The 55,921-nt window shown below is 60.6% G+C and carries 63 protein-coding genes (2 of these 63 only partly in view); 30 read left to right on the top strand and 33 right to left on the bottom strand.

All coding sequences use genetic code 11. From position 1 onward, the window contains the following. The 3 genes from AC1DNW_RS22835 to AC1DNW_RS22825 all read right to left on the bottom strand — a co-directional run. Positions 1-608, bottom strand: partial view of a ThuA domain-containing protein gene (locus tag AC1DNW_RS22835; protein WP_477854451.1) — the 5' portion only. The gene continues 178 nt to the left of window position 1, outside the view; 608 of the gene's 786 nt are visible here — the first part of the coding sequence; it begins with the start codon at positions 606-608; the stop codon falls past the left edge of the window. Positions 609-791: 183 nt separating this feature from the next. Next, entirely contained in the window at positions 792-1,133 is a 342-nt protein-coding gene (locus AC1DNW_RS22830; protein ID WP_113311308.1) for an SMR family transporter, read from the bottom strand. A 19-nt stretch (positions 1,134-1,152) separates the two neighbouring features. Then, complete coding sequence (locus tag AC1DNW_RS22825) at positions 1,153-1,716, bottom strand: TetR/AcrR family transcriptional regulator (protein ID WP_113299718.1); 564 nt, start codon at positions 1,714-1,716, stop codon at positions 1,153-1,155. 247 nt (positions 1,717-1,963) lie between these two features. Here AC1DNW_RS22825 and AC1DNW_RS22820 point away from each other — a divergent pair, with 247 nt between their 5' ends. Together AC1DNW_RS22820 and AC1DNW_RS22815 are read left to right on the top strand one after the other, a co-directional pair. Next, a complete protein-coding gene (locus tag AC1DNW_RS22820; protein ID WP_113311307.1) occupies positions 1,964-2,359 on the top strand; it encodes a group II truncated hemoglobin in 396 nt (131 codons plus the stop codon). After that, positions 2,356-2,727 (top strand): DUF423 domain-containing protein, encoded by a 372-nt coding sequence (locus tag AC1DNW_RS22815; RefSeq protein ID WP_113299720.1) that lies wholly within the window; start codon positions 2,356-2,358, stop codon positions 2,725-2,727. Before AC1DNW_RS22820 ends, AC1DNW_RS22815 begins: the two co-directional genes overlap by 4 nt. Before the next feature lie 235 nt (positions 2,728-2,962). Here the strand turns inward: AC1DNW_RS22815 and AC1DNW_RS22810 are convergent, their stop codons facing one another. The 6 genes from AC1DNW_RS22810 to AC1DNW_RS22785 all read right to left on the bottom strand — a co-directional run bounded on the left by AC1DNW_RS22810 (position 2,963) and on the right by AC1DNW_RS22785 (position 5,936). Continuing rightward, entirely contained in the window at positions 2,963-3,334 is a 372-nt protein-coding gene (locus AC1DNW_RS22810) for a bleomycin resistance protein (protein ID WP_113311306.1), read from the bottom strand. Continuing rightward, positions 3,331-3,645: a heme-degrading protein HmuQ gene (hmuQ, locus tag AC1DNW_RS22805; protein ID WP_113311305.1), complete on the bottom strand. Its 315-nt coding sequence runs from the start codon at positions 3,643-3,645 to the stop codon at positions 3,331-3,333. Before hmuQ ends, AC1DNW_RS22810 begins: the two co-directional genes overlap by 4 nt. Positions 3,646-3,655: 10 nt before the next feature. After that, on the bottom strand, positions 3,656-3,928 hold the full coding sequence (locus tag AC1DNW_RS22800; RefSeq protein WP_113299723.1) for a hypothetical protein: 273 nt from the start codon (positions 3,926-3,928) through the stop codon (positions 3,656-3,658). Then, positions 3,925-4,332, bottom strand: coding sequence for a DUF2325 domain-containing protein (locus tag AC1DNW_RS22795; protein WP_113299724.1), 408 nt, complete (start codon positions 4,330-4,332; stop codon positions 3,925-3,927). The genes AC1DNW_RS22800 and AC1DNW_RS22795 overlap by 4 nt, the downstream gene beginning before the upstream one ends. Positions 4,333-4,440: 108 nt before the next feature. Further along, positions 4,441-5,436 (bottom strand): cell envelope integrity protein TolA, encoded by a 996-nt coding sequence (gene tolA / locus AC1DNW_RS22790; RefSeq protein WP_477854450.1) that lies wholly within the window; start codon positions 5,434-5,436, stop codon positions 4,441-4,443. Between the two features lie 71 nt (positions 5,437-5,507). After that, a complete protein-coding gene (locus AC1DNW_RS22785) occupies positions 5,508-5,936 on the bottom strand; it encodes a hypothetical protein (RefSeq protein WP_113311303.1) in 429 nt (142 codons plus the stop codon). A gap of 181 nt (positions 5,937-6,117) precedes the next feature. Here AC1DNW_RS22785 and hemP point away from each other — a divergent pair, with 181 nt between their 5' ends. The 7 genes from hemP to AC1DNW_RS22750 all read left to right on the top strand — a co-directional run bounded on the left by hemP (position 6,118) and on the right by AC1DNW_RS22750 (position 11,221). Further along, on the top strand, positions 6,118-6,312 hold the full coding sequence (hemP, locus tag AC1DNW_RS22780) for a hemin uptake protein HemP (protein WP_477854449.1): 195 nt from the start codon (positions 6,118-6,120) through the stop codon (positions 6,310-6,312). Between the two features lie 12 nt (positions 6,313-6,324). Then, entirely contained in the window at positions 6,325-7,374 is a 1,050-nt protein-coding gene (locus AC1DNW_RS22775) for a hemin-degrading factor (protein ID WP_477854448.1), read from the top strand. A gap of 11 nt (positions 7,375-7,385) precedes the next feature. Then, positions 7,386-8,315: a heme/hemin ABC transporter substrate-binding protein gene (locus AC1DNW_RS22770; RefSeq protein WP_477854447.1), complete on the top strand. Its 930-nt coding sequence runs from the start codon at positions 7,386-7,388 to the stop codon at positions 8,313-8,315. Between the two features lie 2 nt (positions 8,316-8,317). Then, positions 8,318-9,427, top strand: a complete 1,110-nt coding sequence (locus AC1DNW_RS22765; RefSeq protein WP_113311300.1) for an iron ABC transporter permease — start codon at positions 8,318-8,320, stop codon at positions 9,425-9,427. A 9-nt stretch (positions 9,428-9,436) separates the two neighbouring features. After that, the gene (locus AC1DNW_RS22760) at positions 9,437-10,231 is read left to right on the top strand and encodes a heme ABC transporter ATP-binding protein (RefSeq protein ID WP_477854446.1); all 795 of its coding nucleotides are present in this window, start codon (positions 9,437-9,439) and stop codon (positions 10,229-10,231) included. A gap of 134 nt (positions 10,232-10,365) precedes the next feature. After that, positions 10,366-10,710: a DUF883 domain-containing protein gene (locus AC1DNW_RS22755; protein ID WP_113299731.1), complete on the top strand. Its 345-nt coding sequence runs from the start codon at positions 10,366-10,368 to the stop codon at positions 10,708-10,710. Positions 10,711-10,819: 109 nt separating this feature from the next. Continuing rightward, positions 10,820-11,221, top strand: coding sequence for a hypothetical protein (locus tag AC1DNW_RS22750; RefSeq protein ID WP_113311316.1), 402 nt, complete (start codon positions 10,820-10,822; stop codon positions 11,219-11,221). Between the two features lie 169 nt (positions 11,222-11,390). Here AC1DNW_RS22750 and AC1DNW_RS22745 read toward each other — a convergent pair whose 3' ends face one another. Beyond that, complete coding sequence (locus AC1DNW_RS22745) at positions 11,391-11,945, bottom strand: RNA polymerase sigma factor (protein ID WP_007815244.1); 555 nt, start codon at positions 11,943-11,945, stop codon at positions 11,391-11,393. A gap of 10 nt (positions 11,946-11,955) precedes the next feature. Then, positions 11,956-12,162, bottom strand: a complete 207-nt coding sequence (locus AC1DNW_RS22740) for a NepR family anti-sigma factor (protein ID WP_113311298.1) — start codon at positions 12,160-12,162, stop codon at positions 11,956-11,958. 279 nt (positions 12,163-12,441) lie between these two features. Here AC1DNW_RS22740 and AC1DNW_RS22735 point away from each other — a divergent pair, with 279 nt between their 5' ends. From AC1DNW_RS22735 to preA, 4 genes are all read left to right on the top strand, one after another. Next, positions 12,442-13,236, top strand: coding sequence for a response regulator (locus AC1DNW_RS22735; protein ID WP_113299734.1), 795 nt, complete (start codon positions 12,442-12,444; stop codon positions 13,234-13,236). Between the two features lie 235 nt (positions 13,237-13,471). After that, positions 13,472-14,425 carry a sensor histidine kinase gene (locus AC1DNW_RS22730; RefSeq protein WP_477854468.1) on the top strand — a complete coding sequence of 318 codons (954 nt, stop codon included), beginning with the start codon at positions 13,472-13,474 and terminating at the stop codon, positions 14,423-14,425. Positions 14,426-14,905: 480 nt separating this feature from the next. Beyond that, on the top strand, positions 14,906-16,267 hold the full coding sequence (locus tag AC1DNW_RS22725; protein WP_477854445.1) for an NAD(P)-dependent oxidoreductase: 1,362 nt from the start codon (positions 14,906-14,908) through the stop codon (positions 16,265-16,267). A gap of 15 nt (positions 16,268-16,282) precedes the next feature. After that, on the top strand, positions 16,283-17,596 hold the full coding sequence (preA, locus tag AC1DNW_RS22720; protein ID WP_113311296.1) for an NAD-dependent dihydropyrimidine dehydrogenase subunit PreA: 1,314 nt from the start codon (positions 16,283-16,285) through the stop codon (positions 17,594-17,596). Between the two features lie 65 nt (positions 17,597-17,661). On the opposite strand, the gene ftrA is transcribed toward preA, so the two are convergent. Beyond that, positions 17,662-18,663: a transcriptional regulator FtrA gene (gene ftrA, locus AC1DNW_RS22715; protein ID WP_477854444.1), complete on the bottom strand. Its 1,002-nt coding sequence runs from the start codon at positions 18,661-18,663 to the stop codon at positions 17,662-17,664. 82 nt (positions 18,664-18,745) lie between these two features. On the opposite strand from ftrA, the gene AC1DNW_RS22710 reads away from it, so the two are divergent. The 3 genes from AC1DNW_RS22710 (at position 18,746) to AC1DNW_RS22700 (ending at position 22,514) form a co-directional block, all read left to right on the top strand. Continuing rightward, a complete protein-coding gene (locus AC1DNW_RS22710) occupies positions 18,746-19,156 on the top strand; it encodes a rhodanese-like domain-containing protein (protein WP_477854443.1) in 411 nt (136 codons plus the stop codon). A 254-nt stretch (positions 19,157-19,410) separates the two neighbouring features. Further along, positions 19,411-19,944: a biliverdin-producing heme oxygenase gene (locus AC1DNW_RS22705; RefSeq protein ID WP_113311293.1), complete on the top strand. Its 534-nt coding sequence runs from the start codon at positions 19,411-19,413 to the stop codon at positions 19,942-19,944. Next, complete coding sequence (locus AC1DNW_RS22700; protein ID WP_113311292.1) at positions 19,944-22,514, top strand: HWE histidine kinase domain-containing protein; 2,571 nt, start codon at positions 19,944-19,946, stop codon at positions 22,512-22,514. Before AC1DNW_RS22705 ends, AC1DNW_RS22700 begins: the two co-directional genes overlap by 1 nt. A gap of 19 nt (positions 22,515-22,533) precedes the next feature. Here AC1DNW_RS22700 and rutR read toward each other — a convergent pair whose 3' ends face one another. Beyond that, positions 22,534-23,172: an HTH-type transcriptional regulator RutR gene (gene rutR / locus AC1DNW_RS22695; RefSeq protein WP_477854442.1), complete on the bottom strand. Its 639-nt coding sequence runs from the start codon at positions 23,170-23,172 to the stop codon at positions 22,534-22,536. Between rutR and AC1DNW_RS22690 the strand changes: the two genes are divergently transcribed. From AC1DNW_RS22690 to AC1DNW_RS22670, 5 genes are all read left to right on the top strand, one after another. Beyond that, entirely contained in the window at positions 23,165-23,392 is a 228-nt protein-coding gene (locus AC1DNW_RS22690) for a hypothetical protein (RefSeq protein WP_162748609.1), read from the top strand. The two genes, rutR and AC1DNW_RS22690, sit on opposite strands and share 8 nt — an antisense overlap. Before the next feature lie 92 nt (positions 23,393-23,484). After that, a complete protein-coding gene (locus tag AC1DNW_RS22685; protein ID WP_113311291.1) occupies positions 23,485-24,738 on the top strand; it encodes a Zn-dependent hydrolase in 1,254 nt (417 codons plus the stop codon). Next, positions 24,738-25,328 (top strand): endonuclease domain-containing protein, encoded by a 591-nt coding sequence (locus AC1DNW_RS22680; protein WP_477854441.1) that lies wholly within the window; start codon positions 24,738-24,740, stop codon positions 25,326-25,328. The genes AC1DNW_RS22685 and AC1DNW_RS22680 overlap by 1 nt, the downstream gene beginning before the upstream one ends. Beyond that, positions 25,325-26,779 (top strand): dihydropyrimidinase, encoded by a 1,455-nt coding sequence (gene hydA / locus AC1DNW_RS22675; protein ID WP_477854440.1) that lies wholly within the window; start codon positions 25,325-25,327, stop codon positions 26,777-26,779. Before AC1DNW_RS22680 ends, hydA begins: the two co-directional genes overlap by 4 nt. 2 nt (positions 26,780-26,781) lie before the next feature. Next, positions 26,782-27,162 (top strand): hypothetical protein, encoded by a 381-nt coding sequence (locus tag AC1DNW_RS22670; RefSeq protein ID WP_477854439.1) that lies wholly within the window; start codon positions 26,782-26,784, stop codon positions 27,160-27,162. 2 nt (positions 27,163-27,164) lie between these two features. On the opposite strand, the gene AC1DNW_RS22665 is transcribed toward AC1DNW_RS22670, so the two are convergent. Next, positions 27,165-27,578 carry a cupin domain-containing protein gene (locus AC1DNW_RS22665; RefSeq protein WP_477854438.1) on the bottom strand — a complete coding sequence of 138 codons (414 nt, stop codon included), beginning with the start codon at positions 27,576-27,578 and terminating at the stop codon, positions 27,165-27,167. A gap of 94 nt (positions 27,579-27,672) precedes the next feature. On the opposite strand from AC1DNW_RS22665, the gene AC1DNW_RS22660 reads away from it, so the two are divergent. The 7 genes from AC1DNW_RS22660 (at position 27,673) to AC1DNW_RS22630 (ending at position 37,165) form a co-directional block, all read left to right on the top strand. After that, entirely contained in the window at positions 27,673-28,458 is a 786-nt protein-coding gene (locus tag AC1DNW_RS22660) for an ABC transporter ATP-binding protein (RefSeq protein WP_477854437.1), read from the top strand. Positions 28,459-28,675: 217 nt separating this feature from the next. Then, the gene (locus AC1DNW_RS22655; RefSeq protein WP_113311286.1) at positions 28,676-29,053 is read left to right on the top strand and encodes a DUF559 domain-containing protein; all 378 of its coding nucleotides are present in this window, start codon (positions 28,676-28,678) and stop codon (positions 29,051-29,053) included. Further along, entirely contained in the window at positions 29,050-29,934 is an 885-nt protein-coding gene (locus AC1DNW_RS22650; RefSeq protein WP_477854436.1) for an ABC transporter permease, read from the top strand. The genes AC1DNW_RS22655 and AC1DNW_RS22650 overlap by 4 nt, the downstream gene beginning before the upstream one ends. After that, entirely contained in the window at positions 29,931-31,058 is a 1,128-nt protein-coding gene (locus AC1DNW_RS22645; RefSeq protein ID WP_477854435.1) for an ABC transporter permease, read from the top strand. Before AC1DNW_RS22650 ends, AC1DNW_RS22645 begins: the two co-directional genes overlap by 4 nt. Before the next feature lie 54 nt (positions 31,059-31,112). Further along, positions 31,113-32,084, top strand: a complete 972-nt coding sequence (locus AC1DNW_RS22640; protein WP_113299749.1) for an ABC transporter substrate-binding protein — start codon at positions 31,113-31,115, stop codon at positions 32,082-32,084. A 515-nt stretch (positions 32,085-32,599) separates the two neighbouring features. Then, a complete protein-coding gene (locus AC1DNW_RS22635; protein WP_477854434.1) occupies positions 32,600-33,832 on the top strand; it encodes an efflux RND transporter periplasmic adaptor subunit in 1,233 nt (410 codons plus the stop codon). A gap of 12 nt (positions 33,833-33,844) precedes the next feature. Then, positions 33,845-37,165 carry an efflux RND transporter permease subunit gene (locus AC1DNW_RS22630; RefSeq protein WP_477854433.1) on the top strand — a complete coding sequence of 1,107 codons (3,321 nt, stop codon included), beginning with the start codon at positions 33,845-33,847 and terminating at the stop codon, positions 37,163-37,165. A gap of 58 nt (positions 37,166-37,223) precedes the next feature. Here the strand turns inward: AC1DNW_RS22630 and AC1DNW_RS22625 are convergent, their stop codons facing one another. Then, positions 37,224-38,285, bottom strand: coding sequence for a LacI family DNA-binding transcriptional regulator (locus tag AC1DNW_RS22625; protein WP_113311281.1), 1,062 nt, complete (start codon positions 38,283-38,285; stop codon positions 37,224-37,226). 155 nt (positions 38,286-38,440) lie between these two features. Here AC1DNW_RS22625 and AC1DNW_RS22620 point away from each other — a divergent pair, with 155 nt between their 5' ends. Both AC1DNW_RS22620 and AC1DNW_RS22615 read left to right on the top strand, forming a co-directional pair. Then, positions 38,441-38,638: a hypothetical protein gene (locus AC1DNW_RS22620; RefSeq protein WP_162748608.1), complete on the top strand. Its 198-nt coding sequence runs from the start codon at positions 38,441-38,443 to the stop codon at positions 38,636-38,638. 113 nt (positions 38,639-38,751) lie between these two features. Further along, on the top strand, positions 38,752-39,438 hold the full coding sequence (locus tag AC1DNW_RS22615) for a Crp/Fnr family transcriptional regulator (RefSeq protein WP_113311279.1): 687 nt from the start codon (positions 38,752-38,754) through the stop codon (positions 39,436-39,438). A 32-nt stretch (positions 39,439-39,470) separates the two neighbouring features. Here the strand turns inward: AC1DNW_RS22615 and ureG are convergent, their stop codons facing one another. The 18 genes from ureG to AC1DNW_RS22525 form a co-directional block, all read right to left on the bottom strand. Further along, positions 39,471-40,082 carry an urease accessory protein UreG gene (ureG, locus tag AC1DNW_RS22610; protein WP_477854432.1) on the bottom strand — a complete coding sequence of 204 codons (612 nt, stop codon included), beginning with the start codon at positions 40,080-40,082 and terminating at the stop codon, positions 39,471-39,473. Between the two features lie 87 nt (positions 40,083-40,169). Next, the gene (locus tag AC1DNW_RS22605; RefSeq protein WP_113311278.1) at positions 40,170-40,841 is read right to left on the bottom strand and encodes an urease accessory protein UreF; all 672 of its coding nucleotides are present in this window, start codon (positions 40,839-40,841) and stop codon (positions 40,170-40,172) included. A 6-nt stretch (positions 40,842-40,847) separates the two neighbouring features. Next, positions 40,848-41,450, bottom strand: coding sequence for an urease accessory protein UreE (locus tag AC1DNW_RS22600; protein WP_113311277.1), 603 nt, complete (start codon positions 41,448-41,450; stop codon positions 40,848-40,850). A gap of 96 nt (positions 41,451-41,546) precedes the next feature. Continuing rightward, positions 41,547-42,410 carry a GGDEF domain-containing protein gene (locus tag AC1DNW_RS22595; protein ID WP_113299758.1) on the bottom strand — a complete coding sequence of 288 codons (864 nt, stop codon included), beginning with the start codon at positions 42,408-42,410 and terminating at the stop codon, positions 41,547-41,549. Between the two features lie 406 nt (positions 42,411-42,816). Next, positions 42,817-43,491, bottom strand: coding sequence for a TIGR02117 family protein (locus AC1DNW_RS22590; protein ID WP_477854467.1), 675 nt, complete (start codon positions 43,489-43,491; stop codon positions 42,817-42,819). A 21-nt stretch (positions 43,492-43,512) separates the two neighbouring features. Beyond that, the gene (gene ureC / locus AC1DNW_RS22585; RefSeq protein ID WP_113311276.1) at positions 43,513-45,225 is read right to left on the bottom strand and encodes an urease subunit alpha; all 1,713 of its coding nucleotides are present in this window, start codon (positions 45,223-45,225) and stop codon (positions 43,513-43,515) included. A 3-nt stretch (positions 45,226-45,228) separates the two neighbouring features. After that, positions 45,229-45,852, bottom strand: a complete 624-nt coding sequence (locus AC1DNW_RS22580) for a Urease operon accessory protein (RefSeq protein ID WP_113311314.1) — start codon at positions 45,850-45,852, stop codon at positions 45,229-45,231. Positions 45,853-45,868: 16 nt separating this feature from the next. Continuing rightward, on the bottom strand, positions 45,869-46,279 hold the full coding sequence (locus AC1DNW_RS22575) for a lysozyme inhibitor LprI family protein (RefSeq protein WP_113311275.1): 411 nt from the start codon (positions 46,277-46,279) through the stop codon (positions 45,869-45,871). A 27-nt stretch (positions 46,280-46,306) separates the two neighbouring features. Further along, positions 46,307-46,612 (bottom strand): urease subunit beta, encoded by a 306-nt coding sequence (locus AC1DNW_RS22570; RefSeq protein WP_477854431.1) that lies wholly within the window; start codon positions 46,610-46,612, stop codon positions 46,307-46,309. 10 nt (positions 46,613-46,622) lie between these two features. After that, on the bottom strand, positions 46,623-46,874 hold the full coding sequence (locus AC1DNW_RS22565; protein WP_477854430.1) for a DUF1272 domain-containing protein: 252 nt from the start codon (positions 46,872-46,874) through the stop codon (positions 46,623-46,625). A gap of 9 nt (positions 46,875-46,883) precedes the next feature. Beyond that, positions 46,884-47,186 (bottom strand): urease subunit gamma, encoded by a 303-nt coding sequence (locus tag AC1DNW_RS22560; RefSeq protein WP_113299763.1) that lies wholly within the window; start codon positions 47,184-47,186, stop codon positions 46,884-46,886. A gap of 20 nt (positions 47,187-47,206) precedes the next feature. Further along, complete coding sequence (locus AC1DNW_RS22555; RefSeq protein ID WP_113311272.1) at positions 47,207-48,031, bottom strand: urease accessory protein UreD; 825 nt, start codon at positions 48,029-48,031, stop codon at positions 47,207-47,209. Positions 48,032-48,206: 175 nt separating this feature from the next. After that, a complete protein-coding gene (gene urtE / locus AC1DNW_RS22550; protein ID WP_113311271.1) occupies positions 48,207-48,902 on the bottom strand; it encodes an urea ABC transporter ATP-binding subunit UrtE in 696 nt (231 codons plus the stop codon). Position 48,903: 1 nt separating this feature from the next. After that, on the bottom strand, positions 48,904-49,659 hold the full coding sequence (urtD, locus tag AC1DNW_RS22545) for an urea ABC transporter ATP-binding protein UrtD (RefSeq protein ID WP_113311270.1): 756 nt from the start codon (positions 49,657-49,659) through the stop codon (positions 48,904-48,906). A gap of 4 nt (positions 49,660-49,663) precedes the next feature. After that, positions 49,664-50,827 carry an urea ABC transporter permease subunit UrtC gene (gene urtC / locus AC1DNW_RS22540; protein WP_477854429.1) on the bottom strand — a complete coding sequence of 388 codons (1,164 nt, stop codon included), beginning with the start codon at positions 50,825-50,827 and terminating at the stop codon, positions 49,664-49,666. Continuing rightward, positions 50,824-52,443: an urea ABC transporter permease subunit UrtB gene (urtB, locus tag AC1DNW_RS22535; protein ID WP_477854428.1), complete on the bottom strand. Its 1,620-nt coding sequence runs from the start codon at positions 52,441-52,443 to the stop codon at positions 50,824-50,826. The genes urtC and urtB overlap by 4 nt, the downstream gene beginning before the upstream one ends. A gap of 104 nt (positions 52,444-52,547) precedes the next feature. Beyond that, positions 52,548-53,840, bottom strand: coding sequence for an urea ABC transporter substrate-binding protein (gene urtA / locus AC1DNW_RS22530; RefSeq protein WP_477854427.1), 1,293 nt, complete (start codon positions 53,838-53,840; stop codon positions 52,548-52,550). A gap of 182 nt (positions 53,841-54,022) precedes the next feature. Further along, positions 54,023-55,921 carry the 3' portion of an acid phosphatase gene (locus AC1DNW_RS22525; RefSeq protein WP_477854426.1) on the bottom strand. It continues 6 nt past the right edge of the window, so only the last 1,899 of its 1,905 coding nucleotides appear in the window; its start codon lies off the right edge, out of view; the stop codon is at positions 54,023-54,025.

The raw sequence follows: 55,921 nt of genomic DNA, 5'->3' as shown, positions 1-55,921 counted from the left end.
GTCGGGTAGGTTTCATGGCCGGGGCGGAAATAGAAGATGTTGCCGGCACCGCGGCGCCAGGTCAGGCCGGAGCGGAAGACTTCGCCACCCTGGAACCAGGAGATGAACACCGTTTCCAGCGGCTCCGGTACCGAGAACTGCTCGCCGTACATCTCTTCGTTCTCCAGCTCGAAATGCTCGCCGATGCCGGCAGCGATCGGATGGCGCTGATTGATCGTCCACAGCCGCTCGCGTTCGCCCGCCTCGCGCCATTTCAGCGCGCAGGGCGTGCCCATCAGACGCTTGAAGATCTTCGAGAAATGGCCGGAATGCAGCACAAGCAGGCCCATGCCTTCCCACACCCGCTTGGCGACACGCTCGACAACTTCGTCGGAGACGGCGCCATGATCCTTATGGCCCCACCAGGTCAGGACATCGGTCTCGGCAAGCCGGGCCTCCGTCAACCCATGTTCGGGCTCCTGCAGGGTCGCGGTCGTCGCGGAAATCGCCGGATCGCTGTTCAGCGCCTTGGCAATGGTCGTGTGCATGCCCTCGGGATAGATGCCCCGGACGATCTCGTTGGTTGTCTCATGGATGTTCTCTCCCCAGACGACGGTGCGAATGGCCATGGCGGTGCTCCTCTAGAACCTTTGGATTTTGGGCAATCAGGAAGGCGGGATTCAAAGCGCTTTGGAGAAATGAACAGCCAAAGCGGTTTCTCCTCCGCATCAGAGGAAGACATAGACCTTTGTCGGCATTTTGACAAAGAGGATTTTTCCAGGCTTCGCGACCCGGAAAAACCCCCTTTCAGATCAATGGGAAATGGACTTGGAGAACAGGTTGACGACGACCACGCCCGAGATGATCAGGCCGAGGCCGATGATGGCAGGCGTATCCAGCCGCTGCTTGAAAAAGATAAGCCCGACGGTGGAAATCAGCACGATTCCCAAAGCGCTCCAAATCGCATAGGCGATGCCGACGGGAATATGCTTCAGTGTCAGCGACAGGCAGTAGAAGGCGGCCCCATAGCAGACGACCACAAGCGCCGTCGGCCCGAGGCGGGTGAACTGCTGGGAAAGCTGAAGTGCTGTCGTGCCGATAACTTCAAGCACGATGGCTGCAACGAGCAGCCCATAGACAGCAGCCGGGTTCATGGCGGTATTCCTTCGTAATCTACTTGTGGGTCAGCTCGATGAGGCGGGCGATCAGGTCTCGCCTCAGAGCATCGCTGATATCATGGCTTTCCAACGTATCTGCGAACCACAGACCGTCGGCGGCAAAACGGACGATCAGGGTGTCGAGCGCGGAGTCGGTGCCGATATATTCCTCGGCCCTCGCCGCCACCCATTGGCGCCATCGCAGGCGCAACCGGGGTTCGGCAAGCAGCGCGATCGTCACCTGCGTCCAGCTTCGGGAATCATCGGGACGATCCTTCAGCCCGGACACCGCCTGCAGATAGGCGCGCGAGAAACGTCCCTGCGGCAGCGGGTCGCCGCGCATCAACTCGTCTATATCGGCGTCGAACTTCTCCAGCAGGCTTTCGAACAGGGCATCCAGCAGCGCGTTCTTCGTCGGAAAGTGATGCAGCAGCCCGCCCTTGCTGACACCTGACGCGGCCGAGACCGCATCGAGCGTCACAGCGCTCATGCCACTCTCACCAGCAAGGCGCGCGGCGACCTCCAGCAATTGCTGGCGTACGAGCACGGGTTGTTTCTTGCGATGATGGGCGTTTGACATGGATTGATAAAGATACCGTCCGGACGGTTTTGTCAAGAAGAATCGGCTGCAGACCCTGCCTCGCAAAGGATTATGCGCGAAGTGACGCGGTGTTTTGATGACAGTTGCGATCCTTTTTGATCGGGTGCATCTAAGTATCGGACCGAAAAGCCTGAAACGGTTTTTGGTGAGCCGATGCTGGTATAAAACCCGGAGCGGCGCAGGGGATGCGTGCCACTCTTGGGGCGGGTATTAAAGGGATGGTTTCTTGTCGGAACAGGTGACGACTTTATATGAGGCGATCGGAGGCGATCCGGTGGTCCGGGCTCTGACCCATCGCTTCTACGAGCTGATGGATACGCTGCCGGAGGCGAAACACGTGCGCGCCGTGCATCCGCCAAGCCTCGAAGGCAGCGAAGAAAAATTCTACGAATATATGACCGGTTATCTCGGCGGCCCGCCGCTCTATACCGACAAGCGCGGCCATCCCCGTCTGCGCAGCCGCCATTTCGTCGCCGAGATCGGCCCTGTCGAACGCGACGAATGGCTGCTTTGCTTCCGCCAGGCTATGGACGAAACCATTCCCAGCCAGGCGCTGCGCGACCTCATCTGGACGCCGGTCGAACGGCTCGCCCATCACATGCAGAACAAGGAACAATCATGAGCCTGAACGCGCGTCTGGAGCCGGTGCTCTTCCTCTTCGCCGGCCTGTTCGGCCTTGCAGGCGTGGCTCTTGCCGCCCTTGCCGCCCATGGCGGCGGCGATGCGCATCTGGCCGCCTCGGCCTCCACCATGTGCCTTGCCCACGCCCCTGCCCTTCTGGCACTGGCGCTCGGTGCAGGCAAAATCAAAACCGCCTGGCTCGCCGGTTTGCTGATGATTGCGGGGACACTGCTGTTTGCGGGCGATCTCGTCACCCTCCGCTTCACCGGCTCCGGTCTGTTCCCATACGCAGCCCCGACCGGCGGCTGGGCGATGATGCTAGGCTGGCTGGCGGTTTCGGCGAGTGCGTTCTGGCGGGTTCGGGACTAGCCCCCTTCTCCCAACAGGGGAGAAGGTGCCCGGAGGGCGGATGAGGGGGCCACGGGTGCCATCCTCGCATCACGCCACAATCACTGTTCTCGCGACGATGCGATGAAAAAACTTGTCGAGCTTGTCTGACACTATCTCCCGTCGGTATCCGGAGCCCCCTCATCCGACCCTTCGGGCCACCTTCTCCCCCGTGGGGGAGAAGGGGAAGTCGGCGAACGCCTTTCCGTATCGAAACCTAACCAACCGTCTTCGGTATCCGTCCAAATCGCAAGAGATTGCCATGCGGATCATGGATATAGAATTCCTCCATATTCCACGCCCGCACTTCCATATCCGTCAGGCGTGGAACGCCCTTCGCATGATATTCCTCATGCAGCGCTGCAATGCGCCCGCCGCGCAGATAGACGGAGGTCTTTTCCGGCAGAGAGCGATCATCGGTTAGCCAGAAATGCAGCTCCATCTCATCGCGCCGGAGGATCAGATAGTCCGGCGCCTGATACACGATTTTGGCAAAGCCGAGCTGATCGCGATAAAAGGATAGCGTCTCCCCAATATCGAGTGACGGCAGAACTGGCAGAACCTCGATGCGATCGGGATCGCCGCTCATATGCCATCCACGACGTTGAAGCCCTCAAACACCGGCGGGCCCTTGTACATCTCCCTGCGCTCGCCAGCATTGCGATGCGCAGCACGGAAATTCTCCGACTTCGTCCAGTTCAGAAAATCCTCTTCGCTGCGCCAGAGCGTGTGGGAAGAAAATAGCGTATAGCCCTCCTCCGCATTGGCCTTGCCGCGCAGCAGGCGGAATTCGACGAAACCCGGAACCTCGGAGAGGCTCGAGTCGCGGTTGCGCCAGACAGCCTCGAAATCACCCTCGGCGCCGGCTGCAACCTTGAAACGGTTCATCGCGATATACATCAAAAACTCCCTACGCCTTTTTCTTGTCCGCCCGCTCAGCATAAAGCGGAAAGGCGACGATATTATTGCCCTTGGCAGCATCCGCGCCAATGGGTTTTGCGGCCTCTTCACCGGGCATGCGCGCTTCCCAGGCGGGAAACAGCACCACGTTCGGATAGCTGCGCTGACGCGCGGCATTCTCAAGGAAAATCTCGTAGAGCTCCGGCACCAGGCCATCGCCGCCGTGAGCGGCAAGCTTATGCAGGCCGATCATCGTAAACCCGTCAGGGCGTTCTTCAGTCATCGCGAATTGTCTCGTTCGTTCATCGTCTGCAGCGCACGCTCCAGGCTGGACTTGCTGCCGTTGCGCAATGGGATGAAGGCCTTGCTGAACTTCTTGCAGCCGGTCTTCACACGCAGGCAGGCATCGTGGCTGATACAGTCGATGGGGCAGAACACGCAGTCGACCGAGGGAAGCAATGTATCGATGCGCGAAACGGCTTCGCGAAGGCCGCCGTCATGATGGATGAGCTCGGCGCCGAAATTGCTGGCGATCTGGCGAAGATGCGCCACCTGGCAATCACGACCGCCGACATAGAGGAAACTGCGGCCATCCAGCTTGGAGCGTCCGGAGGAAGACTCCTTCGTCTCCTGATCGGCTTGAACACGGATCTCCCGGTTCGCCCCCTTCTTCGCCTTTCGAGCCATTTACCACCCGTTCGCTCGTTGATCGTCACACGATTCCTGCGTGTGCGAACGGCACCTTATTAAACTTGATTTTTAGAGTAAAGTATAAAGTTGATTATTTTTATCATATTATCTCGAGACCTCGACGTTCTGGGTAAATGACCAGGTCGATTTACCCCACTCCGACGGAAGCGGAGGAAAAGGTGCAGCTCGGCGCACGCCATCGAGAACAACCTTGTCCAACTCTGCAATACCCGAACTGCGGGAAACGGAGAGCGCGTCTACCCTGCCGGTACCGTTGATGGTCAAGCGGACGCTGACAGTTACTCCCTTCATTTTCTTATATTCTTCAGGCACGCGAACCGCACGACGAATACGCTTTTGGATCTTGCCGGGGTAGTTGGCTACGGCCGCACTTCCCATGCCGTCACCTCTACCTGCGGTGGTTGATGTACCATCGGTTTGTGGTGCATCCTGCCCCGTGCTGACGCCTTTCGTCGAGTCTTGGCGACTCGAACCTTCGGCCTCTACAGGTTCGGCGTCCATTGGCTGCGCTTGCTCGGATTGTGTTTCCGTAGGCTGGAGTTCGGCAGTTTGCCTAGTGGATTGAATCGTATCCGGCTCAACTTCTTCCGCGGCAATTTCATCAGGCTTGATTTCCAGATCAGGATCACCCGCCGATGTTTGGTCAAGATCGGAATCGCCGTACACAACGACGCTAACGGCCTCACCAGCATCTTCAATCGCCTCAAACGACGGCTCTGGAGCGAATATCGTAAGAGCAATCACCAGACCGGCATGAAAAAAGAACGAGCAAATACACGTCAGCGCCACCCGCCGCCGCACCGGCGACTTCTCGTCTTCCTGCTTTTCCACTGCCGCATCCATCGGCGGCGGGGTGACGGAAGAGGCCGATGCTGCTTCCGGATGATCGGGGAAAGAGGAGATCTGCGCGAAACGCGCATAATGGATCACCTGCTCGCCGGCCGGCTGGCGCTGCGCATTGCGCAGGTCGGATAGTTCGTGGCCGGGATGCATGCCGGGATTATTGTCATTCAGGCTATCGTCAGCGCTCGCCTCCTCGATGAGCACGCGTCTCGATCTGGACTTCGCTGAAATTGCCATTTTGCGCCTCGGACAGCCTGAATATGCGTGCCGGGTTTCCTCCCGGCCCGGTTTTGGCTTTCGACCTTGTCTTAGCCTTCGAAAGGAACCGAAATCTGCGAACGGGTCACGAGACCCTTCATGCATTCACCGGCAGCCGGTCCGTCGCAGACAGGCGTGTCGTTGATGAGGACGCGCGTGACCGTCTCGCACTTGACACCAGGCATATCGAACTGGCGCACGCGCTTCTTGCCCTGCGGCAGATCGCGGAAATCGAGCACGGTGATCCGGTCGACGGCATTCTTGTCGTTGAAGAAGGCGAGTTCGAAGGAGACCTTGTTGATCGGCGTCGCCAGATTGTTTTCGGCAACGAAGGTCATCATGCAACCCTTCTGCGAGGGCGTCAGCGCATTGAGCTCGACATCCAGTTTGGAGGCGGCAGCGGCATCCTGTGCATAGGCCTGCGCCCCCGAAATCGAAAACAGCACACCAGTCGCAAACGCAGCAAACCGACCCGTCATTATCGCCTCTCCACAGAGCAAATCGACCGCCGTCAAACGGCTCCAAAACAGCAGCATCAAAAACTTGACTGCTTTTGTCTTCAATTATTGCGTCTTTAAAAAACTATGAGTATGAGAGTCAAGATAAATGTCACCGGACCCGGGGTCTTGACCCCCGCAATCACGGAATAAGCCGACCGAAATGATGGTTGAAAAGCCAGATACCTTTAAGCTCGCACAGCTGCGCAACGAACCGGCAGTGGCCGAAATCCGTGTTCTCGAAAGCGGCGATCTTTTTGCCGGCACCAACGAGATCATGATTCGGCACGATGGCGTGATCTACCGCCTGAAGATCACCCGTCAGGGCAAACTCATTCTCAACAAGTRGCCTCAATAAGCAGGGTAGAACATGACCGAGCAGATCAGACCGGCACCATCCGAAATCCGCGCATTCCGCGCTGAAAATCCGAAGATGCGCGAGCGCGACATTGCCGCGCAGCTCAAGATTTCCGAGGCGGCCCTCGTTGCCGCCGAAGTCGGCATCAGTGCTATCAGTATCGATGCCAGCGCCGCAAAGCTCCTGGAGCGTGTCGCCGATCTCGGCGAAGTCATGGCGCTGTCGCGCAACGAAAGCGCCGTGCACGAGAAGATCGGCGTCTACGAAAACATCAAGGTCGGCGAGCACAACGCCATCGTGCTCGGCGAAAACATCGATCTGCGCGTCTTCCCGAGCCGCTGGGTCCACGCCTTTGCCGTCACCAAGAAGGATGGCGACGCCGAGCGCCTCAGCCTTCAGTATTTCGACAAGACCGGCAACGCCGTCCACAAGATCCATCTGCGCCCGGCATCAAACGTCGAAGCCTACCATCGCATCGTCGCCGAGTTGAAGCTCGATGACCAGGGCCAGGAACTCGTCGAGGCAGAAGCATCTTCCGCTTCTGACGAGGACGGCAATGTCAGCCGCGAAGAGCTGCGTGACAACTGGAGCAAGATGACCGACACGCATGAATTCTTCGGCATGCTGAAGCGCCTGAAGATCGGCCGCCAGGCCGCCGTGCGCACCGTCGGCRACGACTATGCCTGGAAGCTCGACAATACGGCGACGGCCGACATGATGCATGCTTCCGTCAAATCAGGCCTGCCGATCATGTGCTTCGTTGCCAATAACGGCATCGTGCAGATCCATGCCGGCCCGATCTTCAACGTCCAGCCGATGGGTCCGTGGATCAACATCCTCGACGAGACCTTCCACCTGCATCTGCGCCAGGACCACATTKCCGAGACCTGGGCCGTGCGCAAGCCGACCAAGGATGGCCATGTCACCTCGCTCGAAGCCTATGACGCCGAAGGCAACATGATCATCCAGTTCTTCGGCAAGCGGAAGGAAGGCTCCGACGAGAGTGGCGAATGGCGTGAGATCATGGAAAACCTGCCGCGGGCAACGAGCGTCGCCGCATAAGGATCGCAACGATGAAGATGCGTAACAACCTGCGCCGGATCCGTCTCTGGGAACTKGCCTTGACGGCGGCCGTCATGGCCCTGCCGCTGATCCCGGCGGCACCCGCTGGCGAGAGCTATGCTTTCGTCCGCGCCGCGCATGCCGAGGACAAGAAGCTCGACACCTCGCGGCTGGTTTCGGTCGGCGGCGACGTCACCRAGGTTATCTACGCGCTCGGCGAGGAAAGCAGGCTGATCGCCCGCGATACGACGAGCACGTATCCGGAAGCCGCCTTGAAGCTGCCCGACGTCGGCTACATGCGCGCGCTTTCGCCGGAAGGCATTCTCGCCATGAACCCGACGGCGATCATCGCCGTCGAGGGCTCAGGCCCGCAGGAAGCGCTGAACGTTCTGAAGAACGCCAGCGTGCCCTTCGAGACCGTTCCGAACGCCTATACGCGCGACGGCATCATCGCCAAGATCGATCGCGTCGGCACGCTCCTGAACGTTCAGGATAAGGCTAAGGCGCTTGAAGAAAAGGTCGGCGCCGATCTCGACGCCGCCGTCACTGATGCCGGAAAGCGCCCCGAGGCGGAGCGCAAGCGCGTTCTTTTCGTCCTCAGCGCCCAGAACGGCCGCATCATGGCTTCGGGCACCGGCACCGCTGCTGACGGCATCATCAAGCTTGCCGGCGCCATCAACGCTGTCGGCGAATTCCCCGGCTACAAGCCGCTCACCGATGAGGCGATCATCAGCGCCAAGCCCGACGTGATCCTGATGATGAACCGCGGCGACGGTGCCGGCACCAAGAACGAGGATCTGCTCGCCCAGCCATCGATCGCGCTGACGCCGGCCGGCGAAAAAAAGGCGATCATCCGCATGGACGGCATGCATCTGCTGGGCTTTGGCCCGCGCACGGCAAGCGCCGTTCGCGAGCTCAACACGGCGATCTACGGGGGCTGACGATGGCCGTTCCGGAAGCCATGATGGAAAACAGGCGATCCTTCCCTGTGACATTCCGCAGAAGCAGGCAGGCGGGCGACAGAACCAACCTCGCCCTGCTGGGTATCACCTTTCTCATCTTGGCTTCCGTCTTCGCCCTGCTCTTTTCCATCACGACAGGGGCATCGGACGCTTCCATTCTCGATGTCATGAGAAATATGACGGGCTCCGAAACGGCACTCAGCGCGCGTGACCGGATCATCATCTTCGATATCCGCCTGCCCCGCGCCATCCTCGGCTTCCTGATCGGCGGATCGCTCGCCGTCTCCGGCGCGGTCATGCAGGGCCTGTTCCGCAACCCGCTGGCCGATCCCGGCCTTGTCGGCGTCTCCTCCGGGGCTGCTCTCGGCGCTGTCGTCATGATCGTGCTCGGCGGTACGATCGCGGCACCGTTTTACCTTGCGCTCGGCATTTACGCCCTTCCGCTAGCAGCCTTCGGCGGCGGCCTCGCCACCACCCTGCTGCTCTACCGGGTCGCCACCAGCAACGGCCAGACCTCTGTCGCCACCATGCTGCTCGCCGGCATCGCGCTCGGGGCCTTGGCCGGCGCGCTGACGGGCGTGCTGATCTACATGGCAAACGACCAGCAGCTGCGCGATCTCACCTTCTGGGGCATGGGCTCGCTTGCCGGCGCCACCTGGGTCAAGATCGCTGCCGCCGGCCCCATCATCCTCCTGTCCTTCATCGCGCTCCCCTTCATGGCACGCGGCCTGAACGCCATCACGCTCGGCGAGGCCGCAGCCTTTCACATGGGCGTACCCGTCCAGCGGCTGAAGAATATCGCCATCGTCACCGTTGCCGCCGCAACCGGTGCTTCGGTTGCCGTCAGCGGCGGCATCGGTTTCGTCGGCATTGTCGTGCCGCATATCCTGCGCATGGTKATCGGCCCCGACCATCGTTTCCTGTTGCCGGCCTCCGCCCTGCTCGGAGGCTCGTTGCTGATTTTCGCGGATGTGCTCGCCCGCACCATCGTCGCACCGGCCGAACTGCCGATCGGTATCATCACGGCAGCCGTCGGCGGCCCGTTTTTCCTCTGGATCCTGTTGCGGCAGCGCTCGCGCCTTGCCCTTTGAGTTATGTCGATGATCAAAGTTTCCGACGTCAGCGTATCCGTTTCCGGCAAGACCATCGTGCGCGACGTCGCCTTCGCGGCAAACGCCGGTGAACTGACCGCGATTGCCGGCCCCAACGGCTCCGGCAAGACGACGACGATGAAAGCTGTTTCCGGCGAACTGATCTATAACGGCTCGGTTCGTCTGAACGGCGAAGAAGTGCGCACCCTCAAGCCATGGCAGCTCGCCATTGTTCGCGGAGTCCTGCCGCAGGCAAGCGCCATTTCGTTCCCGTTCACGGTGCGCGAGATCGTCCGTATGGGCCTGACCTCGGGCCTCAACCTTCGCCCGGATCAGGCCGACGAGACCGCCGCCAAAGCCCTTGCCGCTGTCGATCTGACAGGCTTCGAAGCCCGTTTCTATCAGGAACTGTCAGGCGGCGAGCAGCAGCGCGTGCAGCTCGCCCGCGTTCTCTGCCAGATCGCTGAACCTGTTGTCGACGGCAGGCCCTGCTGGCTGCTGCTCGACGAGCCCGTCTCCAGCCTCGACATTAGTCATCAACTGACGATCATGAGGCTGGCGCGCAGTTTCTGCGAACGCGGCGGCGGCGTAATCGCCGTCATGCACGATTTGAACCTCACGGCGCTCTTCGCCGACAGGATCGTGCTGATGAAATCCGGCCGGCTGGCGGCCGCCGGCAATGTGCGTGAGGTACTGACGGACGAAACCATGCAGTCCGTCTTCGGCTGCCCGTTGCGCGTCAATCAGGTCCCTGTCGATGGCACGCCTTTTGTGCTGGCGCACAGCGCGCTTCCCGCCAGCTGAGGAACCTTTCCGGCCCAACTGCGTTGTCCGCAATGATTTGGGTCAAAGCCGGGCGCTCTCTTCCGTGCCACTGATGGTGCTGACCCCGTATGAAACCGGGCGGCGCTTAGCCGCGCCCAGCTATGGAGACAATCATGGCCTATTCTTTCTTCCAGTCCAGCCGCAGCCGCCGTAACGGCGCTCTCCACAATCTCGAAGCCAGTGTCGAGGACCAGATCGAAGCCCTGCGCGAAGAGCTCGCCGAACTGACGCATGTTCTCGGCAAGACCTCCCGCCATCAGGGTGAAAAGCTCCGCTCGCAGGCATCCGCAAGCTACGAAGACATCCTCGGCCGCAGCGAGGACCTGCTGAAAGAGCTCCAGGAAAGTTACCTGCGCGGCGCCGGCGAAGTACGAAACACCGTGCGTCGTCACCCGCTGGCAACGGTCGGTGCGGCTGCCGCCTTCGGCCTGCTCGTCGCCATGCTCGCCCGCCGCTAGAGTATTTCCGCTTTTCTCTGAAAACGGAACCATTCTATCTGTTTGTTTTAGCGCAATTCCGGACGCAAAACCGCTACGCACTTTTGCTGGAATTGATTTAGGAGGCTCGATGCTCTTCCCAATCCTGAGCCTGCTCGTCGGCACGAGCGTTCACCGCACGGTGGAACGCACCAAGCGCAACGGCATCTTCATCGCCGTTGCGTTGCTTTTTCTGCTGACCGCCTATGCGCTTGGCGTGACCGCAGGCGCCATCTGGCTGGCAGGCATTTACGGGCCGGTCGGCGCCTCGCTTTTCCTGGCGGCCTGCGCGCTGCTGATCGCGATCATCGTCTTGGTCATCATGGCGATCATGAATCGCCAGGAAGCCCGCCGCGCCCGCGAACGTCGCGCAGCGATGGAATCCCTGGCAACCGTCGGCATCGGCCTTATCCGCTCTCAGCCGCTACTGACGGCGGGTATCGTCGCGGCTCTTGTCGCGTCCAATCTGATCGGCCCGAAGCGGCACGACTAATCCATCATTTCTTTCAGGGTGATTGCCGCGAAAACAGAGCGCGTCCAGGTTTTTTGGGCGCGCTATCTGTTTGTAGCATCATGTTGAAATCGGCCAGCCATCTTACCGCATAAAAAAGCCGGCGCCCGATAGGGCAGCCGGCCATCCTTCCTCCCAGGAAACATTTTGATCAGAAGGCAAAGGCCTTCGACGTCAACGGCGCCGATGTGGCATCGGGGCCGAAATCCGCCTCGCCTGATATCTGCAGGAGATCCTGTAGACGCTGGCGCGCGCGGTTCACGCGGCTCTTGATGGTGCCAACGGCGCAGCCGCAGATTTCCGCCGCTTCCTCATAAGAGAAGCCCGACGCGCCAACGAGAATGATCGCTTCGCGCTGGTCCGGTGGCAGCTGGTCCAGCGCCTTCTTGAAGTCCTGCAGGTCGAGCGCGCCGTATTGGGACGGGTGCGTCGCCATGGATTCGGTAAACAAACCATCACTGTCCTGCACCTCACGGCCGCTCTTGCGCATCTGGCTGTAAAGCTCGTTGCGCAGGATCGTGAAGAGCCAGGCCTTCATGTTGGTGCCCATCTCGAAATGGTCCTGCTTGGCCCAGGCTTTCATGATGGTGTCCTGGACCAGATCGTCGGCGCGGTCGTGTCGGCCGATCAGGGATATTGCAAAGGCGCGAAGACTTGGCAGGGCCGCCAGGAGTTCGCGCTTGAAGCTCGGTTGCGCTTTTTCCATGCGGGTATTCCTATTCGGCCATCTTTGCGGCAGCCATGAGTTCGGCTCGGTCGAGTTTTTCCAGCAGGTCCAGGAAGCGATCGGGAATAGCTTCCTCATGAGCGGCAGCATAGAGCGATCGCAGCCTGACGCCGATCTGATTGTTCGGGTCCAGTATATCGCTCGCCCGCACTTCCAGCTGGCGCACGTCCGGTGCTTCTGTCTTTTGTGTTGTCATCAAATGATCACTTCTTGCCTGTTGTCTCGGGATGAAAGGCAATGTCTTCTGCAAAAGCTAAATGGAACGGACATCAGATCGATCAAGCCGGTTCTTTCAAACCGTTGATGCTGCAAATCCATTCCGTTCACATGGTTCAAAACGTGACGCCCTTCGTTTGTCGGCTAGGATAATGCGACGCTGTAAAAAAAGTTCCTCACCTTGCGGAACTTTTTTATGAAGATCGCGTTTTCAGGTCATTGCAGCAGCCATTTACCGGCCTGTAGACGGGAGTTTTTAATGACACTTTCCACTCGAATTGCGCCGCACCTTCCTTATCTGCGTCGTTATTCCCGCGCGCTTACCGGMACCCAGACATCGGGCGATGCTTATGTCGCCGCCGTCCTGGAGGCGATCATCGCCGACCTGTCCATATTCCCGGATACCGCGAATGACCGCGTCGCACTCTACAAACTGTTCACGCAATTATTTGGTTCCACTGCAGTCGAGATTCCTGAACCGTCCTCTCCCTATGCTTGGGAACAGCGCGCGACGCTAAACCTTTCAAAGGTCTCGCCGCTCGCTAGGCAGGCTTTCCTGCTTGCCTCGGTCGAGAATTTCCGCGTCTCGGAAATCGGCGAGATTCTCGAGATCACCGAACAGGAAACCATGCAACTGCTCGACAAGGCGTCGCATGAGATTTCGCGCCAGGTGGCCACGGATATCATGATCATCGAAGACGAACCGCTGATCGCCATGGATATCGAGCAGATGGTCGAAAGCCTCGGCCACCGGGTCACCGGCATCGCCCGCACCCATACGGAAGCCGTCGCGCTCTACAACAAGACGAAGCCGAGCATGGTGCTGGCCGATATCCAGCTTGCCGACGGCAGCTCGGGCATCGACGCTGTCAACGATATCCTGAAGACATCGAGCGTTCCCGTCATCTTCATCACCGCCTTCCCGGAGAGATTGCTGACCGGAGAACGGCCGGAGCCCACCTTCCTCGTGACCAAGCCCTTCAACCCCGACATGGTCAAGGCCCTCATCAGCCAGGCGCTTTTCTTCAACGAAACGACCCGTGTGGCGGCCTGAAACGTGAAATTCAGCCGCGCCGGAACCATTCCGGTAGCAATGCGTTCCGGCTCTGCCGGAGCGTATTCGGGGTTTTAACGGTTTTTGCAGCGCTTGCTTTTAGAATGAACGGCAGTTTTGTCGGGAGGGGTAGCATCCCTCCCTGTGTTCTGATGGACTGAGGAAAGGCGGCCGAGTGAATACGACTGGACCACAGTCCGGAACGCCTTTCACCACTGAAGGCAAAGCGGCCATGATGGAGCGCGCGCTCGCCAGCGCCGCTATCTCGGTCCTGTATCAGGATGCGGGCCTTGCCATGATCTATGCCGAGAATCTTCTTCCCTATTTCAAGAAGCGTTTTGTCACCGGTGGTGATGACGGTTCGCTGTTTGGCGAAGCACATGGCAAATCCCTTGCCGCCATGAAGCACAGGGTGCTTGAAACCGGCGCCTCCAGCAGTGCCGAGGTCGATGTTGCAATCGATGGCGAAGTCAGGACATTCGAACTGAAAGTTCAACGTACCGGCGCGCGCAACAACTACGGCCTGCTCTCCGTCATCTCGGAGATTACCGAAAGTCGGCATCGCGAAAAGGTGCTGAAATCGCTGCTGCGCGAGCTTTCCCACCGCTCCAAGAACCTGCTTGCCATCATCCAGGGCATCGCCACCCAGACGGCCCGGAACACGATTTCGCTTGATAGCTTTCTTGTAAAGTTCCGCGGCCGTCTGCAATCGCTCTCCAATTCGCAGGATCTGATCACCGATTCCAGCTGGCGCGGTGCCTTCCTGTTCGAGCTCGCCGGAAAGCAGTTCGCCCCCTACTGGCCGGAAACATCAGGTTCCATGCCGATCTTTGGCATCAACGCCCATCTGACGCCGAACGCCGCCGTGCATGTCGGCCTGGCGCTACATGAACTGATCGTCAATTCCGCCTCTTATGGCGCAATCGCCAGCGGGGCGACGTCCGTCACGCTGAACTGCCGGGGTGCTGACATCGCCGGTCGCCGGGCGATCGAGCTCACCTGGGTGGAAGTGCTTCCAAACAGCGCCGATGTGCACGAATTCAGCGAGAACAGCTTCGGCCGCACGGTGCTGGAGCGTGTCGTGCCCTCCTCCGTCAATGGCAAGGCCGAACTGACGTTGGTGCCCGGCCGCATTGAATATCACCTGACTGTTCCGGAGACGGAATTCGAAATCCTCAAAAGCACCTGAGACGTTTTATCTTCACGCAATTCCGGGCGCAAAACCGCTGCGCACCTTGCTGCAATTGCCTGCCTGCTAAATTGTTGGAGCCTGAACGGAGAACAGCCGGTGCGAGGGCGGCGCACCGGCTGTCTCCACTCACCGGGAGGGKACCGTGAGTTCGTCCGAATGATGGGTTGGGGGCGCGCATGTTGGGTCGATGCGGTCATCATCCGGATATCGCATTAACTACGCGCGTTAACTTTGGTTCCGCACGATTGGAAATAAATTGGACTTTTATCAATTTTTTTTCGCGGGCCGAAATCCGAGTGCCGCTTCGGTCCGTCCAATTGAAAGGCAGAGATTGCCCAAAGAATTACCACAGCGAATAAAATCAATCAGTTAGGAGAAGGAAACGAGTGAAAATTGCCAAAATTTTACCGTTTGATAAATTTTTGAACCTGAGTTACGATTCCCTCACTGGCCGTTACCAATAAAGAGGGAACTTCAATGGAACGTCTGGAAACTGGGATTCGTGCCGGCCGGCTTGCTTCCGCCGAGTACGAGGCTAATTTTTCCGATCTTCACCCGCGCCTCGACAATCACGAAGCGCTGGTCGCCTCCGACCGCTGTTATTTCTGTTACGACGCGCCGTGCATGACGGCCTGTCCCACCTCCATCGATATTCCGCTCTTCATCCGCCAGATTTCGACCGGTAATCCGATCGGCTCGGCCAAGACGATCTTCGATCAGAATATCCTCGGCGGCATGTGCGCCCGCGTCTGTCCCACCGAAGAACTCTGCGAGCAGGCCTGTGTGCGCAACACGGCCGAAGAGCGCCCCGTCGAGATTGGCCGCCTGCAGCGCTACGCGACGGATGCGGCAATGAGTGCCGGCAAGCAATTCTACCGACGGGCAGAGCCGACAGGCAAGAAGATCGCCGTCGTCGGCGCAGGCCCCGCCGGTCTCGCGGCTGCCCACCGCCTCGCCGTCAAGGGCAACGAAGTCGTGATTTACGATGCCAAGCCGAAGTCGGGCGGCCTCAACGAGTACGGCATTGCCACCTACAAGACGGTCGACGACTTCGCGCAGAAAGAGGTCGACTATGTCCTCTCCATCGGCGGCATCGAGGTAAAGCACGGTGAGCAGCTCGGCCGCGATTTCTCGCTTGCCGATCTCCAGGGCCAGTATGACGCCGTCTTCCTCGGCCTCGGCCTTGCCGGCGTCAATGCACTGCGCGTCGACAACGAAAACCTTCCTGGTGTCGATGACGCCGTCGATTTCATCGCGGCCCTGCGTCAGGCAGACAACAAGGGCGAGATCGCCATCGGCCGCCGCGTCGTCGTTCTCGGTGGCGGTATGACGGCAATCGACGCTGCCGTGCAGGCAAAGCTGCTTGGCGCGGAAGAGGTGACGATCTGCTACCGCCGCGGCAAGGAGCACATGAACGCTTCCGAATTCGAGCAGGATCTTGCCACCTCGAAAGGTGTCATCATCCGCCATTGGCTGGCGCCGAAATCCATCCTTTCTCAGGATGGCAAGGTCGCGGCGATCGAGGTGGAATATACCAGCCTCGTCGACGGCCGCCTCGCCGGCACGGGCGAGACTGGTGTGATCGCCACCGACCAGATCTTCAAGGCGATCGGCCAGACCTTCGAAGCTTCAGGCATTGGCGCCTTGCGCACGGAAACCGGCCGCATCTCCGTCGACGCTGAAGGACGCACATCGATTGATGGCGTCTGGGCCGGCGGTGACTGCGTCTTCGGCGGTGACGACCTTACGGTTTCTGCCGTCGCCCACGGCCGCGATGCGGCCGAATCCATTCACCGCACCMTGTCTGCCGCAGCCGCTCCGGCTGTCGCGGTCGCTTGAAGGGGAGAATGAACAATGGCTGATCTCCGCAATGATTTCGTCGGCATCAAGTCCCCGAACCCTTTCTGGCTCGCCTCCGCGCCGCCGACCGACAAGGCCTACAATGTCGAGCGTGCCTTCAAGGCCGGCTGGGGTGGTGTCGTCTGGAAGACGCTCGGCGAGGAAGGCCCGCCTGTCGTCAACGTCAACGGCCCGCGTTATGGCGCGATCTGGGGCGCAGACCGCCGCCTGCTCGGCCTGAACAATATCGAGCTCATCACCGACCGCGACCTGCAGACCAATCTGCGGGAAATGAAGCAGGTCAAGATGAACTGGCCTGACCGGGCGCTCATCGCCTCGATCATGGTGCCCTGCGAGGAGCAGGCCTGGAAGGCCATCCTGCCGCTGGTGGAAGAGGCCGAGGCAGACGGCATCGAACTGAACTTCGGCTGTCCGCACGGCATGTCCGAGCGCGGCATGGGCTCGGCGGTCGGCCAGGTGCCGGAATATATCGAAATGGTCGTGCGCTGGTGCAAGCAGTACACCCGCATGCCCGTCATCACCAAGCTGACGCCCAATATCACCGATGTCCGCCGCCCCGCCCGTGCAGCAAAAGCCGGCGGCACGGATGCCGTCTCGCTGATCAATACGATTAACTCCATCGTGTCCGTCGATCTCGACAATTTCGCGCCGAACCCGACCGTCGGCGGCAAGGGCAGCCACGGCGGCTATTGCGGCCCGGCGGTCAAGCCGATCGCGCTGAACATGGTCGCCGAGATCGCCCGCGATCCGGAAACCTACGGCCTGCCGATCTCAGGCATCGGCGGCATCACCACCTGGCGCGATGCGGCTGAATTCCTGGTCCTCGGCGCCGGCAATGTTCAGGTCTGCACCGCAGCCATGACCTACGGTTTCAAGATCGTCCAGGAGATGATCACSGGCCTCTCCGACTGGATGGACGAAAAGGGCCACAAGACCCTCGACGACATTACCGGCCGCGCCGTGCCCAACGTCACCGACTGGCAGTACCTCAACCTCAACTACATCGCCAAGGCGAAGATCGATCAGGACGCCTGCATCAAATGCGGCCGCTGCTACATCGCCTGCGAGGACACTTCGCACCAGGCGATCACCAACTTCGTGGATGGCGTTCGGCATTTCGAAGTGATGGACGAGGAATGCGTCGGCTGCAATCTCTGCGTCAGCGTTTGCCCGGTCGAAAACTGCATCACCATGGAGCAGCTTCCCGCCGGCTCTCTGGATAAGCGCACCGGCAAGGTGGTCGAGCCCGCCTACGCCAACTGGACGACGCATCCGAACAACCCGATGGCGCGCCAGGCTGCGGAGTAGGACCTCCGAAAAGCCTGATGAAAAAGCCGCCCGTCCACGGCGGCTTTTTCTTTATCCGTCGATCCTCAAAGCCCGAAAGACTTCCTGTAGGCGCTGGGGCTCGTGCCGAGCCGCCGGCGGAAATGGTGGCGCATCGTCGCCAACGTGCCGAAGCCGCAGGCGACAGCGATATCGTCGAGTGAGACGGCGAGCTCCTTTTCCAGCAGGTCGCGGGCATGCCGCAACCGCTCCTTCAGCAGCCACTCGCCTACGCTGTCACCCGTCGTCGCCTCGAAGCGGCGCTGGAAGGTACGCATGCTCATGCCTGCCTTGCCTGCGAGCAGGCTGATCGGCTGCTCCTCGGAAAGCCGACCACGCATCCATTCGATCAATGGCCCGAGACGAATGCCTTCGCGCTCTTCCGGCACGGGGGCCGCGATAAATTGCGCCTGCCCGCCCTCGCGATGCGGCGGAACGACGAGACGTCGCGCCACGCTGTTGGCGGCGTCGGGGCCGAAATCGCCGCGCACCACATGCAGGCAAAGGTCGATGCCGGCCGCACTGCCTGCCGCCGTCAAAATGCTGCCCTCGTCCATGTAGAGCACGTCGGCATCGAGCGCGATGTCGGGGTAACGCGCAGCGATCGAGGCGACATAGCGCCAGTGTGTCGTTGCCCGCCGCCCGGCAAGCAGACCGGCGGCGGCAAGCACGGCCACACCCGAGCAGAGCGACATGATCCGCGCGCCTCGTTGGTGCGCAGCCTGCAAGGCGGCGATTAGGGGCTCCGGCACCGCCGCATCGATCGATCGCCATCCCGGTGCGATGATGAGATCGGCCTCGTCGAGCAGTTCAAGCCCGTTGTCGACGGCGACCGTGAGCCCGCCGGCCGCACGCAGCGGACCCGGCTCGATGCCGGCGACCGAGAAACGATACCAGCCCTCGCCCATCTCCGGCCGGGACAGGCCGAAGACCTCATAGGCGATACCGAATTCAAAGGTGCAGAGCCCGTCATAGGCAAGCGCCACGACATKCGGCCCCTGCGTTTTATGCATATCCGCTTTTGGCATGATCTTTACGCTATCGGTCATGATGGCCAATTTCGCCAATCACTATCATCAGCAATGATTAGCTGCAACCAAGCCAAGACCAGAACCAACAAAGGACCAGATTATGCCGAGCCCCGTTTCTGAAATCCCCGCCGCAGCATCTGAGGCTGCCGCCGAACACTTCGCCCGCAAGCTCGCCTTCGAAACCGACTGCTCGGATGTGAACGCCGCGTTMGCCTCCGGCAAGGTCGATTTCGTGCTGCTCGACGTGCGCTCGCCGACGCTCTTCAACCTCTCGCATATACCAGGCGCCCTCAACCTGCCGCACGGCAAGATGACCGCGCACCGCATGTCCGAATGGCCTGCCGATACGCTGTTCGTTGTCTATTGCGCCGGCCCGCATTGCAACGGCGCGGACAAGGCGGCATTGCGCCTCTCCCGCCTCGGCCTGTCCGTCAAGCTGATGATCGGTGGCCTGACCGGCTGGGCGGATGAAGGTTTTGCTTTTGAAGGCGTCGCAAGCGCTGCCGCCTGATCTCAACTCCCTTCTCCCCGGCGAAGAGAAAGGCTTCATCCTCTTCCGGCCAAGCTTTTCAGGGCGTCGGTCGATATGAGGCCATACACACCAGTCGTGGTCGGCTGCCCCAGAGAAACTGGATTGCCAATATCGCGGAAATCCATGTTTTTCTGAGGGTTTCTCTGGAAAAAAAGCGATGCTGCCGTATATCGCTATACTCGTCGTCGTTGTGGACGGCGCTGGAAGCTATTTCGTTTTGGAACACGGTCAGCATGTCACTTCGCAGTGCCCTTCGCGTACAAACAGCAGACCGCCATGCCGAGGTGGACGCCCTCTTCGGCAAGTTCAACCTCTCCGACACCCGCGACTATAAAACCTTCCTGCGTGCCCATGCTCGTGCTGTTCCTTCGGTCGAAGCTGCCCTTGAGCAGGCCGGCATCACGACGCTCTTGCCGGACTGGCCGGTGCGCCGTCGCGCATCGCTTCTTCTCGCCGATATGGCCGCCCTGAACGAGCCACCACCGCCACTCCTGCCGCAGCCCGCGCTTGCCGACGAAGCCTCGCTCTGGGGTGCAGTCTATGTGCTTGAAGGATCCAAGCTTGGCGGCGCCCTGCTCGCAAAAGCCGTGCCCAATCACCTGCCGGGCAGCTATCTCGGCCCGCAAGGTCCGAAGGGCTCGATGCGCGCCTTCATGGAACGTCTTGATACCAGCGGCATTGACGATATTGCAGGCGCCGTTGCGGCTGCGCGCAATGTCTTCGGCCTGTTCCTGAAGGCGGCGCAGCTTGAACTGGAAGCCGTCTGATGAGCGATGCCGACGCCCCCATTGATCTGACCAATTGCGACCGGGAGCCGATCCATCAGCTTGGTTCCGTCCAGCCTTTCGGTTTCCTGCTTGCCGTCTCCTCGGACTGGATCGTTACCCGCGCCTCGGCCAATCTTTCGGAATTCCTTGATATCGCCCATACTGATGCCGTCGGCCGGCCCATTTCGTCGCTGATTACGCCGGAAGCGCTGCATACGCTCCGCAACAAGCTCGCCACCTTGCGCGGTCCGGACATTGTCGAACGCATTTTCGATATCGCGCTGACGGCGGCGCAGGCACGCTTCGACGTGGCGGTGCATGTCTGCAACGGTCAGATCATCATCGAGGGCGAACGTGCCGACGGAGGCAGATCCAGCGCGCCTTCGCTCTCCACGCGCAGCATGATGTCGCGTCTGGACCACACGGAAACCCTGGAAGCCTTCTTCCGGGAAGGCGCGAGACAGGCCCGCGCCTTGACCGGTTTCGACCGTGTGATGGTCTATCGCTTCGACGACAGCGGCTCCGGCGAGGTCGTGGCCGAAGCTGCCCGGCCGGGCATCGGCTCCTTCCTCGGCCTGCATTATCCCGCATCCGACATTCCAGTTCAGGCCCGAGCGCTCTATTTGCGCAACCTCTTCCGCATCATCGCCGATATTGATGCGACACCTGTGCCGATCCTGCCGCAAGTCGACGAGCACGGCCGCCCGCTTGATCTTTCCATGTCCGTGCTGCGCTCGGTTTCGCCGATACATATCGAATATCTGAAGAACATGGGCGTCGGCGCCTCGCTCTCGATCTCCATCGTTGTCGATGGCAGGCTCTGGGGCCTCTTTGCCTGCCACCATTACAGCGCCCGCCTGCCCTCGGCCGAAAGCCGCTCCACGGCAGAACTTTTCGGGCAGATGTTTGCTTCCCGCCTCGAAAGCCGCGAACGGCGCCTGGCGCTCGATTACGAAACCAAGGCGCGCCGCATCGCCGACCGGCTGCTGACCTCCGTTGCCGACAATGCGAGCCTGCTTGATGATCCGACATGGCTGATCGACGCGCTGGCAGATGCCATCCCCGCCGATGGTATCGGCGTCTGGATCAACGGGCGGCGGGCGATTGCAGGTCTCGGCCCGGATGAGAAGAGCTTTGCCGCCCTCATCCGTCACCTTAATCGTAATGCCGCCGGCCGGGTTTTTGCGGTCGATCGCCTTGCAGAAACCTATCCCGACATCGAAATCGATGATGCCGTGGCTGGCATGCTCGCCATTCCGATCTCCCGTTCGCCGCGCGATTATGTCGTGCTGTTCCGACAGGAAATCGTGCGCACCGTGCGCTGGGCCGGCGATCCGCAGAAGCCCGTGGATTATGGCCCGAACGGCCCGCGGCTCACCCCGCGCAAGAGTTTCGAAGCCTGGTCCGAGCTGGTGCGCGGCCGCTCCCTGCCCTTCACCGAAGCGGAGCGTCGCGTTGCAGAAACCATCCGTGTCACGCTGATCGAAGTGGTGCTGCGCCTGACGGATGAGGCCAGCATGGCGCGCCAGCTCGCCAACGAACGGCAGGAACTGCTGATCGCCGAGCTGAACCATCGCGTTCGCAACATCCTCGGCCTGATCGGCGGGCTCATCCGCCAGTCGCAATCGACCTCGATCGGCCTCCCGGATTATGTCCGCCAGCTCGAAGGCCGCGTCCAGTCGCTCTCCCGAGCGCACGATCAGATCACCCGCGATCACTGGGCACCCGCTTCGTTGCGGCAATTGCTTATGGCCGAAGCCGCCGCCTATCTCGGCAAAAATGCCCAGCGCATCCGAATGACCGGCGAGGATGTGCTGCTGGAGCCACAGGCCTTTTCAACCACGGCCCTGGTCTTCCATGAGCTGGTGACGAACAGCGCCAAATATGGGAGCCTTTCTGGATCCGGTTTTGTCGAACTCGGCTGGATGAGAGACGAAGAAGGCAATCTCCACATCGGCTGGCGCGAAAAGGACGGCCCCCCGGTATCGGAACCCACCCGGCATGGCTTCGGCTCGACGATCATTCGCCGCTCCATACCCTACGATCTTGGTGGCAAGGCCGAAGTCCGCTACATCAACGAAGGGCTGGAAGCCGATTTCTGGATTCCGGCCAAGAACGTGAATGCGGCAAACCCGGGGAGCGAACGCCTCGCTCCGACATCGGTCACAACGACAGAACGCAAGGTCATCGGCTCAAACAACGAACCCCTTGCCGGCCTCAATGTGCTTCTGGTGGAAAACAACCTGATCATCGCCATGGATGGCGAAGACATCCTGCGCCGTTTGGGCGCGGAGGTCGCAACGGCGCCAAGTGTTGCCGAAGCGATGGAATTCCTGGCCGACCAGTCCTTCGATCTCGCCCTTCTCGATGTGAATCTCGGTGACGAAACCAGCTTTGCCATCGCCGACCGGCTGGCCGCCGGCAACGTGCCCTTCGTCTTCGCCACCGGCTATGGCGAGGGGATAGCCCAGGCTCACAGCCATTCGGATGCACCGGTCCTGCAGAAGCCCTACACGATCGAAGGCGTGACAGACATTCTTGTCCGCGTGGCGCTTCCAGGCAAGCCTTAGGCGATGATCCGGCTCCGGATCAATCCGGCCGCAATCCGCCGATGAAGAGCCGTTCCAGGAAGCGGGCCGCATCTTCGAAGCGCCCGTCACCTGAATGTTCTTCACCCAGCACGGCCCGGACCTGCACATCGAAATCGGCATAGTGCTGCGTCGTCGACCAGATCGAGAAGATCAGATGATAGGGATCGCAGGGGGCGATCTTGCCGCTTTTCGTCCAGGTGCGGATGACAGCCGCCTTTTCGTCGACCAGCTCTTTCAGCGGTCCCTTCAGCATATCGAGAACGTGTGGCGCGCCCTGCAACATCTCGTTGGCAAACAGCCGGCTMTCCCGGGGAAAATCGCGCGCCATCTCGAGCTTGCGGCGGATATAGCTGCGGATCTCCGATTCCGGATTTCCCTCCGCATCGAAGGCCCGCAGCGGCTCGAGCCAGTTATAGAGGACGCGGTCGATCAGCGCGCGATGCATGGCTTCCTTGGTGCGGAAATAATAGAGCAGGTTCGGCTTCGACATGCCGGCGACCTCGGCGATCTGGTCGATGGTCGAGCCGCGGAAGCCGCTAACCGAAAACACATCCAGCGCCGCTTCCAGGATCAGCTCTTCCTTCTCTTCCTGGATTCGGGTCCGGCGAAGTGTCTTCGCCGCTCTCGGAATGGCCATTCGCTCTTTTCCCCTTGAAATTCAACTCCTTCGCTCAAGATTGGAAGAGCAGCCTCTCCTGCCGCTTAAATGGGCAACTGCCTGCCTTTTTGCCCATATTTTGTCTGTATTTTTCGTGATTTTCGTCTTGAGCGCCGCGATGGAAGTTGTAATGTTTACCAATCGGTCAAATTATCTGCCAGATAAAAAACAAAGGCAACTGGCGATTTTCCGGCGCTGACGAAACAAGCGGCAGCAGTAGGAATTTGACCACGGGAACAAGGCGGGCGTGCACCTTGCATGACTGCCGTAAAACAGGTGAGGATTTTCAGTATGGTGGCAGCGCCAGGCGAAAACATGCGCGTCAACGGGGACCGTCTTTGGGACAGTCTCATGGACATGGCGAAGATCGGCCCGGGAATTGCCGGCGGCAACAACCGCCAGACACTGACGGACTCGGATGCCGAAGGCCGCAGCCTCTTCAGGACATGGTGCGAAGACGCCGGCATGACGCTTGGCGTCGACAAGATGGGCACCATGTTTGCGACCCGCCCCGGCACCGATCCCGACGCTCTCCCCGTCTATGTCGGCTCGCATCTCGACACCCAGCCGACCGGCGGCAAATATGATGGCGTGCTCGGCGTGCTCGGCGCCCTCGAAATCGTCAGAACCATGAACGACCTCGGCATCAGGACGAAGCATCCTGTTGTCGTGACCAACTGGACCAACGAGGAAGGCGCGCGTTTCGCTCCGGCAATGCTGGCATCAGGCGTCTTCGCCGGCGCGCACAGCCTGGACTTCGCCTATAACCGCAAAGACCCCGAAGGCAACCTGTTCGGCGACGAGTTGAAGCGCATCGGCTGGGTCGGCGACGAGGAAGTCGGCGCCCGCGAGATGCACGCCTATTTCGAATATCACATCGAACAAGGCCCGATCCTCGAAGCCGAGAACAAGCAGATCGGCGTCGTCACCCACTGTCAGGGCCTCTGGTGGTTGGAATTCACGCTGACCGGCAAGGAGGCCCATACAGGCTCGACGCCGATGAACATGCGCGTCAATGCCGGTCTTGCCATGTCGCGCATCCTGGAGATGGTCCAGGGCGTGGCGATGGGCGAACAGCCGGGCGCCGTCGGTGGCGTCGGCCAGGTCTTCTTCTCGCCAAATTCCCGCAACGTGCTGCCCGGCAAGGTGGTCTTCACCGTCGACATCCGCTCGCCTGACAAGGCCAAGCTCGACCGCATGCGGGCGAAGATCGAGGCTGAAGCGCCGAAGATCTGCGACGCGTTGGGCGTCGGCTGTTCCATCGAGGCGATCGGCCATTTCGAGCCGGTCACCTTCGACGAAAAGCTCGTCACCTCCGTCCGCTCCGCCGCGGAGCGTCTCGGCTATAGCCACATGAACGTCATCTCCGGCGCCGGGCACGACGCCTGCTGGGCTGCCAAGGTCGCGCCCGCGACGATGGTCATGTGTCCCTGTGTGGGTGGTCTTTCGCACAACGAGGCTGAGGAGATTTCCAAGGAATGGGCGACGGCTGGAGCCGACGTGCTGTTCCATGCGGTGGTCGAGACGGCGGAGATTGTCTCCTGATGTCTAACGTAGCGCCCGGAGCCCCCTCATCCGACCCTTCGGGCCACCTTCTCCCCGCTGGGGAGAAGGGAACGGTGGACGTCGCCGCTCCCCCCTTCTCCCCTCGGGGAGAAGGTGCCCGAAGGGCGGATGAGGGGGCTCCGGGCACAACCAAAATTATCAAACAAGATATTCGCAAACATCGCCCTGCCAAAACCGAACAAGCACGACACCTGCGCCACAATGAAACCGAAGAGGAATACCGCCTTTGGAGCGACCTGCGCGCACGGCGCTTGAACGGCTACAAATTCGCAAGGCAGGTGCCACTCGGCCCATTMATTGTCGATTTCCTCTGTCGGGAAGAGCAGCTCGTTGTCGAGATCGATGGCTTCCAGCACGCCGAAAGCATCTCCGATCAACGCCGAACGGAATGGCTCAATGCAAACGGCTATTCGGTCCTGCGCTTCTGGAATCAGGAAATCTCGCGCGAACGAGGCTCGGTTCTTGAAACGATCCTGGCTGCATTGGAAGGCCGGCTTGAGGTCAGCTCCGAATTGCCCAGCTTTTATTCGCCAGCCGAATTTACAAACAAGAATGGGGAACGATCATGACCACAGTCATCAAGAACGGCACCATCGTCACGGCCGACCTCACCTACAAGGCGGATGTGAAGATTGACGGCGGCAAGATCGTCGAGATCGGCCCGAACCTCTCCGGCAACGAAGTGCTGGACGCCACAGGCTGTTACATCATGCCAGGCGGCATCGATCCGCATACCCATCTCGAAATGCCCTTCATGGGCACCTATTCCTCCGACGATTTCGAAAGCGGCACGCGGGCGGCCCTTTCCGGCGGCACGACCATGGTCGTCGATTTCGCCCTTCCCTCTCCCGGCCAGTCGCTGCTCGAAGCGCTGACCATGTGGGACAACAAGTCCACGCGTGCCAATTGCGACTATTCCTTCCACATGGCGATCACATGGTGGGGCGAGCAGGTCTTCAACGAGATGAAGACGATCGTTGAGGACAAGGGCATCAATACCTTCAAGCACTTCATGGCCTACAAGGGCGCCTTGATGGTGAACGACGACGAGATGTTCGCCTCCTTCCAGCGCTGCGCCGAGCTTGGCGCCCTGCCGCTCGTCCATGCCGAAAACGGGGATGTCGTCGCCTCCCTTTCCGCCAAGCTGCTTTCGGAAGGCAATAACGGCCCCGAAGCGCACGCCTATTCACGCCCGGCCGAAGTCGAGGGTGAAGCCACCAACCGCGCAATCATGATCGCAGACATGGCCGGCTGCCCCGTCTATATCGTCCATACCTCCTGCGAACAGGCCCATGAAGCAATCCGCCGTGCTCGCCAGAAGGGCATTCGCGCCTATGGCGAGCCGCTAATCCAGCACCTGACCCTCGACGAGTCAGAATATTTCGACAAGGACTGGGATCACGCCGCCCGCCGCGTCATGTCCCCGCCCTTCCGCAACAAGCAGCATCAGGACAGCCTCTGGGCGGGCCTCGCCTCCGGTTCGCTGCAGGTGGTGGCGACCGACCATTGCGCCTTCACCACGGCGCAGAAGCGCTTCGGCGTTGGCGATTTCACCAAGATCCCGAACGGTACCGGCGGCCTCGAAGACCGCATGCCGATGCTCTGGACCTATGGCGTCAACACCGGCCGCCTGACGATGAACGAATTCGTCGCCGTCACCTCGACCAATATTGCCAAGATCCTCAACATCTACCCGAAGAAGGGTGCCATCCTCGTCGGCGCCGATGCCGATCTCGTGGTCTGGGATCCGAAGCGCTCCAAGACCATTACGTCGAAGAGCCAGCATTCGGCGATCGATTACAACGTCTTCGAAGGCAAGGAAGTCACCGGCCTGCCACGCTACACGCTGACGCGTGGCGTCGTGGCGATCGAGGAAGGGACCGTCAAGACCCGCTCGGGCCATGGCGAATTCGTCAGGCGCGAGCCGGTTACCGCCGTCAGCAAGGCACTGTCGACCTGGAAGGAGATCACCGCGCCGCGCAAGGTTGAACGCACGGGCATCCCGGCGAGCGGCGTGTGATAATGATGCGCGGCCATCTGCTTCTGACGATCGTCTCCCTGGCCGCGCTTTCCACCGCGGCACATGCCGACACGCTGCCCATCAAGGGCAGCTACGGCAACAAGGATGGCTGCGCCTACGCCAAGAGCGGCGAAAGCACTGGTTCCGACAATTTCTTTCTGCTGACTTCCGAGGGCATCACCACGGCGGCCTCTTACTGCGAAATCAAGAAAGTCCTGAAGACCGAAGGCAAGGACTTCACCGCCACTGTCGCTTGCCAGGCGGAGGGCGAAGAGAGCAGCAACGAGGACACCGTCAAGATCACATCAGGGACCAAAGGCTATACGATCGGGTTCGTGGCCGATGCTGCAATCACGTGGGGGCCGCTGCCGCTATGCAAATAGCCTCACGCCGGCACMAACGCATCCAGCTCCGGCAACAGGATCACGCTTTCCTGCTCGTTCGGATCGGTGCGGGCAATGATCGCCGTGCAGGGCGTGCCGCTGAGGTTTGCCGGAAGATGCGGCACACCGGCCGGAATATAGAAGAGTTCGCCGGCGTGCACGATCACATGGTTCTCAAGTCTGTCGCCATACCACGTATGCGCCTCGCCGGAGAGCATGTAGATCGCCGTCTCATGCGCCTCATGCAGATGCGCCTTGGCGCGCACGCCGGGCGGGATCGTCAGAAGATGCATGCAGATGCCCTTCGCGCCGACTGTCTCGGCCGCGATGCCCTCGAAATAACTCAGCCCCTGCTTGCCGTCATAGGTATGGTCAGGGCGAACAATGTGGCAGGTGGGCTTTGATTTTGCGTCCATCCTCATCCTCCTGGGACTGTGCTGTCGGTAAGACCGGCGGCAATAATATCACGGAAAACCGCGCCGGCGCGGCGAAAACAAGACTGGTTTATTGATGCAAGCACCCTCCGTCGTGACCGCCAAGGATCTCTGTCTCACCTACCAGACGAATGATGGGCCGGTGCACGCGCTTGCTGATGTCAATCTCGATATCCGCAAGGGCGAGTTCGTCTCTTTCATCGGCCCTTCCGGCTGCGGCAAGACGACTTTCCTGCGCGTCATCGCCGATCTCGAGCGCAAGACATCGGGCGAAATTGCCATTAACGGCATGACACCGGATGAAGCCCGCAAGGCCCGCGCCTATGGCTACGTCTTCCAGGCGCCGGCGCTCTATCCCTGGCGCACGATCGAGAAGAACATTGCCCTGCCGCTGGAGATCATGGGATACGCGAAGCCAGAGCAAAAAAAGCGAATCGCTGGAGCGCTCGATCTCGTCGAGCTTGCGGGCTTCGAGAAGAAATTCCCCTGGCAACTCTCGGGCGGCATGCAGCAGCGCGCCTCGATCGCCCGCGCGCTCGCCTTCGATGCAGACCTGCTCTTGATGGACGAACCGTTCGGGGCGCTGGACGAAATCGTCCGCGATCATCTGAACGCTGCGCTTCTGAAACTGTGGTCGCGCACCAACAAGACGATCTGTTTCGTCACCCACTCCATTCCGGAAGCCGTCTACCTCTCGACGAAGATCGTCGTGATGTCGCCKCGCCCCGGCCGCGTGACCGATATCATCGACTCGACGCTGCCCAAGGAGCGCCCGCTCGACATCCGCGAGACCCCCGAATTCCTGGAAATCGCCCATCGCGTCMGCGAAGGGCTGAGGGCGGGGCATAGTTATGAGCAATAGATTGGGGCTCCAGAGCGTKGCAAAGACCCCTCCCCAACCCCTCCCCACAAGGGGGAGGGACACATTTGCCGCGCCCTCTTCTTTCATGATCGAGGCTGCTACCAGCAGCAGAGTTGAGACAGGTACGCCAAGCAGGCGGCAACCACCTGAGCCCCTCCCCCTTGTGGGGAGGGGTTGGGGAGGGGTTTTCCTTTCCACATCAGGAATGGAGGCCTGAATGCCACATTCCAACATTAAGCCCAAAACCCGTGAAAGAGCCCGTCGCCTTCGTCGTGAACTGACAAAGGCTGAATCCGCCATGTGGAACATGCTGCGAGATCTCCGTCCCTGGGGCGCTCGCTTCCGCCGCGAAACACCAATCGGCCCGTATATTGCAGACTTTGCCTGGCTCTCCGCTCGTCTCATCGTAGAAGTAGACGGCGACAGCCATGAAACCGAAAGCGGTCGCCATCATGATCTCGCTCGCGATGCTTTCTTGAAAAACCAAGGCTTCACCGTACTCCGTTTCGACAATGCCCAAGTGCTTGATGGCCCGGATTATGTGTTCATCGAAATACAAAAACATGCCGCACCATTCTTGAGGAACGCCGCATGAAACCCGACACCCTCAAGGACAAGATCGTCCCCGTCCTCACCATCCTGCTGGTGCTGGTCGCCGTCTGGTATGTCGCCGCCGTCTTCCTCAACGCGCCGTTCCAGCGCGACATGGACACGCGCAACAACGTCACCTMGACGACAACGGAATTCATCGGCAGGACCCTCTCCCAGCCGAAGCCCATCCTGCCGGCACCGCATCAGGTGGCGCAGAACGTCTTCGAAAACACCTTCCTGCKAAAACTCTCCAGCAACCGCAGCCTCGTCTACCACGCAGGCATCACCCTCTCCTCCACCGCGCTCGGCTTTGCGCTCGGTACGCTGCTCGGCATCGTGATCGCCGTGGGCATCATCCATATCAAGGCGCTCGACCGCAGTCTGATGCCGTGGATCATCGCATCCCAAACCGTACCGATCCTGGCGATCGCGCCGATGGTCATCGTGGTGCTCGGCTCGATCAGTATCACCGGCCTCATCCCGAAGGCGCTGATCTCCACCTACCTCTCATTCTTCCCGGTCACAGTCGGCATGGTGAAGGGGTTGCGCTCGCCCGAGGTCATGCATCTCGATCTGATGCGCACCTATAATGCCACGGCCGCACAAACCTTCTGGAAGTTGCGCGTACCCGCCTCCATTCCCTTCCTCTTCACCTCGATGAAGGTAGCGATCGCCGCAAGCCTCGTCGGCGCGATCGTCGGCGAACTGCCGACCGGCGCCGTCGCCGGCATTGGCTCCAAGCTGCTTGMCGGCTCCTATTACAGCCAGACCATCGATATCTGGGCAGCACTGGTCGCCGGCTCGGTCCTGGCAGCCATCCTTGTCGCCATCGTTGGCCTCGTGGCGAAGATCGTCGACCGCGCCATGGGTGGGAGGCCGGCATGAAGCAAGTCGTGCTTTCCTGGCAGGGCCTGATCGCCCTCCTCTGCGTGGCGGGCGCAATGGTCATGCTGCCTGTCTTTGCGGCCGGTGCGACACAGCCTCCGTCGGCAGGGACTATCATCCTGGTCGCTCTGCTCGCGATCGTCGCGGCACTGATCTCCTTCGCGCCCCTCCCCACATCGCTTGTCGCAACCGCCCTCTTCATCGGCGCTCATGGCGCGGGATGGCTGCTGCTTGGCACGCTTTCGGGCAATGAAGGCTTCGCCGGTACCTCCTTCTTCCTGCTGCTGGCCGCCTGCTGGCTGCTTGCCTGGCGCTGCGTGACGGAGCTTTCGGAGCTCAAACCGACAACGCCAGCCGGCCAGTGGTTGCTGCGCCTGCTGATCCCGGCAATCTTCGGCGCCTGGATCCTCATCATCTGGGAAACGATCACGCGCGGCGCCGGTGTCCCTTTCGTGCTGCTGCCGCCGCCGTCCGCGATCGGCGCACGCATCGTGGTTTCCCTGCCGATCCTCGGCGAGGACATAAGGCAAACGATCTTCAAGGCCGTTCTGATCGGTTACGCCATCGGCTGCATCAGCGGCTTCGTCGTCGCCATCCTCGCCGACCGTTTCGCCTTCCTGCGTCGTGGCCTGCTGCCGATCGGCAATTTGGTTTCGGCCCTGCCGATGATCGGCGTGGCTCCGATCATGGTCATGTGGTTCGGCTTCGACTGGCCGTCCAAGGCCGCCGTCGTCATCATCATGACCTTCTTTCCGATGCTGGTGAACACTGTTGCGGGGCTTGCCGCCTCCGGCAACATGGAGCGCGACCTGATGCGCACCTATGCATCGAACTACTGGCAGACGCTGGTCAAGCTCCGGCTTCCGGCCGCAATGCCCTTCATTTTCAATGCACTGAAGATCAACTCGACGCTGGCGCTGATTGGTGCCATCGTTGCGGAATTCTTCGGAACGCCGATCGTCGGCATGGGCTTCCGCATCTCCACGGAGATCGGCCGCATGAATGTCGACATGGTCTGGGCCGAGATCGCCGTCGCGGCGCTTGCAGGCTCGGTCTTCTACGGTGTCGTCGCCCTTGCCGAGAGGGCGGTGACGTTCTGGCATCCGTCTATCCGTGGTGGTTAGGCGGGCCCCGGCCCCGCACCAGGGCCTGGGCATAACTTCAGAGGGAACAAGAAAATGAAAAAATTGATGGTTGCAATGATGGCKAGCGCGATGTCGCTTGCCGCCGCCCACGCGATGGCGGCCGATAAAGTCGCGCTGCAACTGAAATGGGTTACCCAGTCGCAGTTCGCCGGCTACTACGTTGCCAAGGACAAGGGCTACTACGAAGAAGAGGGCCTCGATGTCGATATCAAGCCGGGCGGCCCTGATATCGCTCCCGAGCAGGTGATTGCCGGCGGCGGCGCCGATGTGATCGTCGACTGGATGGGTGGTGCGCTGGTGGCGCGTGAAAAGGGCGTTCCCTTGGTCAACATCGCCCAGCCCTATCAGAAGTCCGGCATGGAAATGATCTGCCGCAAGGACGGCCCGATCAAGACCGAAGCCGATTTCAAGGGCCACACACTCGGCGTCTGGTTCTTCGGCAACGAATATCCGTTCTTTGCCTGGATGAGCAAGCTCGGTCTCAAGACCGATGGCGGCCCCGACGGTGTGACCGTGCTGAAGCAGAGCTTCGACGTTCAGCCGCTGCTGCAGAAGCAGGCCGACTGCATTTCCGTCATGACCTATAACGAATACTGGCAGGCGATCGATGCCGGCCTGAAGCCGGAAGACCTCACCGTCTTCAACTATACCGCCATGGGCAATGACCTCTTGGAAGACGGCCTCTATGCTTCGGAAGAAAAGCTGAAGGATCCGGCCTTCAAGGAGAAGATGGTCAAGTTCGTCCGCGCCTCCATGAAGGGCTGGAAATACGCCATGGAGAACCCGGATGAAGCCGCCGGAATCGTCGTCGATGCAGGAGGCCAGGACGAAAACCACCAGAAGCGCATGATGGGCGAAGTCGCCAAGCTGATCGGTGACGGCACCGGCAAGCTCGACACCACGCTCTATGACCGGACGGCAAAGGCTCTTCTCGATCAGAAGATCATCAACAAGGAACCATCAGGCGCCTGGACCCACGACATCACGGACGCCGCTGCCAAATAACATCATATCGATGCCAAAATGCAACGCGCGCGGGAGATTCTCCCGCGCGTTTTCTATTTTTTGCACTCAATGAAAAAAATCGCCTTGCAACTGTCGCATTTGTCGGGCGTCAAACGTCTATTGCATGTCGCGCGAACGGGGACACCGGTTTTGCGGGTAACGACATGATTAAAACAGAGACTTAAAGTGTGGCGAGCGGATCTGAAAGATCGTGACACGCTTTAAGATATGCGAGCCGATCAATCATCGTCATGTTCACATAACCCTTTAGTGATTGATGAGCCTCGCATTGGTAATTAATAGTGTCTCATAGGGAATTATTTTCTGCCGGGCTTGCACGTGGAGCAAATCGATACCACGTTCTAGCCTGATTTGCCGGATGGGAACGATGTGTTCCGGCAGATGGGATGCGGGTAAATACCTCTGAGATTTGGAAGACGGCATTTGCCCGGTTCGCGAGTTGCATGACGACGCGCGATTCCGGCCGATCCTGTCAAGAGATTGGACGAAGACGCATGGCACTGAAGCCGCACGCATTATTACGCGCCTCTACTTTCCCAGTCGCCGCTTTTGCGGTCTCGGCGCTTCTTGTCGCCACTTTCGCGGCCTCGGCTGTATTTGCTCAGGAACCCCAKGCGACGCATCCGCAGGCCCAGGCGCCCCAGAACCTGCCGGCAATCGTCGTCACCACGGCGGTGAACCGGACCCTCGTCGACCGTGTCATCGGCACGGGAACGGTCAAGCCCGTCGAGGAAGTCTATATCCAGCCACAGGTCGAAGGCCTCTCCATTCGCACCTTGAAGGCCGATGTCGGAGACAAGGTTCAGGCCGAAAGCACGCTGGCGACGCTCAACGATGACGCTCTGGTCCTGACCAAGAGCCAGATGATGGCGACGAAAGCCAAGGGCGAGGCAAGCCTTGCCCAGCTGCGCGCCCAGCTCATCGAGGCACAGGCCAATGCCGAGCAGGCAAGGCAGCAGCAGGCCCGTGCCCAGGAAATGGGCAAGAAGGGCACTGTTTCCACCGCCCAGGTCGAGCAAGCCGATGCGACGGCCGCAGCCGCCAATGCCCGCGTCGCTTCCGCCGAGCAGGCGATCGAGGTCGCCGAAGCCGACCTCAAGGTCTTCGACAGCCAGATTGCCGATGCGGACCTGAAGCTGGCGCGCACCGATGTGAAAACACCGGTTTCAGGCGTCGTTTCGGCCAAGAACGCCAAGGTCGGCGCCATTGCCGCCGGCAACGGCAATCCGCTGTTCACCATCATCCGCGACGGCGACATCGAGCTTGTCGCCGAAGTCGCTGAAAGCGACATTGTCAGGGTCATGGCCGGCCAGAAGGCGACGATTTCGCTTTCCGGCAGCCGTGAGAAGCTTTCCGGCGCGGTGCGCCTGGTGTCGCCGACCGTCGATCCGGTCACCCGCCTCGGCCTCGTCCATATCTCCATCGACGATGACAGCAAGGCGCGTTCCGGCATGTATGGCAGCGCCGAGATCATCGTCCGCGAGACCGAAGGCGTATCGCTTCCGCTGACGGCAGTGCTTACCGGCAGCGAAGGCTCCTCCGCCCGCAGGGTCGAGAATGGCGTGGTGAAATTCGCCAAGGTCGAGACCGGCATTCAGGACGGTGCCTATATCGAGATCATCAATGGATTGAAGACCGGCGACGATGTCGTCGCCAAGGCGGGCGCCTATGTCCGCGACGGCGACCACATCACGCCGGTGCGCGAACAGCCCTCGGCTTCCAACTAAAGAGACCATCCGATGAATTTTTCAGCCTGGTCCATTCGAAATCCGATCGCGCCGCTCCTGGCCTTCTGCCTGTTGATCTTCATCGGCATGCAGTCCTTCAACGCGCTGCCGATCACGCGCTTCCCGAATATCGACGTGCCGCTCGTTTCGATCAGCGTGACCCAGAGCGGCGCCTCGCCGGCCGAACTTGAAATGCAGGTGACGAAGGAGATCGAAGACGCGATCGCGTCCATCACCGGCATCGACGAAATCCAGTCGTCGGTAACCGACGGCAGCTCGCAGACCAACGTCATGTTTCGGATGGAAGTGCCGACGGAACAGGCTGTACAGGACGTCAAGGACGCGATCGACCGCATTCGCAGCGATCTGCCGGCGACAGCCGAAGCACCTATTGTCACCAAGGTCGATGTCGAAGGACAGGCAATCCAGACCTTTGCCGTTTCCTCGCCTGACATGTCGCTGGAAGAGCTCTCCTGGTTCGTCGACGATACTATCAAGCGTGCGCTGCAGGGTCAGGCCGGCATCGGCCGCGTCGACCGTTACGGCGGCGCGGAGCGCGAAGTGCGCATCGAGCTCACCCCCGACAAGCTCAATGCCTACGGCATCACCGCCGCAAGCGTGAACCAGCAGCTGCGCGGTACCAACGTCGACCTCGGCTCCGGCCGCGGCCAGGTGGCGGGCAGCGAACAGGCGATCCGCGTTCTCGGTGACGCCCGCAACGTCGCCGAGCTTGCAGACACGACGATTGCGCTGCCGAGCGGCCGCTTCGTCAAGCTGTCCGATCTTGGCGTTATCAAGGACACCTACGAGGAGCCGAAGTCCTTCTCGCGCTTCAACGACACGCCGGTGGTTACCTTCGGCGTTTTCCGCTCGAAGGGCGCGAGCGAAGTCAGCGTCGCCGAAACCGTGGGGCAGAGCCTCGAAAAGGTGCGCAGCGAAAACCCGAACGTGAAGATCGAGCTGATCGACGATTCGGTCTACTTCACCTACGGCAACTACGAAGCCGCCATTCACACGCTGCTTGAAGGCGCGCTCCTCGCCATCATCGTCGTCCTTCTGTTCCTCAGGAACTGGCGGGCGACCCTGATATCGGCCATCGCACTACCGCTCTMCGCGATCCCGACCTTCTGGGTCATGGACATGATGGGCTTCTCGCTGAACCTCGTCAGCTTCCTCGCCCTGACGCTTGCGACGGGTATCCTCGTCKACGATGCGATCGTGGAAATCGAAAACATTGCGCGTCACATCAAGATGGGCAAGACGCCCTATCGGGCGGCGATCGAGGCGGCGGACGAAATCGGCCTTGCCGTCATCGCAACCACCTTCACGATCATCGCCGTCTTCGTGCCCGTTTCCTTCATGCCGGGCATTCCGGGCCAATACTTCATTCAGTTCGGGCTGACGGTCGCCTTTTCCGTTTTCTTCTCGCTGATGGTGGCGCGCCTCATCACCCCGATGATGGCCGCCTATCTGATGCGTGCCGAAGACGGCATGGAAGACCATCAAGACAATGACGGCCTGCTGATGAAGGGCTATACGCGCCTGGTACGCGGCACGACGGGGCACTGGTACACGCGTTACGCGACCCTGCTTGCTGCGATCGGTTTCCTGGTCGGTTCCGTCTTCTTGCTGATGCAGGTTCCCGGCAGCTTCCTGCCGCCGGAAGACGCCTCGCGCATCGTTCTCTCCGTCGAACTGCCGCCCAATGCGCGGCTCGACGACACCGAGAAGACGACCGATGCGATCTATGACAGGGTCAAGGACATCAACGGCGTCGAAAGCGTCTTCGTGCTCGGCGGCGCATCGCCGAAGGGCGATCTTGAACTGCGCCGCGCGACGATCACGCTGGCACTTGACAAGCTCGACCAGTCGCTGGTCAAGAAGGTGGTCAACGATGTGCTCGGCCATATTCCTGTCATCGGTCCGATGCTGCCGAAGGTGGAAGTCCACGGCCGCGAACGTCCGCAATGGGATATCGAAAAGGAAGTCTTCGCCAAGCTGCGCGACATTCCCGACGTCCACATCCTCAAGCTCAACGACCGCGGCGAACGCGACCTCTCCTTCAACTTCCTCTCCAAGAACGAGAAGGACCTGAATGATGCGGTCGGCATTCTGGAATCCAAGCTGCGTGCCGATCCGCTACTGGCCAATGTCAGCGCCGACGGCGCCCTGCCCCGTCCGGAATTGCAGGTCTACCCGCGCAAGGACGAAGCCGCCCGCCTTGGCATCACGCCGCAGCAGATCTCCGAGACGATCCGTGTCGCTACAATCGGCGATGTCGATGCGGCTCTCGCCAAGATCTCGCTCGACGATCGCCAGATTCCGATCCGGGTTCAGGCATCACTCGACATGCGCCGCGACCTGGCGGCCATTCGGGCATTGAAGATCCAGACCGCCAGCGGCGGCACCGTTCCGCTCGCAAGCGTCGCCAATATCGACTATTCGGAAGGCGTCAGCTCGATCAAGCGCAACAACCGCTACCGCGTCGTCTCGATCGGCTCCGACCTGCCGCAGGGCGTGGCGCTCGACACGGCTTCGGCCCGCTTCCGCCAGATCGTCGACGACGCCAAAATCCCTGCCACGGTGCACCTTGCCGAAAGCGGCGACACCAAGGTGCAGTCCGAGATGCAGCAGAGCTTCGTCAACGCCATGTTGATGGGCCTCCTCTTGGTGCTGACGGTGTTGATCCTGCTCTTCAAGGACGTAATCCAGCCCTTCACCATCCTGTTCTCGCTGCCGCTCGCCATCGGCGGCGTGGCGGCGGGCCTAATCGTCACCAGCAACCCGCTGTCGATGCCGGTCATGATCGGCATTCTGATGCTGATGGGTATCGTCACCAAGAACGCCATCCTGCTCGTCGATTTCGCGATCGAGATGCGCCACCAGGGCATGGCTCGTGTCGAGGCCATGGTCGAAGCCGGCCGCAAGCGCGCACGGCCGATCATCATGACCTCGATCGCCATGTCGGCCGGCATGCTGCCTTCCGCGCTCGGCGTCGGCGAAGGCGGCTCGTTCCGCGCGCCGATGGCGATCGCGGTGATCGGCGGCATTATCGTCTCGACAGTGCTCTCGCTCGTCGTCGTGCCCTCCTTCTTCCTGATCATGGACGATCTTTCCCGCCTGCTCGGCTGGATCTTCGGCCGCTTGGTCGGCAAGAAGGACAAGGAGGACCTGCCGATGTCGAGCGAAGATCTCACCCGCGTCGCCCGCGAGAACCGCAGCGACATCGACTCGCTGGAGGAACGCCTGACCGCGATCGAGAAGCCGGAAAGCAAGCGCAAGGTTGCCAACGACACCAACGTGCTGCGCCTGCCGCCCTTCGCGGCTGAATAAGCATAACGCCATGAAGAAAAAGGCCGGGTATCAACCCGGCCTTTTTCTTTTCTAAGCCTTACCGTGGACGTGGTGCCGCCGTGCTGTCTCTCACGACAAGTTCGAGATCGAGCGCCTCACGGTTTTCCGGCACTGCATTTTCGAGGATCGCCGTCACCGAGCGTCGGGCGATTTCGGCAAAGGGCTGCGCGACGGTGGTCAAACGCGGAAGCGAGATCGCAGCTTCAGGCACGCCGTCGAAGCCGATGATGGAAACATCCTCTGGCACTTTCAGCCCGCGCTCGGCGAGCCATTGCATGGCAAACAATGCAACCTTGTCCGACATCGCCAGAATTGCCGTCGGTGGATTGGCAGAGGAGAACAGGGCTTCCATGGCCATCAGCGTGCTCGATCTGTCATGCAAGGTTCCCTGGATCGGAATGGCTTCGCGAGGAATGCCATATTCCGCCAGCGCCTGCCAGTAGCCATGCATGCGGTCACGCGGGGTCGCCTCCATTTCAGGATCGACACGCTCGGGCGCCACCACGCCGACAAGGCCATCGACATCGCCGATCGACAGAATCGCGATGTTCCGGTGCCCGAGTTCCAACAGATGCCGCGCAGCCGCAGCTCCGCCCGAGATATTGTCGATGCCAATCGCCGGAATGGTCTCGTCCTCGATACCGAGCGCCAGCGCGATGAACGGCAGTTGGCGCTGGCGGGTGAGTTCCACCAGCCTCTCTCCGCCTTCCACGCACAGCAGGATGAAGCCATCGACGAGCGCGCTGTTGATGTTCCAGGCAAGCCGCTCCTCATTCATCGCCGATACGACGGCAATACCGGTGCCGCTGGCATCGCAAACTTCGCCGACCGCGGTCATTAGCGAACGCGCCCAGGGGTCGTCGAAGAAGTAGGTGAGCGGTTCGACTGCAGCCACACCGATCGCGTTCACCCGCCCTGCCCTGAGCAGCCTGCCCTTGATATCCGGCCCGCCGTAACCGAGCTCTCGGGCGACGTTGAGCACCCGCTCGCGAACCTCCTCCCGGACCACTTCTGGACGGCTGAATACATTCGATGCCGTGCCCTGCGATACGCCTGCCGCCTTGGCGACATCAGCCAGTCTCACATGCCCCTTAGCCAAAACCGCTCCTTGCAGATATAAACGACGGCACCCTAGCAAAAAATTGTATCGGTTCAAAATAAACTTGACAGCATCAAGGTTGAGGAAGAGAATTGAATCGGTTCAAAAAACCCACCGAGCTTTTGAATCGATTCAATATCGTGGAGAACGAAACGATGGTCCCGATCAGTTCGCTATTCAAGGATCTCTATGAAGACCGCTGGGGTAACCCGCGCAACAACCATCCTGCTAGCGAGGCCGAACGCGGCAAGCGCCTCTTTGTCCTCCTGCCTTTCATCCGTCGGTTCACCAGCAGCCGCAAACATCCGGACGCCTGGTCCTTCACAATCCCGATCGATCGCCGGCTTCGATAAGAGTTCTCAACAGCAGCGTTTGACCAAAATCAATTCCCCCGCGCTTCGCTTCCTCTATTCTGGCATCATCAAGGGGAATATTGGCGGCGTTGACCGCCGCCGGAGGCGGGAACATGAACAGGATGCTGATGCCGAGCAGCCGCGAGCGGACGCTGCTTTCCAGAGCCGGAATATTTGCAGAACTGGACAGTGCGGAAACCGAGGCGCTGCGCGCCTGCTCCACTGTAATGGTTTCCGCTTCGCACGACATTCTCTTTCAGGAAGGCGAACCTGGCGTTTATTTCTACAGCGTGCTGGAAGGCTACGTCCGGCTCTTTCGTCTGAACGGAGAAGGTCGCGAGGCAGACATCCGCATCTGCGAGCCGGGCGACAGCTTCGCCGAATGTCTGATCCAGGCAGGCGGGATCTATCGTTACGCCGCCCAGTCGATGGACAACACGGTTCTTGCCCGCTTCCACGTAGGCAAAGTGCGCGCCCTGCTGGCCGAGTACCCACGGATCGGCACAGCGATCATGCGCAGCCTGTCGCTGCATCTGCTGTCGACGATGGAATGCCTCGCCAACGACCGCATGCAGACGGCGCCGCAACGCGTGGCGCACTATCTTATCTCGCACTGCGTCGAAGAAGGATCGGCAACGGCATCGCTGCGCCTGCCCTTCCCGAAGAACCTGCTCGCCCGCAAGCTCGGTCTGGCGCCGGAGGCGCTGTCCCGCGCCTTCTCGACGCTTAAGTCTGCAGGCGTGACCGTGCGCGGGCGCTTCATCGCCATCAGCGACATCAACACGCTCAAGCGTATCTAAGCTCTAGATGTGGAACCCTTGACGTTCCACATCTAGAGACCGCCCTGCACCCGCAGGAAGTCGACGATAGAACTGATGCCGTCGCCACGCTTCATGTCGGAGAAGACGAAAGGGCGGGTCGCCCGCATGCGCGTCGMGTCGCGGTCCATCACATCGAGGTCGGCGCCGACATAAGGCGCCAGATCCTTCTTGTTGATGACAAGAAGGTCGGATCGGGTAATGCCCGGCCCGCCCTTTCGCGGGATTTCCTCGCCCTGGCAGACGGAGATCACATAGATGGTGATATCGGCGAGATCGGGCGAGAACGTCGCCGCCAGATTATCGCCGCCGGATTCGATGAAGACCACGTCGAGATCCGGGATTCGCTCATTGAGCCCCGCGATGGCTTGCAGGTTGATCGTCGCATCCTCGCGGATGGCCGTATGCGGGCAGCCGCCGGTCTCGACGCCKACGATGCGCTCGGACGGCAGCGCCTGCATGCGCACCAGCGCTTCGGCATCCTCAGTCGTATAGATATCATTGGTTACGACAGCGACGGAATAGTCGTCGCGCATCGCCTTGCAGAGCTTTTCGGTCAGCGCCGTCTTGCCCGAGCCAACAGGCCCGCCGATGCCGACGCGCAAGGGTCCGTTTCTTGATTTCATATGTCTTACTCCAATCGAAGCCGGATGATAGCGAAGCGCCGGTTTCTCGCCACCGTCAAATGACGCAGATATCAGGATAAGTCTCGTTCAGGAGCGGAACAGCCGCGTCTGCTGCGTCTCATGCCGAAGTCCCGCTATATCAGCCTGAACCGTTGCAGAACCCAGATCGTCAAGGCTGGAGCGCGCTGCACGCGCGGCAATATCAATCACATGCTCCTCCAGCCCGGCGAGGATCGCAACACCGTCCTTCTGTCCGGCAACACCGAGCCGGATGCCGGCGGAAACGGACTGGGAGAGATAGGCGTGCAGAAAGGCGGCAAGTGCCTTCTCCAGCTGAATGCCGTGCGCGCCCGTTACCGCGCCGACGGCGATCGGATAGGCTGCCTTCTTCGGCAGCCGGCCGAGTACATCGTCCGGCCACGCTTGCGCGGCGATGAGGAAGGCCTCGCCGAGCAGCATGGTTTCCTGATGCCGCTCACGCGACCCGGCAAGCGCTTCGGCAAGTTCGGCAAGCTCCGAAAGACGATCGGCGTCGTCATGACCGCGATGGCTTTCGGCAAAGAGGACCGCATCGTTCCAGACCGAGCCATTGCCGGTCAGCGTCTCCAGCCAGCGCCGCAGCATGACGGCACCGTTGACGAGCCCATCGGCGACCGCCCGCTCAAGGCCGCCGGAATAGGCAAAGGAGCCGATGGGAAAAGCCGGCGAAAGCCATGCCGTCAGGCGCAGCAAAGCCTGCAGCTCACGATCCTCAGCCATCAGGCTTCAATCGTGCTTATGATGGCTGTGGTCGTGGTTGTGACCATGCTCGTGGTCATGGTCGTGATGATCGTGCCCATGTTCATGATGCGCGTGGTCATGGTGCTCGTGGTCGTGATGATCATGATCATGGTTATGTCCGTGATCGTGATGATCATGCCCGTGCGAATGTCCGCCCTGGGAATGATAGGCGCCGCGCGCCGGTTGGAAGGGTTCGTTGATATCGAGCACCATCGCGCCCAGTCCCTGCAGCATCGTGCGGATGACATGATCGCGCAGGATCACGATGCGATCCTCCTCGATCTGGGCCGCGAGATGACGGTTGCCGAGATGCCAGGCGAGTTCGACCAGATGCACACGGTCGCGACCGCGGACTTCGAACAGCTTCTCGTCGGCGGCAAGGATTTCGATCAACTCGCCGTCCTCGCGAACCAGCATGTCGCCATTGGCGAAAAGCACCGGATCCTTGAGATCGAGCATCACCATCTCGCCGTTCTCCAGATGCAGGAGCTTGCGGCGCAGGTGCCGCAGATCGTGCGGCAGCTTGACCTGTGCGGTCGGGTGAGAGGAAGGGGTGCCGGCGGGGAGATAAGATGTGACGCGCTGCATGACATATCCGTTAAACTGGGACCTAGACCATGCAAAATAGCCCTTCGCGATGCAAGCACCAATGCACGTTTCGTAAACGGCCAGTCAGGAAAGGCTCTAGATTCCGGATGCCTGCAGTAGGCTTGCCTCGTCAGGCCCGATACCCTGCACGCCAAGGCCGTTTTCGACGAGGCCGTGCCAGGCATGGTTCAGCCCTTCCCGCTCATGAACGACACGATTGCGGCCGAGCGCCTTGGCGAGATAGAGCGCCTTATCGGCAGAGGCATAAACCGCCTCCTTGTCGCGTCCCTCATGGAGATCGGCAATGCCGCCTGATATCGTGATGGTGACATTGTGCCCATCCGCCGGAATCGGCCGCGCCGCAATCTGTGCCCTCACGGCTTCTATGCGCGCCACCCGCTCCTCCGGCGCTCCGCCCTGAACGACGATACCGAACTCCTCGCCGCCGAGTCGCGCCACGACCGACGCGCCGTCAAAAGCGGCCGAGAGCATCGCCGAGACGGCAGTAATGACGGCGTCACCACAGCCATGGCCGAAACGGTCGTTGATCGCCTTGAAACGATCGACGTCGAAAATGGCGAGACAAGCGTCGCCGTCGACTTTCTCCAGGGCATCGGTAAAAGCGCGCCGGTTCAAGAGCCCCGACAGCGTATCGGTACGGCTGAGCTTTTCGAACTTCGCACGCGAGACGGTCAAATCATGAATGGCGAAACCTGCAACGAGCGACAGCACGCCCGAGACCATTCCGCCGATCAGCCAGGAAAGAATAATGGCAAAGATCATCGCATGCCCAAGGGTGATCGGCAGCATTCCCATGAAGTTGAGCGGAGGCAGAATGATCATGATGATGAAGCCGGACAGGATAACCGCCAGAAAACTCATCTTCAGCGCAAAAGTATAAACGGTTTTGCGATGCTCGAAACTGCCCAGATCAGCCTGAAGCGATATCCAATTTTCCATGAGAATCGACCTTCCTGCCCGCGTTTCCTCGGCATTGATAGGGTCGCAATTGCTGCGGGGGTCTTAATCCAATCGCTAAAATTCGAGTGATTTCAGGGGATTCAGCCAATCTGTTTTTTCTAGCAGGAGATGCAACTTTTCGGGACAGGACCTACCACGGTGAGAGACACATCTAAGAATTTGATTTTAAATGTATTTTATACGAGCCGATGAGCACGTGTTTCAGAATGGTCTATGGCTGAAAAATCACAGTCTATCCATAGATTTCCACAACCAAACAGAGAGTGATGCTCAGACTTCACTTCAAGAGCAACAATGCGGGACCTGGCGGCAAAAAGACAAGAGTTAAAACGGAAAATAAAGCAGCGCCATCACGGCCGCCGAGGTTGAGGAGGAGCCTTCAACTTCAATTATAGAGGCCAAGCGAGAGCACCAAAGTCTGCGGCAGCGGGTTCCAAAAACCGGTTCGCAAACCGCCCGCCCGCAATGTCGCTGCAGTCCATGTATTGCAGCCGAACAGCGCATTGAAATAGCCCTTCGCCTCGAAGAACCTGTCGTAGTCGCCATATCCCGGTTCCCCGATCGGCAGGGTGGTTCCATTCTCCCTGACGAAACTGTCATTGATGAAGCCGACCAGTTGCTCGAACCGTTCGCCATCKACATTGAGAACCGTCACGGCCGGGTGGGTTTCGGAGATGCTTCCGGCGACATCGACATGCATCACCGACCTGTCGATCGTCAGCGCACGAAACACCGGCATCGGCTTCAGATCGCCCCAGGTCGGCGTTTCGAGATAGAATGAGCGGCCACCCCATCCGAAGATCAGCCATTGTGCAGCGGGATCACTCACCGGAATGCCGGCGTCTTCCAGGAACGAAAAGGAGGCCCTAAGCCGATCGTCGAGCGGGATCGCGATATCCGTATGGATCGGGCCGGAAAGCAAAAGAATGCGTTGCGAGGATGTCGTATCGGGAGAAGCGTTGGCTGCAACGAGGAGCGGCCTTGGAACGAAGGTCCCGGCAGCCGCCAGGAACAAAAGCAGCGCGATTGCCCTCGTCAGCCACCGCGCTGCCAGTTTCAAGCCGCCCATGGACGAACAACCTCAGAACAGGAAATAACGCTGCGCCATCGGCAGCACTGTTGCCGGTTCGCAGGTCAGCAACTCGCCATTCGCCCGCACCTCGTAAGTCTCCGGGTCGACCTCGATATGAGGTGTCAGGTCGTTGTGGATCATCGATGCCTTGGAGATGCCGCCGCGGGTGTTCCTGACGGCAACGAGATCCTTGGCGACGCCAAGGCGGCCCTTGATACCGGCATCGAGCGAAGCCTGCGAAACGAAAGTAACTGAGGAATTCGTCAGGCTCTTGCCGAAGGAGGCAAACATCGGCCGATAATGCACCGGCTGCGGCGTCGGGATGGAAGCGTTCGGATCGCCCATCGGTGCGGCGGCAATGGAGCCACCGAGCAGCACCATATCCGGCTTCACGCCGAAGAAGGCCGGGTTCCATAGGACGAGGTCGGCACGCTTGCCGACTTCGATGGAGCCGATCTCGTGCGACAGGCCGTGCGCGATCGCCGGATTGATCGTGTATTTGGCGACATAGCGACGGACGCGGAAATTGTCGTTGTCTCCCTTTTCTTCCTTCAGGCTGCCACGCTGGCGCTTCATCTTGTCGGCCGTCTGCCAGGTGCGGATCAGCACTTCGCCGACACGGCCCATGGCCTGGCTGTCCGACGAGATGATCGAAAAGGCGCCAATATCGTGCAGGATGTCTTCGGCCGCGATCGTCTCCTTGCGGATACGGCTTTCGGCAAAGGCGATATCCTCGGGGATCGACGAGGACAGGTGATGGCAGACCATCAGCATGTCGAGATGCTCGGCGATGGTGTTGACCGTATAGGGCCGTGTCGGATTGGTGGACGACGGAATGACGTTGGGCTGGCCGCAGATCTTGATGATATCGGGCGCGTGGCCGCCACCCGCACCTTCCGTATGGAAGGCATGAATGGTGCGGCCCTTGATGGCGCCAATCGTATCCTCTACGAAGCCGCTTTCGTTCAGCGTATCCGTATGGATCATCACCTGCACGTCATACTCGTCGGCAACCGACAGGCAGCAGTCGATGGCGCCGGGCGTMGTGCCCCAATCCTCGTGCAGCTTCAGCGAAGTGGCGCCGGCAAGCACCATTTCGACCAGCGCGCCCGGCAGCGAGGCATTGCCCTTGCCGGCAAAGGCAAGGTTCATCGGAAAGGCATCTGCTGCCTCGATCATGCGGGCAATATGCCAGGGACCTGGCGTGCAGGTCGTTGCCAGCGTGCCATGCGCAGGCCCGGTGCCGCCGCCGAGCATGCAGGTCACGCCGCTCATCAGCGCTTCCTCGATCTGCTGCGGGGCGATGAAATGGATATGGCTGTCCATGCCGCCGGCCGTCACGATCTTGCCTTCACCGGCAATTGCTTCCGTGCCCGGACCGACGATGATGTTGACGCCGGGCTGCACATCCGGATTGCCGGCCTTGCCGATCGCCGCGATGCGCCCGTCCTTCAAGCCGATATCGGCCTTGTAAATGCCGGTATGGTCGATGATGACGGCATTGGTGATGACCGTATCGACCGCACCATCTGCCCGCGTCACCTGGCTCTGGCCCATGCCATCACGGATGACCTTCCCGCCGCCGAACTTCACCTCTTCGCCATAGGTGGTGAAGTCCTTTTCGATCTCGATGAAAAGCTCCGTATCGGCAAGGCGGACCTTGTCGCCGGTGGTTGGACCGAACATGCCGGCGTAGGCCTTGCGGGAGATCTTGTAGGGCATCTATCAGGCTCCTTGGGAGGAAGAGGCGAATTGTTTTCCGGCAAGCCGCCTTAGACGGCCCGCCGCAATATGGGAGTCGACGAGTTGCTTCTCGGCGGCGAAAGGATGCCATTCCCAGCCCACATGGCCGAAGCCTGCGAGTGTCACCTCGTCACCGGGAAATCTGTCGAGTACTTCGCCGATCACGATCATGCCGCTGCTCGGCACGACGTAAGGCGCCGGCGAGAAGGCAGAAAGCGCCTGATCGACGGCTTCATGAATCCGTTTGTCAACGACCCTATGCAGCTTGCCGGCTTCGGCACAGAAGTCGCTGAATTGATCGGTATAGTCGTCGCAAAAATCATCGAGTTCGGGATGCGAAACGGCAAGCGGCCCGCGCATCGCCGCAAACTTCGCGGGATCGCGCACGCCCCAGATTTCAGAGGCCTCGACAACGCCCGGATGGATGCGCCAGCTCTCGGAACTGATCATGGCCTTGCCGGGCCGACCGGTATTGCACACGGCCACCACGTCGGTGCGCGTGCCGCCAGTGCCATAGGAGCGGCACTCGTTGAAGCGGATGACGAAGTCGGCAGCATCGATGATCTCTGCCCCTCCTTCTCCCACGTCGCCGTTGCCCACGATCATGATCGACCTGCCCACCTTACTGGCCCATTCCATCGGCGAGCGCTTTGAGCTCTTTGGTTCTAAGATCGGTCAGGTCGGCGAGGCAGCCCGCCACCAGCATCGGCTCCATCGTGCCGCCGCGAGCCTGGAAGCCATAGTTTTCGCACTGCGCGTCGCGATAGTTGATCCAGGCGCGCTGTGCCTTGAGGAGCGCCTGCTCGGCGCCCTTCATGTCACCATCGAGATCCTCGTCGATCGTCGCCATAGCGGCACGTGTCAGCTTATACTGGGCATTAAGCCCCTTGTCGGCCTCGTCATAACGCGCCTGCGCGCAACTGGTCATGTCGGACTGCGTCTCTGCATTGTCGCAGTCCACGTCCTCCGCATTAACGCCACCGGCGGCAAACAGCATCAGGGCCGCACCGATGAGCCCGATCTTCAAGCGCATGTATCTCCTCCCGTCATTTTCTTTTATTTAGAGCCGGCCCATGACGAGCTGGCGGAAGCCATAGATCTCACGTTTGCCGGACAGCGGAATGAGTGTCACCGATCGGGTCTGGCCCGGCTCGAAGCGCACGGCGGTGCCGGCGGGAATATCGAGCCGCATACCGTGGGCCTTGTCGCGATCGAAGGACAGGCCGGCATTGGTCTCGGCAAAATGATAGTGGCTGCCGACCTGTACGGGGCGGTCGCCGGTATTGGAGACATCGAGTGTGACGGTCGGCACACCGGCATTGAGCTCGATCTCGCCATCAGCGGCAATGATTTCGCCAGKGATCATCTATCTCTCCTTAAGCCGCCTTGGACGCACAGCCCTCGGCCTTCAGAACACGCTTGGCGGAAGCCGGATTGTTGGCAAGTTTCGCCGCGGGCCGGATGGGCCTGATAACGAGATTGCCGCCGCAATTCGGGCAGACACCCTTCAAGACGTTCCCGACGCAATCCGCACAGAAGGTGCATTCGAACGTGCAGATCATCGCTTCCGCGCTGTCGGGCGGCAGATCCTTGTCACAGCATTCGCAGTTCGGTCGAAGCTCCAGCATGATGCCCCCTCAGCGGATCGGTTCGTGTACGGTGACCAGCTTCGTTCCGTCAGGGAATGTCGCCTCGACCTGCACGTCGTGGATCATCTCGGCAATGCCTTCCATCACCTGGTCGCGCCCAATGACATGGGCACCGGCTTCCATCAACTCGGCGACCGGGCGGCCATCGCGCGCCCCTTCCACGACGAAATCGCTGATGAGCGCGATCGCTTCCGGATAGTTCAGTCTCACGCCGCGCTCCAGCCGCCGTCGCGCCACCATGGCCGCCATGGAAATCAACAGCTTGTCTTTTTCTCTCGGAGTGAGGTTCATCGTCTACCTGCTTGTTGAACTTATAGATTCCAGACTTTCGGCACAGGCGCTCCGTTGCGCAAGGCGGAAATGACCGGGATCAGGATTTTTCTGAGCGCAAAGCCATCAGCTGCGGCAAGGCGCACGACGATCTTGTCGCTCCACGCACTCGCGCCACCCATATGCCCATCGACCAGCGGCCGCACCTTGGAAAGATAGGCTTCCGACATCGGCCCGGCATAAAGAACCGTCGCAAAGGCCACCTGTCCGCCGAGCACCGCCTGCTCTGCCGCAAGCAGCGCCACGGCATCGGAGAGGCGCAGTTCCTCGGCATGGATCAGCCGGCCGGACCGGCGGATGCGCCAGCGATCGCGAAACAGGCCCATCTCCATCGTCTCGCCCATCGCCTTGCGCCCGAGCAGAATGGCCTCGACGGCCAGAAACTCGGCGCTGTCGTCGAGATCGACATCCAGACGGCGAAACAGCGAGGCGCGATCGAAGAGAATGGTTTCCTGCGGCAGCCAGTCGACGCGGGCGCCCGGCCCGACCTGGATCTGCGTCGTGACCTCGGCCGTACCGGTCGACGCCTTGTAGATCTTCTCGCAGGCTTGCGTTGTGACATCGATGCGCGTGCCCGCCCCGGCCGATACGCTCCAGTTCATGCGGTCGCCACCGGTCAATCCGCCGGCCGTATTGATGATGACAGCCTCCATCGACGCATTGAACGTATCCGGCAAGCGAATCTTCGCCGCGCCTTCCTGATAGAGCTCGTGGATCCGCGTGCGCCCGCCTTGCACCTTGGCAGCGAGATGCCCGCGTCCTTCCGCTCTCTGCAGTCTTGTCGTGCCCGCCGCCGCGCCTGTCATGCCACCCCCGTACAGATGCCGTTCTGTCTGGCACTTTGCGTTGAATGTGTCTGGTGACTGCAGGAAAGCAAGTCCCGTGCCGCATTCCGAAAGCCTGTGGCCCACGGACGATCCGGATGGCGCGAAAGGCATTTGCCGCAAAATGCGGCATCTGCCAGCGCGATCACCAGAAAGATCACACAGTCAGATGGCGGCGCGCTTCCGACGTGTCCAAAGTTTCGGCAAGACCTTCGTGCACGATCTCGCCGCGGTCCATGATGTAGACATAGTCGGCAAGCTCGCGGCAGAAATCGAGATATTGCTCGACCAGCAGGATCGCCATGCCGGTGGAATCGCGCAAATAGCGTATCGCCCGGCCGATATCCTTGATGATCGACGGCTGGATGCCCTCGGTCGGCTCGTCGAGCACCAGGATCTTCGGACGCGTGACCATGGCGCGGCCGATCGCCAGCTGCTGCTGCTGCCCGCCCGAGAGATCGCCGCCGCGACGCGACAACATCGACTTCAGCACCGGGAAGAGACTGAAGATATCATCAGGGATATTGCGGTCGCGGCGGCCAAGCGGAGCAAAGCCGGTTTCGAGGTTTTCCTTGACGGTCAAAAGAGGGAAGATTTCGCGCCCCTGTGGCACATAGCCGATGCCCTGTTTGGCGCGGGCAAAGGGCGGCAACCCGTTCAACTTCGCATCGTTGAAGGTAATCGTGCCGGCCGAAAGGGGATGCTGGCCCGTAACGGCGCGCAGAAGAGAACTCTTCCCCACGCCGTTACGCCCCAGCACGCAGGTAATCTTTCCCATCTCCGCCTTGACGGAGATGCCGCGTAGCGCCTGCGCTGCGCCATAATGAAGATTTGCGTTTTCGACTGTCAGCATCTTAGCGCCCCAGATAGTTCTCGATCACCTTCGGATCGGAGCTCACAAAATCGATCGAGCCTTCCGCCAGCACCGAGCCTTCAGCAAGACAGGTCACCTTCACACCGAGATCGCGAATGAAACCCATGTCATGCTCGACCACGACGACCGACCGAGTCTTGGCGATGTCCTTGAGGAGAATGGCCGTTTCCGCCGTTTCCGCATCGGTCATACCGGCCACCGGTTCATCGACCAGCAACAGCTTCGGCTCCTGCGCCAGCAGCATGCCGATCTCCAGCCACTGCTTCTGGCCATGCGACAGGTTGGCCGCAAATTCGTCGCGCCGATGCGTCAGCCGTACCGTCTCCAGGATCTCCTCGATGCGCGCCTTGTCCTCACCGGACAGCCGATAGAACAGCGTCGAGAACACCGTGCGACGGCGGTTCAACGCAAGCTCCAGATTGTCCCAGACCGTGTGGCTCTCGAAGACTGTCGGCTTCTGAAACTTCCGGCCGATGCCGAGCTGAGCGATATCGGCCTCGTCCTTCTTGGTGAGGTCGATATTGCCGTTGAAGAACACCTCGCCCTCATCGGGCCGGGTCTTGCCGGTGATGATATCCATCATCGTCGTCTTGCCGGCACCGTTCGGGCCGATGATGGCCCTGAGTTCGCCGGGCTCGATGACGATCGATAGCGAGTTCAAAGCCTTGAATCCGTCGAAGGAGACCGACACGCCATTGAGATAGAGTACGCTGTTGGGTTTGACGTCGGGGATCATGGGTCTACTCCGCAGCCTGGATTTTCGCGTCGACACCTTCTTCGGCCACCACCGGCGGCACGTCATTTGAAACCGGCTTCCGCTTGCCGACATGCTGGGCGATCGTGCCGACGATGCCCTTCGGCAGGAGCAGCGTGACGAGCACGAAGAGACCGCCGAGCGCAAAGAGCCAGTAATCGGGGAAGAGGCCGGTAAAGATCGTCTTGCCGCCGTTGACGAGGATGGCGCCGATGATCGGCCCGATCAGCGTTGCGCGCCCGCCGACAGCCGTCCAGATGACGACTTCGATGGAGTTGGCCGGCGCGAATTCACCGGGATTGATGATGCCGACCTGCGGCACGTAGAGCGCTCCGGCAATGCCTGCCATCATCGCCGAGACGACGAAGGTGAAGAGCTTGAAATGCTCGACGCGGTAGCCGAGGAAGCGCGTGCGGCTTTCCGCATCGCGCACGCCGACCAGCACCTTGCCGAATTTCGAGCGGACGATGGCCCAGGCAATCATCAGCGACAGAGCAAGGAAGATCGCCGTGGCTGCAAAGAGCGTGGCACGCGTACTGTCCGCCTGCACGTTGAAACCGAGGATTTCCTTGAAATCGGTCATGCCGTTATTGCCGCCGAAGCCCATGTCGTTGCGGAAGAAGGCAAGCAACAGCGCATAAGTCATCGCCTGCGTGATGATCGACAGATAGACGCCGTTGACTCTGCTGCGGAAGGCGAACCAGCCGAAGACGAAGGCGAGCAGTCCGGGCACGAGCAGCACCATCAGCGCCGCAAACCAGAACTGGTCGAAGCCGTACCAGAACCAGGGCAGTTCCTTCCAGTTCAGGAAGACCATGAAATCAGGCAGGATGGGGTCGCCATAAACGCCGCGCGGCCCGATCTGCCGCATGAGATACATGCCCATCGCATAACCGCCGAGCGCGAAGAACGCGCCATGGCCAAGCGAGAGAATACCGCAGAAGCCCCAGACGAGATCGAGCGCCAGCGCCAGCAGCGCATAGGTCAGGTATTTGCCGAACAGCGCCATGATGTAAGTCGGCACATGCAGCGGGTTGTCCGCTGCGGTGGCCAGATTGAGCACCGGCACCAGAACCGCCACTGCCAGCAGGATGGCGATGGCAATCGAGATCCGGCGATCGAGAGACCGGAGAAGGAAGGCCGTAATCATGCTTCCACCGCCCTTCCTTTGAGTGCGAAGAGCCCRCGCGGACGCTTCTGGATGAAGAGAATAATGAGGACAAGCACCAGGATCTTGCCGAGCACGGCGCCGGCAAAGGGCTCGAGAAACTTGTTGACGACGCCGAGCGACAGGGCGCCGACGAGCGTGCCCCAGAGATTGCCGACACCGCCGAAGACCACGACCATGAAACTGTCGATGATGTAACTCTGGCCGAGGTTCGGCGAGACGTTATCGATCTGCGAGAGCGCCACACCCGCCATGCCGGCAATGCCGGAGCCGAGCGCGAAGGTGAAGGCGTCGACCCAGCCGGTGCGGATACCCATGGACGAAGCCATGCGGCGGTTCTGGGTGACGGCACGCATCTGCAGGCCGAAGGCGGAGCGCTTCAACAGCATCAGCAACGCCAYGAAAACCGCCATCGAGAAGACGATGATCCACAGACGGTTCCAGGTGATCGCCAAACCGCCGAACTCGAAAGCACCCGACATCCAGCTCGGATTGCGAACCTCGCGATTGGTCGGGCCGAAGACCGTACGCACCGCCTGCTGGAGGATCAGCGACACGCCCCAGGTGGCAAGCAGCGTTTCCAGCGGCCGGCCGTAGAGATAGCGGATCACGGATCGTTCGATGACGAGGCCGACGAAACCGGTGAAGATGAAAGCGGCGKGCACGGCAAAGGCCAGCGAATAATCCGCCATGCCGGGGAAGGTCGAGGTTATGTATTCCTGCACGACATAGGTCGTGTAAGCTCCGATCATCACCATTTCGCCATGCGCCATGTTGATGACGCCCATCACGCCGAAGGTGATGGCAAGGCCGATCGCCGCAAGCAGCAGCACCGAACCTAGCGACAGTCCGTACCAGACGTTCTGAACGATATTCCAGAGAGCCAGGCTGCGGTTGATGGTGGAAATATGCGCCTGAATAGCGGGCTTGAGATCATCGGGAGCCGTTGCCAGCGCCGTGGTCAGAATGGTCAGCACATCGCGGCCGCCGCGGGCTGCGACCGTATCGATGGCAGCCTTCTTCTCCTCGGCGCTCATATCGCTCTTCAGCACCATAACGGCGCGGGCCGCTTCCATGGTGCTCTTGATCTCGGCGTCCTTTTCATCCGCCAATGCGGAGTTCAGCAGATCGAGATTGGCTGGATCGGCATCTTTCAGAAGGCCCTGGGCAGCCGCAAAGCGAGCGCCGCGATCGGGGCTCAGCAACGTCAGCTGGCTCATCTGGCTGGCAATGAGCGTGCGCACCGAATTGTTGACCCTGACCTTCGACATCGTGTCGGGATCAATGTCGGCCACAGCCGCGCCGGTGAGCGGATCGGAATAGGTCGGCTCGTCATCCGTGCCGCCCTGCAGGAGCACGGGACCGCCCTCGTCCGAATTGACGTAAAGCAGGCCGTCGCTCAGCTGCTGCAATATCTGGCTGACATGCGCATCCTTGGAAGCGACGAGCGCCTTGATGGCCGCTTCACGCTCCGGAAAACCGCCAACGCCAAGCGCATCGACAAGGGCGTGGACATCATCCTGGGCCTTCAGACCGGCCGTTAGCCCCGTGAGTGTCAGGCAAACAGTCAAAAGAAAGATCTTGATGGCGCGATACATCGGCTTTCCCGCCTAAATTATCCTGGCAACCGCTGGGGACAGAGCTTCCGCCCGGATTTGAAATCCGGACGGAAGTCTTGGAGGCTCGTGTCGGAGCGGCTAACTCAGGAACCCTTGCCGCCGCACTTGCCAGTGGCAACGTTGAAGTTGCCGCAGTTCATAGGCTTGCGCCAATCGGAGATCAGATCCTTGGAGTCCGGCAGGAAGTCGGACCATTCGTCGCCGACGACCGCGGGGGTCTGCTGGACGATTTCGAACTGGCCGTCGGCCTGAATTTCACCGATCAGCACCGGCTTGGTGATGTGGTGGTTCGGCATGACTGTCGCAGTGCCACCGGAGAGGTTCGGAACGGAGACGCCGATAATGTGGTCGAGTACGGCATCCGTATCGGTCGTGCCGGCAGCCTGAACGGCCTTAACCCAGGCGTTGAAGCCGATATAGGCAGCTTCCATCGGGTCGTTGGTCACGCGCTTGTCGTTCTTGGTATAGGCGTGCCATTCCTTGATGAACTTCTTGTTGATCGGCGTATCGACCGATTCAAAGTAGTTCCACGCCGCCAGGTGGCCGACGAGCGGCTTGGTGTCGAGACCGGCAAGCTCTTCTTCGCCGACCGAGAAGGCGACGACCGGAATGTCGGTCGCCTTGACGCCCTGGTTGCCGAGTTCCTTGTAGAAGGGAACGTTGGCGTCACCATTGATGGTGGAAACGACGGCGGTCTTCTTGCCGGCTGCACCGAATTCCTTGATCTTCGAGACTTCCGTCTGCCAGTCGGAGAAGCCGAATGGCGTGTAGTTGATCAGGATGTCTTCCTTCGGAATGCCCTTGGATTCGAGATAGGCTTCGACGATCTTGTTGGTCGTGCGCGGATAGACATAGTCGGTGCCTTCGAGCACGAAGCGCTTAACGCCTTCATTCTTCATCAGGTAGTCGACCGCAGGGATCGCCTGCTGGTTCGGCGCGGCACCGGTGTAGAAGATGTTGCGCGAGGATTCTTCACCTTCGTACTGAACCGGGTAGAAAAGCAGCGAGTTCAGCTCTTCGAAGACGGGCAGCACCGACTTGYGTGAAGAGGAGGTCCAGCAACCGAAAACGGCCGCAACCTTGTCCTTCTCGATCAGCTCGCGCGCCTTTTCCGCAAAGAGCGGCCAATCGGAAGCCGGATCGACGACGACGGCCTCAAGCTTCTTGCCGAGAAGGCCGCCCTTCTTGTTCTGCTCATCGATGAGCATCAGCATGGCGTCTTTCAGCGTGGTTTCGGAAATCGCCATCGTGCCGGAAAGCGAGTGCAGCACGCCGACCTTGATCGTATCGTCGGCGGCAATCGCACCGTGGAAGGCAGCCGATGCCGCCATGACGGCGCCAAGTGCTGCGCCCCTAAGGGTGGATTTGAGATTCATATGGTTGATCCCCTCTTCTTGTTCCGCAACAGGCCGGAAACGGAAATTAACTGTTGCCGAGAGGACTATCGGGTGCTGCAGCGCAAAAACACATACGCAAAATGATGTAGGCGGCAGGGGCAAACGGGCAGGCAAGGACAAGACAGGGCATCCCGCGGAGGGCATGCCCTGTCGGTTTGATATTATCCGCCGATCGTCAAGGTGACCGATGTCGGGCCGTAGGAAAGGGTCGCCTTGTGGCCGGAGAGGGTGAACTTGTCGAAGATGCCGGTGACGGCTCCCGCCTTCAGGATCTCGATCTTCGTTCCGGCCGCCGGGGCGTAGCCCGAGGCAAGTGTCACGTCGAGAGTGCCGGCGAGCGCCGCCTTGCCCGCGATGACCACCGTGCCTGCCCCGTCAGCACCGAGCGTCGGCTTCGCCGTGGCATTGGCGAACTGCTGGTATTCGCCGCCTACGATCAAGGGCTTGTCTGCTGCCAGAACGAGAGAACCGCCATTCACGGACAGTCCGCCGGTGCCGAAGGCCGAGGGCGAGCCTGCCACCAGCACGCCTTCCTCCAGCACCGTGCCGCCAGCATAGCTGTTGGCGCCTGATAGCCCGAGGATGCCGCTGCCGCCCTTCACCAGCCTGCCCTTGCCGCCGATGTCGTTGCGCCAGGTGTCGATCGCGTTGAAGCCGCCCCTTGCCGCATCCATCCTCACGGTCACATCCTGTTCGAAGGCGCCGTAGCCATCGGCGGCGGCAAACAGGTTGAGGCGACCGTAACCTTCCGCGTCATCGAGGAGCGGGTAGCCGGAGGCAACCTCCGTCGTCTTCAGCACGTCGCGGCGCTGTTCACCGTCGAGATAAGGCAGACGTGTTTCGAGAAGCGCTTCGGCGCCCTGCGGCACGCGGGCCGCCCGATCGGTCGCATGGATCGACGGCAGGCCGTAGCTCAGGCGTTGAAGCACATAAGCTCGGTTGGCATCATGATCGGCGAAACGGTCTGCGGCCAGCGGCGCTGCATGAGCCACGACTTCGAGCGCGCCCGCATCCGCAACGCCTGATTTGGCAATGAGCCATGCCTGCGCCTGGGCGTAAGCATCGCTCTTCAACGCGGCATTGCCGGCCTTGTTCAGATTATAGACGACGGTGGCAGTGCCGAGCATGCGGCCGCCCATCACGTCGAGCGGAGAATGCATGCCGGCAAGGATGCGGTCTTCACCCAGTTCGCTGGCGCGCGTGAGCATTTCCTGAAAACGCTGCGGCACGAGATAGGCCATGGCAAGCGCATCCCGCCAGGCTTCCGCCGTGTGTCCGCTCGGGAAACCGCCGTCTTCGGCCAGCTTACCGCTCTTGGCGGTCTCGAGCGCCGGGACAACCGACACGTCCTGGCTCCAGCGGTAGGGACGGCCATATTTGAAATAACGCTTGGCGGGCTCCGTCGAGCCATCACCACTCGCGGCATTGATGAAGTCGATGGCAAGGCCCATGTCCGGATTGGCGTCGGTCTTGTTTTMGGTGTCCGGCTTGCTGCCGGCGCCGCGATTATTGCCCTTGTCGTCGTATTTGACCGTCGTCGCATCGGCCGCGACCTCGGTGATCGTGGTGGTCTGCTTGGAGCCCGCTTTCCAGGCATCCGTCAGCGGACCGAGGCCGTCGACGATGCTGGCATTCTTGCCCCGCCGATCGTCGAGATAGGCGGCAACCGCCTGAGCGTCCGTCCGCGCCCGCGTCGCTTTGACGACATAGGCGATGTTCGCATCGTGGGCGAGCTTGTTGACGACCTGGCCGTCGGTCTTGCTGAAGGGAATGCCGTCCCAATCCGTCTTGGCAACAGCAGGACAATTATCCTTGGCCGGAGCCTCTACGCCGGCATCGACGAACGACGTGCGCGGTGTCCAGATTTCGAGGAAGCCTGAGAGAAGATGGACGGCGGCATTGGCGTCTGCCGTCGAGAAGCAGGCGTCGCCCCGCTTGTTGGTGTTTCCGGCCTCCACATAGGGCGCTTTCGCCGTCGTGGCCTGCTCGGCGGCGGCAAGCGATGGCACGATCGAAAGAAGGCAGACGAGAGCGGTGCTCAGACGGCAAAGGCTTAAGAC

The sequence above is a fragment of the Rhizobium sp. 05L429 genome (assembly GCF_056397645.1).
Note: the sequence above shows the minus strand (reverse complement) of the source record. Positions and strands in the feature narration are given on the sequence as shown.

What these genes read in the sequence shown, in the direction of transcription:
- AC1DNW_RS22830 (WP_113311308.1), bottom strand. Translation starts at nt 1,133, where the DNA reads ATGAACCCGGCTGCTGTCTATGGGCTGCTCGTTGCAGCCATCGTGCTT.
- AC1DNW_RS22825 (WP_113299718.1), bottom strand. Translation starts at nt 1,716, where the DNA reads ATGTCAAACGCCCATCATCGCAAGAAACAACCCGTGCTCGTACGCCAG.
- AC1DNW_RS22815 (WP_113299720.1), top strand. Translation starts at nt 2,356, where the DNA reads ATGAGCCTGAACGCGCGTCTGGAGCCGGTGCTCTTCCTCTTCGCCGGC.
- AC1DNW_RS22810 (WP_113311306.1), bottom strand. Translation starts at nt 3,334, where the DNA reads ATGAGCGGCGATCCCGATCGCATCGAGGTTCTGCCAGTTCTGCCGTCA.
- hmuQ (WP_113311305.1), bottom strand. Translation starts at nt 3,645, where the DNA reads ATGTATATCGCGATGAACCGTTTCAAGGTTGCAGCCGGCGCCGAGGGT.
- AC1DNW_RS22800 (WP_113299723.1), bottom strand. Translation starts at nt 3,928, where the DNA reads ATGACTGAAGAACGCCCTGACGGGTTTACGATGATCGGCCTGCATAAG.
- AC1DNW_RS22795 (WP_113299724.1), bottom strand. Translation starts at nt 4,332, where the DNA reads ATGGCTCGAAAGGCGAAGAAGGGGGCGAACCGGGAGATCCGTGTTCAA.
- tolA (WP_477854450.1), bottom strand. Translation starts at nt 5,436, where the DNA reads ATGGCAATTTCAGCGAAGTCCAGATCGAGACGCGTGCTCATCGAGGAG.
- AC1DNW_RS22785 (WP_113311303.1), bottom strand. Translation starts at nt 5,936, where the DNA reads ATGACGGGTCGGTTTGCTGCGTTTGCGACTGGTGTGCTGTTTTCGATT.
- AC1DNW_RS22760 (WP_477854446.1), top strand. Translation starts at nt 9,437, where the DNA reads ATGATCAAAGTTTCCGACGTCAGCGTATCCGTTTCCGGCAAGACCATC.
- AC1DNW_RS22755 (WP_113299731.1), top strand. Translation starts at nt 10,366, where the DNA reads ATGGCCTATTCTTTCTTCCAGTCCAGCCGCAGCCGCCGTAACGGCGCT.
- AC1DNW_RS22750 (WP_113311316.1), top strand. Translation starts at nt 10,820, where the DNA reads ATGCTCTTCCCAATCCTGAGCCTGCTCGTCGGCACGAGCGTTCACCGC.
- AC1DNW_RS22745 (WP_007815244.1), bottom strand. Translation starts at nt 11,945, where the DNA reads ATGGAAAAAGCGCAACCGAGCTTCAAGCGCGAACTCCTGGCGGCCCTG.
- AC1DNW_RS22740 (WP_113311298.1), bottom strand. Translation starts at nt 12,162, where the DNA reads ATGACAACACAAAAGACAGAAGCACCGGACGTGCGCCAGCTGGAAGTG.
- AC1DNW_RS22730 (WP_477854468.1), top strand. Translation starts at nt 13,472, where the DNA reads ATGGAGCGCGCGCTCGCCAGCGCCGCTATCTCGGTCCTGTATCAGGAT.
- AC1DNW_RS22705 (WP_113311293.1), top strand. Translation starts at nt 19,411, where the DNA reads ATGTCACTTCGCAGTGCCCTTCGCGTACAAACAGCAGACCGCCATGCC.
- AC1DNW_RS22700 (WP_113311292.1), top strand. Translation starts at nt 19,944, where the DNA reads ATGAGCGATGCCGACGCCCCCATTGATCTGACCAATTGCGACCGGGAG.
- AC1DNW_RS22690 (WP_162748609.1), top strand. Translation starts at nt 23,165, where the DNA reads ATGGCCATTCGCTCTTTTCCCCTTGAAATTCAACTCCTTCGCTCAAGA.
- AC1DNW_RS22685 (WP_113311291.1), top strand. Translation starts at nt 23,485, where the DNA reads ATGGTGGCAGCGCCAGGCGAAAACATGCGCGTCAACGGGGACCGTCTT.
- hydA (WP_477854440.1), top strand. Translation starts at nt 25,325, where the DNA reads ATGACCACAGTCATCAAGAACGGCACCATCGTCACGGCCGACCTCACC.
- AC1DNW_RS22670 (WP_477854439.1), top strand. Translation starts at nt 26,782, where the DNA reads ATGATGCGCGGCCATCTGCTTCTGACGATCGTCTCCCTGGCCGCGCTT.
- AC1DNW_RS22655 (WP_113311286.1), top strand. Translation starts at nt 28,676, where the DNA reads ATGCCACATTCCAACATTAAGCCCAAAACCCGTGAAAGAGCCCGTCGC.
- AC1DNW_RS22645 (WP_477854435.1), top strand. Translation starts at nt 29,931, where the DNA reads ATGAAGCAAGTCGTGCTTTCCTGGCAGGGCCTGATCGCCCTCCTCTGC.
- AC1DNW_RS22620 (WP_162748608.1), top strand. Translation starts at nt 38,441, where the DNA reads ATGGTCCCGATCAGTTCGCTATTCAAGGATCTCTATGAAGACCGCTGG.
- AC1DNW_RS22615 (WP_113311279.1), top strand. Translation starts at nt 38,752, where the DNA reads ATGAACAGGATGCTGATGCCGAGCAGCCGCGAGCGGACGCTGCTTTCC.
- AC1DNW_RS22605 (WP_113311278.1), bottom strand. Translation starts at nt 40,841, where the DNA reads ATGGCTGAGGATCGTGAGCTGCAGGCTTTGCTGCGCCTGACGGCATGG.
- AC1DNW_RS22600 (WP_113311277.1), bottom strand. Translation starts at nt 41,450, where the DNA reads ATGCAGCGCGTCACATCTTATCTCCCCGCCGGCACCCCTTCCTCTCAC.
- AC1DNW_RS22595 (WP_113299758.1), bottom strand. Translation starts at nt 42,410, where the DNA reads ATGGAAAATTGGATATCGCTTCAGGCTGATCTGGGCAGTTTCGAGCAT.
- AC1DNW_RS22580 (WP_113311314.1), bottom strand. Translation starts at nt 45,852, where the DNA reads ATGATCGTGGGCAACGGCGACGTGGGAGAAGGAGGGGCAGAGATCATC.
- AC1DNW_RS22575 (WP_113311275.1), bottom strand. Translation starts at nt 46,279, where the DNA reads ATGCGCTTGAAGATCGGGCTCATCGGTGCGGCCCTGATGCTGTTTGCC.
- AC1DNW_RS22565 (WP_477854430.1), bottom strand. Translation starts at nt 46,874, where the DNA reads ATGCTGGAGCTTCGACCGAACTGCGAATGCTGTGACAAGGATCTGCCG.
- AC1DNW_RS22560 (WP_113299763.1), bottom strand. Translation starts at nt 47,186, where the DNA reads ATGAACCTCACTCCGAGAGAAAAAGACAAGCTGTTGATTTCCATGGCG.
- AC1DNW_RS22555 (WP_113311272.1), bottom strand. Translation starts at nt 48,031, where the DNA reads ATGACAGGCGCGGCGGCGGGCACGACAAGACTGCAGAGAGCGGAAGGA.
- urtE (WP_113311271.1), bottom strand. Translation starts at nt 48,902, where the DNA reads ATGCTGACAGTCGAAAACGCAAATCTTCATTATGGCGCAGCGCAGGCG.
- urtD (WP_113311270.1), bottom strand. Translation starts at nt 49,659, where the DNA reads ATGATCCCCGACGTCAAACCCAACAGCGTACTCTATCTCAATGGCGTG.
- urtC (WP_477854429.1), bottom strand. Translation starts at nt 50,827, where the DNA reads ATGATTACGGCCTTCCTTCTCCGGTCTCTCGATCGCCGGATCTCGATT.